Here is a 53,131-nt window from a genome sequence, read left to right as displayed (position 1 = left end):
GCGCGCTGTATGGCCTTCAGGTACTGGAACGAAACCTGGCAAACCAGACGCAAAACATTACCCGCTTCGTGGTGCTGGCCCGCAAGGCAATCAATGTGTCCGATCAGGTACCCGCGAAAACCACGCTGCTGATGGCCACCGGCCAACAGGCTGGTGCACTGGTTGAAGCTCTGCTGGTACTGCGTAACCACAACCTGATCATGACCAAACTTGAATCGCGCCCGATTCATGGAAATCCGTGGGAAGAGATGTTTTATCTTGATATCCAGGCCAACCTGGAATCTTCCACAATGCAAAAAGCCCTGCGTGAACTGGGCGAAATTACCCGTTCAATGAAAGTGCTGGGCTGTTACCCGAGTGAAAACGTCGTTCCGGTCGACCCGGCCTAACGTTCGATAAAGCGGCTTTTCTTCATCCCTGCCACGCTGACTGGCAGGGTGAAGATGGCCCCGGAAAGCGGATATTGCGCTATCTCCGCTTCGTCCATATTTTCCCGGGTGGTCGTTATAAATAACGTCTTCATATCGTCACCGCCAAAGCAGACCATCGTCGGGCAACGAACCGGTAGTCTGTATTCCTCGAGCTGTTCGCCCTCAGGTGAAAATCTGGCGATACGCCAGCCATCAAACAGCGCGGTCCAGTAACAGCCTTCCTCGTCCATCGCAGCACCGTCAGGTATCCCCTCACCTTCCTGAAACCGTCGGAAAACGTCTCGCTTGCCAGGCTCTCCCTGTTCATCCAGCGGCGTACGATAGATAACGCCGTTTGGCGTGTCAGAGGTATACATCCATTGTTTATCCGGACTAAACGCTAAACCGTTGTGCCCGTGAATATCGCACTGGATCACTTTCGGTGTCAGGTCGTTGTCGATGCGCATCAGCAGGGCGCCGTTGTAATCACCCGGTCCCCAGAACGTCCCCGCATAGAACCGCCCATGATGATCGGTACCCCCATCATTAAAGCGCGCCAGTTGCGGATTAGATGGGTTATCACACACTTTGCGCTGGAGCAGCCCATGTTTATCGGCAAGCCAGATACCATTGCGCATGGCGACGATAAACCCACCACGCTCACGCAGAGCAAAACAGCCCACCTCTTCATGGAATGAAAGCACGGTGTGTTCAGCCGTCAGCAGATGATATCGGTGGATCTCCCCTTCCAGAATATCAGCCCAGTAGAGCGCACTCTCTTCTGCACTCCACGTTGGGCACTCAGGCAGATGTCCGGTGTAATTCAACAGTAGCTGCGGTTCAGCCATGACAGTTCCCCAAAATGAAAAAAGCCAGCAACGCTGGCTTTTAGTATATACATCATCGCATTACTGGCGACTGTCATTTGCCTGACGCAACAACGTACGGCTCTCACTCTGGAAACGCTGTGCGTAATCGCCAAACCAATGCTCCACTTTGCGGAAGCTGTCGATAAACGCCTGCTTGTCTCCGTGTTCCAGCAGCGTAATGGCTTCACCAAAACGCTGATAATAGCGCTTAATCAGTGCCAGGTTGTTCTCAGACGACATAATAATGTCGGCGTAAAGCTGGGGATCCTGCGCAAACAGACGCCCGACCATCGCCAGTTCCAGACGATAGATGGGTGAAGAGAGTGCCAGCAGCTGTTCAAGCTGCACATTCTCTTCCGCCAGATGCAGCCCATAAGCAAAGGTCGCAAAGTGGCGGAGCGCCTGAATAAACGCCATGTTCTGATCGTGCTCAACCGCGCTGATGCGGTGCAACCGTGCACCCCACACCTGAATCTGTTCCAGGAACCATTGATAGGCTTCCGGCTGACGACCATCACAGTAAACAACTACCTGCTTCGCCAGACTACCGCTGTCCGGGCCAAACATAGGGTGCAGACCCAGCACCGGGCCGGTATGCGCCGCCAGCATCGCCTGAAGCGGACCATTTTTAACAGATGCCAAATCGACCAGGATGCAATCTTTCGGTAATGGAGGAAGCTTCCCGATGATCTGCTCCGTCACATGGATCGGTACGCTGACGATCACCATTCCGGCATCTTTCATCAGTTCCGGAGCTTTTGCCCAATCCTCTTTTTCCAGGATGCGCACCTGGTAACCAGAAAGCGCCAGCATTTTTTCAAACAGACGTCCCATCTGGCCGGCACCACCCACAATGACCACCGGACGCAGGGACGGACAAAGGGTTTTGAAGCCCTTGTCATTTTCACTCGAATAAGATTCCCGCATCACACGACGCAAGACATCTTCAATCAAATCCGGAGAGACACCCAGCGCCTGAGCCTCTTTGCGACGAGAGGCCAACATTGAGGCTTCACGCTCCGGCACATAAATCGGCAGGCCGTATTTGCTTTTAACCTCGCCGACTTCAGCAACCAACGCCATGCGGCGCGCCAGCAAGTCCAGCAGCGCCTTATCCACTTCATCTATTTGATCGCGTAATGCGGTCAATTCAGCAACCATACCTAACCTCTTAAGCCAGACGCGTCGCCAGCTGGCCGTTTAAATCTTTATGGATCTCACGCAGCAGCGCATCGGTGGTTTCCCAACTGATGCAGGCATCCGTCACGGATACACCATGCTTCATTGCGCTGCGCGGTTGTTCAGATGATTGATTGCCTTCATGAATATTGCTCTCAATCATCAGACCGATAATCGAACGGTTGCCATCTTTGATCTGCGCGACCACCGATTCCGCAACCGCAGGCTGACGACGGTAATCTTTGTTCGAATTACCATGACTGCAATCTACCATCAGTGCAGGACGCAGTCCCGCCTGCTCCATCTCTTTTTCGCACTGCGCCACATCCGCCGGGCTGTAATTTGGTGCTTTACCCCCGCGCAGGATCACATGACCATCCGGGTTGCCCTGCGTTTGCAGAAGACAAACCTGTCCTGCCTGGTTAATACCGACAAAACGGTGCGGCATTGCGGCGGCGCGCATCGCGTTGATCGCGGTAGCCAGGCTGCCATCAGTACCATTTTTAAAACCAACCGGCATCGACAGGCCTGACGCCATCTCGCGGTGAGTTTGTGATTCCGTGGTGCGCGCACCAATTGCGGACCAACTGAACAGATCGCCCAGGTATTGCGGGCTATTCGGATCCAGCGCTTCCGTCGCCAGCGGCAGCCCCATGCTGACCAGTTCCACCAGCAGGCGACGCGCAATCTTCAGCCCCGCTTCCACATCAAACGAGCCATCCATATGCGGATCGTTAATCAACCCTTTCCAGCCAACGGTGGTACGTGGCTTTTCAAAATAGACGCGCATCACCAGATAGAGGCTATCGCTGACCTCCTCCGCTAATGCTTTAAATCGATGAGCGTACTCAATGGCGGTTTCAGGATCGTGAATGGAGCAAGGACCACAGACCACCAGCAGGCGCGGATCGCGGCCAGCGATGATGTCAGAAATGGTCTGGCGAGAATGCTCAATCTGAGCCTCCTGCGCAACGCTCAGCGGGAACTCCGCTTTCAGTTGATCCGGCGTAATTAAAACCTGTTCGTCAGTGATATGTACGTTGTTCAGCGCGTCTTTTTGCATGATGGCGATCCTGTAAAACTCGTTTGCGATAGTTGTTTTCCTCTAAGAGGTGAGACCACCATACCATAAAAAGTAAACATTTCAATCCAAAATTCGTACACTTTAATTTACACAAGCCAATTTATTACCATAATCATGGTACAAAAACGTAAACTTTAAATTACACTGCAACTTTCTTTAGCCAGGCTATGCTGAAGAAAAAAGGAGAATGGCTATGCGTTCAATTGCTCTCGCGCTGTTGTCGCTGTTTTTATCGGGCTGCCAGATCAATCCTTACACCTTCCAGCCCGACTGGACCAGTCCATCCTGGTTTGATGCAGGTAAAGAAGACGCCATGAACGGCCTGCCGGTTAAAGATAACCAGACCCTGGCCGATAGTTTTAACGACCCACACGTTGATCGTAGTGAATATCTCCGTGGCTATGCCGATGGTCAGAAGAAAGTCTGTGAAGAAGGTTTTATTCACGCCTGGGGATTAGCAGGCAAATCTTTTCCAGCCAGTTGCGATACTGCCGAAAACGCAGCAAAACTGCATGAGTCATGGCAAAAAGGGATGGATGAAAGTATGCGTTCCAGCAGACTAAATTAAGTCTGTTTTTATCCATCGGAAAATAAACAACAGTAGGATTTAGCTTAGGTCGGCCTCGGGTTATTTCTGACATAATGACGGCTTTGATAAACAATGGTATTCTGCCCGCAACTCTCAAGGACATCTATTTCCGGAGCGATGTGGCGGATTCTGGTGAGAAATTCATTCTTGATCTCTTTTTTCCGACTCACTCTGGCACTATTGCTGTTCCTTATGGTAGGCCCAGCGACGGCAGGCGCGCTTACGGAAACGGATAAATCGGTACGCTCTATTGTCTCAGGTATTGTGAGCTATACGCGATGGCCGTCACTATCCGGGCAGCCTAAACTCTGCGTTTATGCCTCTTCTCACTACACACATGCACTCAGCGACGAAGAAGGGCAGAACAGCGGGTTACCTTATACTCCTGTCATTGTACGTAACGATCGGGAAGCCCTGGCCGAAACGTGCGATGCTATTTATTTCGGGTCTGAATCGCCTGCAAAACAACTTGAATTAATAAGTCAATATCAGGGCAGAGCATTGCTATTAATCTCAGAGCAAAATCCGGAATGTGCTATTGGCAGTGCTTTTTGCCTGATAATCGATCGCGGTCAGGTACGGTTTTCTGTCAATCTTGATGCGTTGACTCGCAGTGGCGTGAGAGTCAGTCCGGATGTATTAATGCTTGCACGGAATAAGCAGCATGGATAAAGATTTCACGTCAACACCACGCCCGACGTTTAAAAGAACATTGAGGCGAATCAGCATGATAAGCGTCATCATAACGATGACATTAATATGGTTATTGCTCTGCTTTGCATCCGTCGTGACATTAAAGCAATACGCACAAAAAAATCTCGAATTAACCGGCGCAACAATGAGCCACAGCCTTGAAGCCACCCTGGTTTTCAATGATTCACTGGCGGCCAATGAAACACTTGCCACCCTCGGTAAACAGGGTCAGTTTGCCGTGGCAGAAGTCGTGAACGTGCATAAAAAGCGGTTTGCTTACTGGTCATGGAATCCGGAAGATAATACCGACACGCTGGGCGCGCTGGTCAGCCGCTGGCTTTTCCCCGAACCCGTTTCGCAGCCCATCATGCATAATGGTTCGATGATCGGCGAAATTCGCCTTACCGCGCGTGACAGCCTCATCAGCCATTTTATCTGGATGTCATTTGCCGTTCTCACCGGCTGCATTCTTTTTGCTACCGTCGTCGCGCTCACCATTACGCGATCGTTACATCATGGCATGGTAACGGCCTTGCAAAACATTACCGACGTTGTTCATGACGTACGCACTAACCGCAACTTCTCCCGCCGGGTGAAAGACGGCCGTATCGAAGAATTTCACCAGTTTGGTGAAGACTTCAACAGTCTTCTGGATGAGATGGAGGAGTGGCAGCTGAAGCTACAGGCGAAAAACGCCCAGTTGCTACGTACCGCCATGCACGATCCATTGACCGGTCTTGCCAATCGGGCGGCTTTTCGTAACAGCATCGCGGCATTAATGAACGACATCTCCGCGAAAACAAACTCTGCTCTGCTGTTCCTCGACGGCGATAATTTTAAGTTTATTAATGACACCTGGGGGCATGCGGCAGGCGATTGCGTTCTAATTGAAGTCGCCAGCAGGATGGTTGAATTTGGCGATAAACGTTATCAATCATACCGCCTCGGCGGTGACGAATTCGCCATGGTGCTATACGGCGTGCATTCTGAACTCGAGGTCCAACACATTTCTGCTGCACTATCGCAGCAGTTTATCCGTCCGTTTGATCTGCATAATGGGCACACTGCATCAATGTCACTCAGCATTGGTTATGCTCTGGCGTGGGAAAATACCTCAGTAGAGGCATTACTGGAGCATGCCGACCGCAATATGTATCTGGTGAAAAACCAGCGTTCGAAAACAATATCCTAAAAGGAATACGATATGTTAAAGCGATACTTCGCGCCGTTGTTACTGGCATCACTTGTCCTGGCTGGCTGTCAGACTCCGCCAAAAGGGAAATTCACTCCAGAGCAAATCGCGGCAATGAAGTCATACGGCTTTAACGAATTAAATGGCGACTGGTCTCTGGGGCTGTCGGACAAAATCCTGTTTGATAAAAATGACGCCACACTGCGCCCGGAAAGTGAAACCCAGATCCAGACGATGGCCTCACGACTGGCAGCGACCGGCTTAAACCATGCCCGCATGGATGGTCACACAGATAACTATGGCGAGGATGGCTATAACGAGGCGCTTTCATTAAAACGCGCGAACGTCGTGGCAGACGCGTGGGCAAAAGGGGCAAATATCCCGCGCAGTAATCTCACCACGCAGGGATTAGGTAAAAAATATCCGGTTGCGAGCAACAGTACCCCGCAAGGGCGTGCTGAAAACCGCCGGGTGGCAGTCGTTATCAGCACACCATAAGGTTATTTAGCGGATGATTCGGCGAGCGACACGCCAGTTGCCGCTCGCCAGCGCAGCCAGTCAACCAGAACAAACAGAGCCAGACTCACGCCCATTACTGGCAACGCCAGCCCCAGCAGTATACTGATTATCGCCGTGACGACCTTTCCCCATCCCGAAAGCGCAAGCCAACTCTGACAAAGCGTCTGGACCGGATTTGCCGTCGATTGCGCTGGACGACGCATCCACCACATCCGGTATCCCCAGAGAATTAGCACACACAACGCCAGGCCAAACGCCACAAGCAGCAGCTGATTAACCAGCCCGAATAAGATCCCCATATGGAAATCCACCCCCCAGCGGGTGAGCTTCGCCATCAACGGGAAATCCTCGAAGCGGGTTCTGTCCAGAATCTGCATCGTATTGGGATCAACCGCCACGGCGTCGACCTGAGTCGGCCAGCTGCGATCGATTTCCGTCACAGTCCAGGCTTGACTCTCTGCTTTCGCCGGGCGGATCTCCAGCTTATTGGCCTCAATCCCTGCGTTACGTGCAGCGCTTAACACACCGTCAAACAGAGTCAAATCCATCGCCATTTCAGGCATCATCATTCCGCCGTGATGACCATGATGTTCAGCATGCTCATCCACGATCTCCTGCTGACCGGAAAGTGTCGTGTTCACCTGCGGAGTTAGCCAGTTCATCTCAGCACGCAGCTTATCAACGTTTCCCCCTGCCCACTGAGACCAGGTCAGGCCAGTCACTGAGAACAGCAGCATTCCCCCCAGCAACGTCCAGCCTAACGTCACATGCACGCGACGCCGATTCTGGAAACGATTGTTAATTCGGCGTTTTGGTCGGGTATAAAACCACAGGGCAATCCCTCCCAGCGCGGCAACCCACATCCACGAGGCCGCCAGCTCGCTATAGAGCCGCCCGACATCACCCAGCATCAGCGAGGTATGCAGATAATCAATGGTCTGGCGGAGCGGTAAAATTCCGCTGGTGCCATACACCGTCATATCGCCACGCACCGCAAGGCTGACTGAATCGATAAAAATAGCGCGGGTCTCCGATGGGCCAAGCGCAGGGTCAGCAAACATCACACGGGTGGTTTCACCCGCCACCAGGCCAGGACGAACGGCGTGTAGACGCAGATCGGTGCCAACGGTTTTTTCAGCAACGGCAATTTGTTCCGCCAGCGGCTGCGGCTCGCCCACGGAATTCGTGTGGAGCGCATGCCGGTAGAGCGCATTCTCCAGCTGCGGCGTTGCCACATACAGCATACCTGTCAGAGCAGCGAAGAAGATAAACGGGCCGACAAACAGACCGATATAGAAATGAAGGCGACGCAGCAGGTTTCCCCATGCCGCGTGCGAGGTGCAGGTAGTCATACTTTTCCTTTTTAAGGTAAAAAGTTATCGATATTTTTTAAAGGGAAAAAGCAGACTGATGCGGCGGCGCGCGGGTATCAGGATAAAGCCAGGGGAAAAAGTGCCAGTGACTGACCGTCTGTCGCGGTGGTTTAACACGAAGCCTCTGCAGCACCACACTGAGCAGGACGATCAGAGCCAGCATCACGCCCGGAACATGGGCTAATAGTACGCAGTAGCCGCACGCTTCCGCATGGTCGACTGGCATGGTGTGCTGCATATCACCGTGATGTTCATCCATCGACATCATGCTCATGTCATGATGCATGCCCGGCATGGCACTCATGGGATCTTTTTGCAGCGAGACAGAGATAAGCGGCGCCACCACGATCAGCAGGATCGCAAACAACGCGGTCAATGCCGCTGCGCGTTTCCAGTTGTTCTGATGCAGTACGTTATCCACTTACCCTCCACGGAAGAGGCAAGCATTGTAAATGATTTATGACAAAAGAGTTAACGCGAGAGATGCGATGAGATAAAAAAAGGGCCAGCCTTTCGGCCAGCCCTTTCTAACAGGATGTCGCTTAAGCGAATCTTAGTTCAGACGCTCCTAATAACACCCCTTCAAAAACATACACCTATCATATAAAACAACTAGTTAAGTTAATTTTTGATGCAGTGAATTGTAGTGTTATGCAACCTCTGCCGCCACATTGTCGCCAACATACAACGAAAGAGGATTGAGAGAGACTGCTTGCTCTAAATGGTCAGGAGCAAAGTGCGCGTATCTCATTGTTTCGCGAATGTTGGAATGCCCGAGGATTTTCTGCAGCACCAGTATGTTTCCGCCGTTCATCATAAAATGCGCACCAAAAGTATGTCGTAGAACGTGCGTCTTCTGCCCTTCCGTCAGTTCGATATTCGTGAGTTTGAGCATCTTTTTAAATTCCTGATAGCAGGGTTTAAACATTCTGCCCTGACGCTCAGCCAACTCGTCATACAACCATTTAGGAATGGGAACGGTGCGGTTCTTCTTACCTTTTGTTTTTGTGAATGTCAGTTTGCAGGGAGAGAGTTGCGGCCGCGTCAACCTCTCGGCCTCCCCCCATCTTGCGCCGGTGGCAAGACAGACTTTGACAATCATCGTGAGATCCTCTTTGCCGTATTGCTCGCAGGCTCGAAACAGCTCAGGGATTTGAGAAAGAGTTAGCCAGGACATTTCTTTCTCAGCTTCTTTGAATACGCGAACCCCTTCCAGTGGGTTGGGTAAACTCCACTCCCCTAACCGCCGCAGCTCATTAAACACAGCTATAAGATATTGCTGCTCACGATTCACGGTTATTGGTTTGGCGACCCATTTCGCCGGGTCTTTATGATATCCGTTGTCTATTTCACCACGGAGTCGGCGGTCGCGGTAATGAGCCCAATCTTTAGCGGTAAAGCGGGATGCAATAGGGTCGCCCAAGCCATTACAAACAATTTGTAGCTTTGCCAACCGCGACTTACTGGCGACCAAGGCCTGACCGTGTAGATTATGCCAAAGTTGAATAATCTCGCTTAAGCGCCGGCGGTCTTCTTTCTTGCCGAGCCACGGCTTATCTTCACTCTCATTTTTGGTAAATGCTTCGAATGCCTCGGCCTCACCTTTGGTATTGAATTGTCGACGTATACGCCGTCCTTCTCGACCGTTTGGATAGAGTTCACACAACCATTTTCCACTTTTTTGTTTAGTTACAGTCATTGCGACACCGAGGCTAAAAGAGAATTAATTACAAAGTTCTGTAGCGGCATCTATCAATGATGAGATTGAAATTTTAACGCCCTCATAATCAGGGTTATCCTTCCAAACATCATCCAAGTTAGAGCCTTCCATCTTTCCTGATTTAACGGCATCTCGTGCCATGCCATTCAATGGATATCTATCATCAGTTTTGATGTCATAAACAAAAGCATAAGCACGGTTAACGCATGATATTTTTGCCTTTTCAAAGGTTAACGGCCAATCTTTGCCAAACTTAGCACCATCTAAATCCTGTGTTTTTTCAGCGGATGAAGCACCAAAAGAAATGGTCAGAAGCAGAGCTAAAAAAAGTTTACGTTTCATAGATTCCCTTAAACGTGTTTTTCCAATGTGAGAACTACAGACCCGGCAGGCTTGATGTCTGAAATGTTGCATTCAAACTCAGCAGACTTATTAGACAACCTGACTTTTCCTCCGGGAAGACGAATTACATCAAAAACATCAAGAGCGCCGTCAATATCAATTAACCAGCGACCATTACTTAAATTCGAAGCAGAACGGTCGACCAGCCAAGAGGCACCAACACCTTCGACAAAAATCAACTCCTCGGAATCAGAAGGTATCATCGAAGGGTCTGGATGCCATGCGCCAGCATCCTTAAGCTCACCAGATTCAAGGCGAGATTTTTTTATCGTTGAAATGTCCGAAAAACTAGCCTCCTTACTTTCTCGCATCTTTCCCTTTCCGGTCGCTAACCATTCCAGCGATACGCCGGTATCAAGCGCACAAGTAACAACCACGTCACCGGGGAAGAAATCTCGTCTGACCCAGGTACTAATAGTGCCTGAGGATATATCCAACAAATCCCCAAGCTCCTTTTGCATTGTAAAACCATATGCATCAAGGATGCGCCTTAAAACAGGTTTTCCACCACTCGCTAAAATCTCGTCATAAAGTGCCTTGCCTTTCAGTGGCGAAGAATCTTGCAAATTCAAATTGGCAATTTGACCAGTCAGCAGCCAGTTTAAATCGGCCCCAGTATCTAATGAGCACTGAATGATAGCTTTACCGGGAAAGCTATTTCGTTGAACCCAAGTGCTGACGCTGTTTGACGGGACGCCAAGCACTTCCGCCAAAGCCTTTTGCGTGCTGACACCATACGCCGAACTTATCCGCTCAATCACATCTTGCGTATTCAAATCTTCATCATTCATTCATTTGTCACTCAAAATCGATTTACAGGAACTCATTTTCGATTTAAAGTGGCGTTCATCGACCAAGATGCACACCACTGCACTACATTTCAAACAACAGGAGATAATGCGATATGTCAGATGCAAAATCAATCTCGACGCACGACTCGCAAAACTCACAAAATCAAACTGTGCTGTTAGACCCGACTCAGTTTGACGCCATCGTTACAGCAATGCTGCCAGCCCTGCAGACAATGATTCGCTCTGCTATGTCCGACACCATGACAGTGAAAGACTTTGCCGCCACTCGCGGCGTTAGCGAGCGTCTGGTCTGGCAATGGCTTGATGAGGGCATTCTTCTTAAAGCTCCGACCAAAGACTTTTCCAACAAAGAGGAAGCCGGTAAACGAAGCCGCACCCTCGTAAACGTAAAAGCATGGCGCGACAAACTGACTCAACAAGCGATTGATTGTCGCTACATCGACCAGCGCACCGCTCTTAACTGAATTTGATTATGCAAGTTAGAGGGAACTTAACCATGTTTGATTTTCAGATTTCCAAACATCCCCACTATGACGATGCGTGTCGTGCTTTCGCTCAACGTCACAACATGGCGAAGCTGGCCGAGCGTGCGGGTATGAACGTTCAAACGTTACGTAACAAGCTCAACCCGGAACAGCCTCACCAGTTCACGCCGCCTGAGTTATGGCTGCTGACAGACCTGACCGAAGACTCAACCTTAGTTGATGGTTTTCTGGCGCAGATTCACTGTCTGCCATGTGTGCCGGTCAACGAGCTGGCAAAAGACAAATTACAGTCCTACGTCATGCGTGCTATGCGGGAACTCGGCGAACTGGCGAGCGGCGCGGTCTCTGATGAGCGACTGACCTCTACCCGTAAGCACACCATGATTGAAAGCGTTAACTCTGGTATTCGCATGTTGTCTTTGTCGGCACTGGCGCTGCATGCACGTCTACAGACTAATCCGGCTATGACGAGCGTGGTCGATACCATGAGCGGTATTGGCGCATCCTTCGGGCTGATTTGAGGTGCGTATGCTGAAAAATGAACCATCATTCGCGTCTCTGCTCGTTAAGCAAAGTCCTGGCATGCACTTCGGCCACGGCTGGATCGCAGGCAAGGACGGCAAGCGCTGGCACCCGAGCCGCTCACAGTCTGATTTACTGGCTGACCTGTCCACCCAAAAACAGGGGAAATCATGGCTATCGAAGCTGTTTCCGCGAATGTTCCGCTAAAGGCAGGCGAGCGTCTGGCTGGTCTCAACCACGTAGCTGAATTACGTGCGAGATATTGGGGCGATAGTTGGAAAGAGGTTGAGCGTTTTGTCAATGATATGCGCGATAAACGCGATCCACAATTTGAAGAAAATACTCGGGCGCTGGCCGCTATTTTCTTTCTGGCAAAAATACCGGCGGCTCGTCATGAGCTCGAATTAAGTGAGCTGACTACTGACGAGAAAAAAGCATTGATTACAGCGATGAATCATTTTCGTGCAGTGGTGAGCTTATTTCCAAAACGGCTAACCATGCCGAATTAATCCAAACAGAAATTTAATGGCGTAAACCCGCCGGGCTTCTTATTGCCCGAAATCAGGAGAATCAATTATGCGTAATACCGAAACCCGCAGCTTTCACACCGATAGCGATGCACTGGCCGTACTGCTGACCGATGCCAAAAAAGAAGAGCGTAAAGACCGCGCTCTCGCCGTTTCAATTCGTCTTGAGGCTCTGGCAACACATATCGCAAACAAAGGTTTGAACGGGATTGAAGCGGCTGAGCTTCTGCGCCGCGAAGCCACCCGCTATGAAAATGAATCTCAGGAGCTGCACTAATGGCCGATGCAATAGATTTAGCACAACAGCGTGAGCAGGAAGACCGCGAGCGCCACATCAGCAACGCGCGCAGCCGTATCGCTGCGCCCTCTCGTTTCATCTGCGAAGAATGTGACGCACCAATCCCGGAAGCTCGCCGCATAGCGATTCCGGGCGTGGCATTTTGCGTGACCTGTCAGCAAATCGCCGAGCTCAAACACAAACATTACAGGGGCGTTTAAATGGCTATTCGAATTGAAATAGGCGACAAATGGGTTATTACCAGCGACCAGTATCAATTCATCCTGAATGAAAAAAAAGTCGCTCAATCCGGGAAAAAAGCTGGCGAGGAATGGCTCGACACTATCGGCTATTACCCGAAGATTAATCAGCTTATTTCCGGGTTGATTCATCACCATATTCAGCAATCATCAATTACCACCCTTGATGCAATGGCCGCTGAAATAGAACGTATTGGTGAATTATGCGCCCGCTCAATCAAGGGGGTGGCATGAGAAAAACACACCAACTAAAAATAAGGCCTGAGTATTTTCAGGCCGTCCTCAATGGAACGAAAAAAGCCGAGTTTCGTCTTGCAGACCGCAATTTTGCTGTCGGGGATTTACTTTGCTTAAACGAGTATGGTCCATGCGAATATGACCCGACACTGGTCGGTTTTACCGGCGCTTTTGTCTACGTGCTAGTGACTCATGTAACTGACCTTAACGAGTGGGCTCCCGGCTATGTAATGTTAAGCATACAGCGCAGGCAAATGGGGGAACTATGCGGGTAAGCGTTAACTATGCTTATCCGTGGAATGCCCCACGGTCGGCAATAGCCAGCCCGTACCTTACATATGACCAACAGCATCGCCGCGACCGTTTGTTCGCGGCTTTACTGCATGCGAGAAAAGTGCTTTCTCTCCAACCTGAGTGCGTGCGCTTTGACGTTTATCGCACCGCTGCGGTGCTGGAGCAAAATCAGGGCAGTCAACGAGCCAATGCTTTTTTAATCAGCTTCTGCAAAAAGGCATTGCCGCGTCTGGAACTGGTCGCAAAAAAATACGAGTGCGCGGGCATTGACAGCAAAGTGTCAGCCGCTGTTTTCGGTGGTCATTTTGATACTGAACTCATGCAATATCTGGCGTCACGTATGGTCAATATGGTTGCCAGATTCAACCGCCTCCCTGATATGTCGCGCGCCGATATCGACCTGCTGGCCGCTGATATCGCTAATTTCATTCGCGCCGAACTGGCTGACATTGATGACACCGGATTTAGCGAGCTTAAAACACTGTATACCTGGTATATGCGCGCCGGTTTTATTTCACTGCAATTTAACGTTACCCCGCCGCATTGGGAGCGCGTGACCAAAAAGTATGTCGGGCAGGATGAAATAGCCCCGGCAGTAATGCGCATGTTTAATGAGGTTTGGTGGCGTGGCCGTCTGCGACGCATTGCGGCGTCATGGCGGGAACATCTGCAAATTGCTGTCGGCAACGTCAGCAAGAAACGACACGCCTACGCGAGTAAAAACTGCGTGACCGATTGGCGTGAGCAAAAGCGCCGCACGCGTGAATTTCTCAAGGGGTTGGATCTCGAAGACGAAGACGGCAACCGCATCAGCTTGATTGAAAAATACGACGGTTCTGTCGCTAACCCTGCGATACGCCGCTGCGAGCTGATGACCCGCATCCGTGGGTTTGAAAATATCTGCAATGAGCTCGGTTATGTCGGTGAGTTTTACACCCTGACCGCGCCGTCTAAATATCACGCCACCACTAAAGCGGGTTACCGTAACAGCAAATGGAACGGAGCCAGCCCGTCAGACACGCAGAGCTATCTAACCGGCCTTTGGGCGCGCATACGTGCCAAGTTGCACCGGGAAGAAATCCGCATTTTCGGCATACGTGTTGCCGAGCCTCATCACGACGGAACGCCGCACTGGCACATGCTTATGTTCATGCTGCCGGAAGACGTCGAGCGTGTGCGCCTCATCATTCGCGATTATGCATGGGAGGAAGACCATCACGAACTGAGAAGCGATAAAGCCAAAAAGGCACGCTTTCACGCCGAGGCCATTGACCCGGAAAAAGGCAGTGCTACCGGCTATGTTGCTAAATACATTTCAAAAAATATCGACGGTTACGCTCTCGATGGTGAGACCGATGACGAAAGCGGCGAACTACTGAAAGAGACAGCACCCGCCGTTTCAGCATGGGCGGCGCGCTGGCACATCCGTCAGTTTCAGTTTATCGGAGGTGCGCCGGTGACGGTCTACCGTGAGTTGCGTCGTCTCGCTGATACAGAGACTGCGCACGGCCTGAGCGTTGAGTTTGCCGCCGTCCATGATGCCGCCGACGCCGGTGATTGGGCTGGCTACGTTAATGCGCAGGGCGGTCCGTTTGTTCGTCGCGATGATTTGCAGGTGCGCACGCTGTATGAACCGCGCGCCGAGTTTAACCAGTACGGTGAGGAAACAGTCTGCATCCGTGGCGTGTACGATTCCGCTATCGGTGCCGGAACCCCTATTTTAACCCGGCTCACGCAGTGGAAAATTGTGCCGAAGCGTGCCGTTGATTTGGCCGTTGACGTTAAGGGCGCTCCTGCGCCCTCTCGGAGTTCTGTCAATAACTGTACGGGAAGCGAAAGCGATCCACCGATACTGGATTTATCAAAACCACTGAGTCGGCGCGAAAGACGAGAGCTGACCAACAGACTCAGGAAGCAAAAACCAGCAATACGGCGAAAATTCATCCACGGAACGGATGAGCAAAGCGCAGCTATAGCGAAAACTATCGACGAGATACATCTGACAACCGGCATAACTATCAGCCGGGGCGAAGCCCTGCACCTGATGGCCGGTGGTAAAAGTTGCTTTAACGGTCGATGGGTGCGCGGAACGTCAAAAGGTGAAATCTTCGCCGCTGCCCCTTCACATCAGGTGCAAGCCAGTAAAATCCTTAGGCGGGTTGCGGTTTTAGCGGAAATGGCATCGAAAAAATAACCGTTAATACTCATCCATATCATGTACATACGGCAATCGCCCTATTCGTTTTTTTTCTTCCCATCTTTTGCCAATACGTGCTACTGTATAAATATACAGTAACCCTATGGGAGGGATTTCATGGTTGGCGAACATTTCAGCCGAACGCAGCAAAAGTGGGCTTGTGTGCAATTTATTGCCGAGGTATCTCTGATTGCAAACTGCAAGCCGTCAGACTTAAAGCTCGCGCTCACTCTCATTGCAGACTTAGCAAACAGCGAAAATAACGAAACCGAAGATGATATTTTTTATAAGGCTGATTAGATTATGAGAATCAATATCACGTTGGATAAAGAGCAAAAAATTAGTCAGGCAACGTTGGATGCACTTGAGGCTGAGCTGTACCGAAATCTTCAACCTATCTACCCAAAGACAGCTATCCGCATTCGCAAAGGTTCTGCAAATGGCGTTGAGCTAAGCGGTTTAAAACTGGACGAAGATAAAAAACGAGTAATGGAAATCATGCAGCAGGTATGGGAGGACGATAGCTGGCTGCATTAATAAACGCCGCCGGTGCTGAAACTCGCTTTCAGTGCTGGCGGGGTTGAACAACGAGCCCCGCGAGGCGTTAGCCTGCCCCTGAGCAACCGCCCCAGACCGGCACGATTAAAGCCGGTTTTTTTATGCCATTTTCGGCGAATTTCCCGTTTTTTAGCCCTGCATGCAACAGGTGCATTGTTTTGCATGCGCCGGGGTTGCCCGTTCTGGCCGTGCGCCGCCAGTGCTGGCGCGGATCCAGAGTGGTCATGCAACTGCATTAAAACCGACCCATAAAGCGGGCAGGCGTGGCGGGGAAAGCATTGCGCGCCAGCGGTGGTGCGTAATGATAAAAATTATCGTCTGAGCGCGTCGTGATGGCGCGGTCGTGGTCGCTGTCGGTTCGTTGGTGGTCTGGTGTGGTCGTGCGCGCGTGGCGCGTCTGAGGCGGGATGGTGGCGGGGTATGAAAAAGCCGCCATGCTGGCGGCTTGAGGGGGAGTTATTCCGGGTTGTCGAGGGTGTACTCTTTGAACCTGATGACCTCCATGCCGAGCCAGTCGTTTACCTCCCTGAATCTGTCCTGCAGGGGCGACAACTCGTTACGGACGAATACCTTTGCCACCTTCTCAACGTCACCGAGTGAGCCGATATTCTCGGGCTTGCCGCCCATAAGCTGGAATGGCACGCGGTGCGCATCCATCAGGTCGGCGGCGCTGGCTTTCTTGATGTTGAAAAAGTCATCCTTTGTGGCGACCTCGCTCAGTGGCACGATTTTTATGCCGTCCGGTTTTCCGCCGGGGGCGTAGAAAAACAGGTTCTTAAAGTTGCCGAGCCCTTTCGAGTTACGCATCGCCTCGCGCAGCGATTCGACGTCGGTCGCGCTCTGCGCCGGGTCAGTCACATACATGATGTAACCCGCGTGCGCGCCGTTCTGGTAATACTTGCGGCGGAACAGCGTCGCGGATTCATTCAGCCAGGCGGAATTAAGCGCGCTGAGATATTCGGGCAGGCCGTAAATCTCCTGATTAATGTCGGGCTCCAGCAGGTGAAACACGGTATCAGGCGCGAACTCATGCGGCAGTGTGAAATTTTCCACAAACCAGAATATCGAATCGTCGACCCCACGGCGGGTATATTTGGCCGGTGAGGCCAGTAGCTTGATTAGCTGGCCGGTGACGCTGTGGCGCTGCTCAAGAAAGGCGTTGCCGAATACCAGATAGTCGAGCGCAAAGCGGCTGAAATCCTGACGGGACAGCAGCGGGTGCGGAATGTAGGTGCTCGCGAGCACGTTGCGTTTAACGTAAATCGGTGAGCTGTGATGTACAGCAGAGCGCAGGCTCTTTGCCAGCCCGGAGAAGCTGACCGGCGGCTCGTACCATTTACCGTTACTGATGCACTCGACGTAATCCAGAATGTCGCGCTTATCGAGTACCGGCACCGGCTCGCCAAAGGTGAACGCCTCCATTTTTTGCGGGGCGCTGGCGCTCATGGCAACTTGTTTGCGTGGCTTGCGCTTGCTCATGCTGCCACCTCACCCGCTGCAACAGCGAAAGACCAGTCGCAGCCAAACAGCAGCCGATAATCGTCGTCGCTGTATTCGTGTTTAATTTCCTCAGGCGCAAAGAGATTGCACCCGCGCTGGCATGCTGCATCCAGAGTGACCGACTGACGCCAGACGCCATCTGTGCAAAATACGCTGTCGCCGGTATTGATGAGCGGTGACGGTCGGTGTCTGCGGGTTGTGCCGTTCCATACCCGGAACGCGACATGATTATCAGAGGGTGAGGTAAACATCGTCAGGCGGTGGCGCTTATGGCAGGCGATAGCCGCCGCGACTTTTGCCGCCCTTAGCGGGTTATTGAACCATGCGAACTCATCAAGGTAGACGTTACCGGCCAGCGCGGCGCAATGGGATTCCTCGCCGACAAAGCTGATAATCGCACCGCCGTCGAGCTGCAGGCTGTGGCCGTTGCTCGTCAGACGGACGCCGACGCGCGCCGAAAGGTTGCTCATGTACATCAGCGCCACCCGCGCATGCTCAATAGTGTGAGCAAACCAGACCTGATTATCGCCTGTTGTCAGCGCATCGAGCAGCGCCTCACGGCTAAAGACTTGCGTTGCGCCAATCTGGCGCGATTTGGTGATGCTGCGGTCGATATTGAGCTTCCCGACCCGCAACCATGTTGCCTGATAGTCAAAGCTGTCATTGTGCAGAATATCGGCCATTGCCTGAATCTGGCTTTGTGAGAAAACGTTATTTTTCATTAATTAAACTCCAGAATAGATTTAGGCTGCATGCCGCTACCGGCGGAAAGCGGTTCGTTTAACAGGGCGTGCATGGTCGCCCATGCGATATCTGCGTGACTGGCTTCCTCGGTGCGGCTGGCCTCGTAGGTGGCGCTGCGCCCGCTGCTGGTCATGGTTTTGCGGATGGACATAAACGACTGCGTGACGTCGGTCGCCCCGGCGTCGTACTCCAGACAGCCGCGGCGAATGGTGTCTTTTGCCTTGAGCACCATCGCGGTTTTCATTTCGGGGGTGTAACGGATGCCGCGTGCCGCCGGGTAGAATGAGCGCACCAACTGGAACACGCCGAGACCGAGGCCGGTTGCGTCAATGCCGATGTATTCGACGTTGTATTTCTCGGTCAGTTTGCGGATGCCCTCTGCCTGCGCGGCAAAGTCCATGCCCTTCCACTGGTGGCGCTCCAGCATGCGGAACTTGCCACCCGAGACCACCGGCGGCGCGAGCACGACGCACCCGGCGCTGTCGCCGGTGTGTGACGGGTCGTAGCCAATCCAGACAGGACGCGAGCCGAACGGGTGGTCGGCGAACGGGGCGAAGTCCTCCCATTCTTCCATCACGTCGACCATGCAGCGCTGCAGCTCCTCGAACGGGAATACCGACGCCTTATCGTCAACAAACTCGCACATAAAGAGGTTCTTAAAGTCCTCATCACTGTTTTCGCGTTTGAGCTGGTCGAGGTCGAACAGGGTGCAGCCACCGGCAAGCGCGTCCTCAATGGTGACAATCTGCCGCCACTGGCCATCGTCGCAAAGCTGGCCACCGGCGAGTGCGCTGTGACTGATGTCGATTTCGATGCGGTCAGCAATCCGGCTGCGCCCCTTGTTGAACAGCTCGCCAGACCAGAAGGGGTAAGCGCCGTGCGCCAGCGTGGAAGGTGTCGAAAAGTAGGTTGAGCGCAGGTGCTTCTGCGAGGCCATGCCCGACGCGACTTTGCGCAGCTTCTGAAAATTCGGGATCCAGAATATTTCATCGACATACAGGTCGCCGTTATGGCTCTGCGCGGTGTTGGAATTGGTACCGAGAAAAATCAGCTTTGCGCCGTTGTTGCCGATGACAATCGGGTCGCCGGTCAGGTCGACGTCGACCAGCCGCGCAAACTGGATGATGTACTCGCGGAACACGTAAGCCTGCGTTTTACTGGCCGACAGAAATATCTGGTTGTGGCCGGTCTTGAGCGCGCGCAGCAGCGCCTCGCGGGAGAAATAGAACGTCGCACCAATCTGGCGGGATTTGAGAATATCGCGAATACGGTGCGCCAGCCCGGCGCGGTACCACTGCAACTGGTACTCGAAAGACTGGTCGAAAAATAGTTCCTCCAGTTTCTCGATAGCCTCGTCGCTGAAAAAGTTCTTTTTCGGCTTCTTACGCTCGCCCTTGTTACGGTTGGCGACATTGGGGTTAAGGTCGACCTCGTTACCTGTCTGACTGTAGCGGTTAACGCGCGCCAGTCGCTCAATCTGCCGCCCGAGCAGGTCAATCTCTTTGAAGTCGCCGCCTGACTTTTGCGGCTTGGCGATGAGCTGAATCAGGCGCGCCTCAAGGCTGCTTTCGACGCGGGAAATCGGTGCGATGCCGTCCCAGCCGTCGCGCTGCTTCCAGCTCTGCACGGTCGGGCGCTTGACCTGCAGCATTTCGGCAATCTGTGGCACGGAAAAACCCTGCCAGTAAAGCAGCGATGCCTGCCGTCGCGGGTCATGCAACAAGGTTGTATCGGTGGAAATGGTCATTGATGCCTCGCCGTAGTGGATTCAGGGCAAGGCTACTTAATGGCCGTCAGTGATTCGCTAAGGTGCTGTTGTGTGGGCGGTTGTCCAGTCGTCATTGGTGGTCTGGCGTGTCCTGAGTCTGGAAACTGGCGGTGACCAGTAACCCCAACCTCAGGACTCCTGACAATGGCAAAAAAAGTCTCAAAGTTCTTTCGCATCGGCGTCGAGGGTGATACCTGCGACGGGCGCATTATCAGCGCCAGCGATATTCAGGAAATGGCCGAAACCTACGACCCGCGCGTCTACGGTTGCCGTATCAACCTTGAACACCTGCGCGGCCTGCTGCCCGATGGCGTATTCAAACGTTATGGCGATGTGGCCGAGCTGAAAGCCGAGAAGATTGACGACGATTCTGCGCTTAACGGCAAATGGGCGTTGTTCGCTAAAATCACCCCGACCGATGACCTTATCGCGATGAATAAAGCCGCGCAGAAGGTCTACACCTCAATGGAAATTCAGCCGAATTTTGCCAATACCGGCAAATGCTACCTCGTCGGCCTTGCTGTCACCGATGACCCGGCGAGCCTCGGCACTGAATATCTCGAATTCTGCCGCAACGCGAAGCACAACCCTCTGCAGCGCTTCAAGGCCAACCCTGAAAACGTCTTCTCCGCCGCCACGCTCGCCGAGCTGGAATTTGAAGACGTTCCCGACACGGTGCTCAACAGCCTGGCCGATAAGGTGAAAGCCATTTTCAGCCGTAAGCAGGTCAGCGACGATGCGCGCCTGAATGATGTGCATGAGGCGGTGACCACCGTCAGCGAGCATGTGCAGACCAATCTGACCGCGCAGGATAAGCGCATTTCCGATATGGAAACCGCGTTTTCCACTTTCAAACAGGAGCTGACCGGAAAGGTTGAAGAAACCAGCCAGGCATTTTCCAACCTGAAAACCACCCTCGACAAAACCGAAAGTTTCAGCCAGCCGCGACGCACAAAAGCCAGCGGCGGTGGCGGCGATGAGCTGCTGACCGACTGCTGATAAACCGCAGGCCGAAACCGGGCGGCAACCCCGCCCGATGCTGTGACTAACCGATTAATTCAAACAGGAAATACTATGCGTCAGGAAACCCGTTTTAAGTTCAATGCCTATCTGACCCAGCTCGCCAAACTGAACGGCATCAGCGTTGATGACGTCAGCAAAAAATTCACCGTCGAGCCGTCCGTCACGCAAACGCTGATGAACACCGTGCAGGCGTCATCCGCGTTTCTGCAGACGATTAACATTCTGCCGGTCGCAGAAATGAAGGGCGAGAAAATCGGCGTCGGTGTGACCGGCACCATCGCCAGCACGACCGACACCTCGGGCGACAAGGAGCGCCAGACCGCAGATTTCACCGCGCTTGAGTCCAACAAGTACGAGTGCAATCAGATTAACTTTGACTTCCATCTGACCTACAAACGCCTCGACCTGTGGGCGCGTTTTCAGGACTTCCAGCGCCGCATCCGCGACGCCATCGTCCAGCGTCAGGCGCTCGATTTCATCATGGCCGGGTTCAACGGTACCACCCGCGCTGATACCTCAGACCGCAGCAAAAACCCGATGCTGCAGGATGTGGCTGTCGGCTGGCTGCAGAAGTACCGCAACGAAGCCCCGGCGCGCGTGATGAGCAACATCACCGACGCTGACGGTAAGGTCGTTTCGGCGGTGATTCGCGTCGGTAAGAACGGCGACTATGAGAACCTCGACGCGCTGGTGATGGACGGTACCAACACCCTGATTGACGAGATTTATCAGGATGACCCGAAACTCGTTGCCATCGTTGGCCGTAAGCTGCTGGCTGACAAATATTTCCCGCTGGTCAACAAACAGCAGGAAAACACTGAGTCGCTCGCGGCGGATATCATCATCAGCCAGAAGCGCATCGGCAACCTGCCAGCCGTGCGCGTGCCGTACTTCCCGGCGAATGCGGTATTCGTGACCACGCTGGAAAACCTCTCTATCTACTTCATGGATGAGAGCCACCGCCGCAGCATTGATGAGAATCCGAAGAAAGACCGCGTGGAAAACTACGAGTCGATGAACATCGACTATGTGGTCGAGGCGTATGCCGCCGGTTGCCTGCTGGAAAACATCACCCTGGGCGATTTCACCGCGCCTGCAGCACCGGAAAGCGGAGAGTAAGCCCATGACGAGCCCCGCACAGCGTCACATGATGCGGGTCTCGGCCTCTCAAGCCGCGCAGCGGGAACAAGCCCCGCTGCGCCACGCAACCGCCTACGAGCAGATGCTGGTAAAGCTGGCCGATGACCGCCGCACGTTAAAAACCATTCGTTCAAACGAAATGAAAGCCGCGAAAAAGCGCGAGCTGCTGCCGTTCTATGCGCCGTGGGTTGCCGGTGTGCTGGCTGATGGCCGTGGCGCGCAGGATGACATTGTCATGACCGTCATGCTGTGGCGTCTCGATGCCGGTGATATTGCTGGCGCGCTGGAAATTGCGCCCTACGCGCTGAAATACGGTCTTACCTCAGACCATCGTCGCACCACGCCTTACATGCTGGTTGAGGAAGTGGCGCTTGCCGCACTGCGCCTGCGCGATGCCGGTGAGCCTGTCGACCTCGCATTACTGCTGAACACCCTCAGCCTGACCGACGGTGCTGACGTTCCCGATATGGTGCGCGCCCGTCTGCATAAGGTGACCGGCCTGACCCTGCGCGATGCCGGTCAGAACACCGAGGCGCTGGCGCAGTTTCAGCGCGCGATGCAGCTCGACCGCAATGCCGGTGTGCGCAAAGAGATTGAGCGACTGGAGCGCGCATTGAAGCCAAAGCCAGAGGCAGCACCCCGTAAAACGACTAAACCGCGCACGCTCAAACCTGCCATCAAACCGGCGGCAAAGCGCGGGCGTCCATCAAAGGCGGTAAAAACCGCCGGTTAACTGAACGCTCCCCGAGCCGGGCGGCACGCCGGTCAAAGCGGGTTTTGACCCTGACGGCGACCGGCGTCCACCGCCCAACCTAATGAGGTTGTCATGACGACAGTAATACTGAATCAGCCCGACGAACCGCAGGACGTACCGGGCGTGGTGATTCCCGCACCGGAGACGGGCGACGCAGTGATTAAAAACACGTTCTTTTTCCCTGATGTGGATCCGAAGCGGGTGCGCGAGCTGATGCGCCTTGAGCAGACGGTTTCCGATGCGCGTCTGCGTAACGCCATCAAGACCGGCATGGCGGAAACCAATGCGGAGCTTTACGACTACCGGCTGCGCCAGATTGCCGCCGGGTTTAAGACACTGGTCGACGTGCCTGACGCCGAGGAAATAGACGGCGAGAATGTGCGCGTTTTCCACTACCTGAGCGCAGTGACGGCGATGGCAACCGCCACGCTGTATGAGCGTTATCGCGGTGTTGAGGCTACCGGCAAGGGTGACAAAAAAGCCGACAGCGTCGAAACCACCATTGATGACCTGTGGCGGGATATGCGCTGGTCAGTCTCGCGCCTGCAGGATAAGCCGCGCTGCATCGTGGGTCAGCTCTGATGAAAGTCTGGGCGATGCAGGGCGATACCCTCGACGCGCTTTGCGCCCGGTATTACGGGCGCACTGAGGGCGTGGTCGAGTCGGTGCTGCAGGCCAACCCCGGCCTGTCTGAACTGGGCGTCATTCTGCCGCATGGCACGGCGATTGACCTGCCCGACGTTGAAACATCACCCACGGCGGAGACCCTGAACCTATGGGACTGAGTATGGAAAAAATCACCACGTTTATCGCCTACTGGCTGGCCGTGGGTCTGGCGTATTTCGGGGCAATGTCGCCCGAAAAGCTGGCGCTGTATGTGGGTAGTCTGTGCGCCATTTTTACGGCGGCGGTGAATTTCTGGTACCGGCGCAAAACCTTTCGTTACCTGACCGAAATGGGAATCGACAAAGGGGTGACCCGTGAGCTCAATCGTTAAACGTTGCAGTGTGGCCGCAGTGCTGGCGCTGGCGGCACTGATGCCTGATTTTCGTCTGCTGAATACCTCGCCTGACGGTCTGGCACTGATTGCCGACCTCGAAGGGTGTCGCCTGACACCTTACCAGTGCAGCGCGGGCGTGTGGACGTCAGGCATCGGCCACACTGCCGGGGTGGTACCGAAACGCGATATCACCGAGCGCGAGGCGGCGGCAAATCTGGTCGCCGACGTGCTGAATACCGAGCACCGTCTCGCGGTCTGCGTGCCGGTCACCATGCCGCAGCCGGTTTACGACGCGCTGGTCAGTTTCTCTTTTAACGTCGGCACCGGCGCGGCTTGTCGCTCGACGCTGGTCTCTTACATCAAGCGTCATCAGTGGTGGCAGGCATGCGACCAGCTTACCCGCTGGGTGTACGTTAATGGCACTAAAAACAAAGGGCTGGAAAACCGCCGCGCGCGGGAACTGGCGTATTGCATGAAAGGAGTAACCCAATGAAAAAATATTTACGTTCCCTGATGTTCGATGCCCTGCTGGCACTGGTGCTGCTTTGGGGGCTGGCATCGCCGCAAAGCGCCGCCGTCAACTTCGTTGCCGCATGGGCGCTGTTTGGCAGTTTTATCTGCATTACGGCGAGCCTCGCCGGGGTGGTTGCTTATGAGCACTGGCTGCGAAATACGGGCAAAAGTATTCCCGTCAATCCAGACCTGATGAAGGTATTCCGCGCCGTCTTTTGCCGTAAACCCTCTCAGGGGCGTCGGGCATGGTCTCTCATTATTTTCTCTGTTACCACGGGCTGTCTGCTTGGGGCTGGTTGGATCCTTACGGCGCTGATTTACCTGATTTGTATGCTGACCTTTAAGGCCGTTCGCGAGACTTACCGCCAGCGCATTGAGGGGGCTGGTCTGTGTCCAGAGTCATTGTGATGTTTCTGGCCTCTGCGCTGGTGCTGGCTGTGCTTGGGCTGCTGTGGTTGCGCCATGAGAACGGCAATTTATCCCGCTCCTTTGAGACGGCAAACCGCGTCGCGAGCGAACAAAAGACGACGATTGGCATGCTGAAAAATCAGCTCAGTGTTGCAGGTCAGCTCGCCAGACGTAATGAATCCGCGCAGGTGGAACTGCGCGAACAGCTCGCAAAAGCCAGCGCAGATGCCAGCCGCCGTGAGCAGACGATAACGAGGTTACTTAATGAAAATGAAGCCTTTCGACGCTGGTATAACGCTGCTCTGCCTGATGTTGTGCGTCGGCTGCACACCCGCGCCGCCTGCGCCAGCGCCGGTGATTGTGGTCAGCGGATGCCCGAGAGTGAGCCTTTGCCCGATGCCGGGAAGTGACCCGAAAACCAATGGTGACCTGAGCGCGGATATCCGCCGTCTTGAGGGCGCGCTGACCGCCTGCGCGCTGCAGGTCAAAACCGTCAAACACTGTCAGGATGAACTCGATGCAGAAGCACAAAAGCCTGCGCAAAGCGCTGATTAACGCCGTGCCGCAGCTCCGAAACAACCCCGATATGCTGCGCCTGTTTGCCGACAACGGCCATACCGATTCCCGACTGGCGAGCTCGCTGTCGTTTGAAAAAGTGTACGTGCTTAACGTGGTGGTGACCGACTTCACCGGCGACCTTGATTTGATATTCGTGCCGGTGCAGGCGTGGCTGCGCGAACATCAGCCGGACATTATGACCACCGACGACGGCCGGGAAAAAGGATTCACCTGGATTATTGATATCAATAACGACGATTCGCTCGATATCAGTATCAGCCTGAGGCTCACCGAGCGCACGCTCGTCAAAGAGGTCGACGGCGCGCTGCATGTCAGCTATGCCCCTGAGCCGCCGCTGCCTGAGCCGGTGACACGCCCGGTCGAGCTGTACGTTAACGGCGAGCTGGTGAGTAAGTGGGATGAGTGAGTTAACCGCGCTGCAGGAACGTCTTGCCGGTCTGATTGCCAGCCTGTCACCGGCGGCGCGTCGGCAAATGGCGGCTGAGATTGCGAAAAAGCTGCGTACCAGTCAGCAACAGCGCATCAAGCGCCAGCAGGCACCCGACGGCACCCCGTATACGGCGCGAAAGCGCCAGCCGGTGCGGAGCAAGAAAGGCCGCATTAAGCGCGAAATGTTCGCAAAGCTGCGCACTAACCGCTTTATGAAAGCCAAAGGCAGCGACAGTGCGGCGGCGGTGGAGTTTACCGGCAAGGTGCAGCGCATGGCGCGGGTGCATCAGTACGGCCTCAAAGACCGGCCAAACCGCAACAGCCGGGATGTGCAGTACGAGGCGCGCCCGTTACTCGGTTTCACCCGCGACGATGAGCAGATGATTGAAGACGTCATAATCAGGCACCTCGGCAAATAACTATTGTGTGAACCACCACCGGAGCCGCGCGAATTGGCGCAACTCCAGACCAGAGGCATCCTTGCACTATGAATACGTTATCCACGATACAAGAGCTCGCGCGCGCGATTCGCAACCTCATCCGCTCAGGTGTGGTGACTGAGGTTGATACCGTGCAGGGGCTGTGCCGCGTACAAAGCGGCGGGATCCAGACTACATGGCTGAACTGGCTGACCACCCGCGCCGGTCGTTCGCGGACGTGGTGGGCTCCCTCGGTCGGTGAGCAAGTTCTGCTGCTGGCAATCGGTGGCGAGCTTGATACCGCTTTCGTGCTGCCGGGTATTTTCTCCGACGATAACCCCGCCCCGTCTGCCTCGGCGGATGCGTGGCATGTGGTTTTTCCTGATGGTGCGGTCATTGAGTACGAGCCTGAGACCGGCGCGCTGACTGTCACCGGCATCAAAACGGCCGACGTGACGGCATCGGAGTCCATCACCGCAACCGTGCCGCTGGTACTGGTGAAAGCCTCGACCAGTATCACCCTCGACACCCCTGAGGTGATTTGCACCAATAAGCTGACGACGGCGACGCTTGAGGTGCAAAAGGGCGGCACGATGAAAGGCAACATCGAGCATACCGGCGGGTCACTTTCATCTAATGGCAAGGTGCTCCACACCCATAAACACCCCGGCGACAGCGGCGGGCAAACGGGGGCACCGATATGACAGAGCGCTATCAGGGTATGAACCGAAATACCGGCCTCGGAATCAGCGACACCGAGCATATCAGCCAGAGCATGCGCGATATTCTGCTGACGCCGGTCGGCTCGCGGGTAATGCGTCGTGAATATGGTTCGCTCCTGTCGGCGCTGATTGATATGCCGCAAAACCCGGCGCTCAGGCTGCAAATTATGGTGGCGTGCTATTCGGCGATCCAGAAGTGGGAACCGCGCATCAGGCTTACATCCATCAGCTTTGAGACCGGCGACGCTGGCGAAATGTATGTCGATATTACCGGGATGCGTACCGATACCGGTGCGTCAGTTTCAACCACTGTTTCACTGAGTTAAATCACTATGGCAACCGTTGACCTGAGTCAGTTACCCGTTCCCGACGTGGTTGAGGAGCTGGACTATGAAACCATCCTTGCGGAACGCATTGCGACGCTGATTTCGCTCTATCCCGAAGACCAGCAAGAGGCTATTGCCCGGACGCTCGCACTTGAGTCGGAGCCGATTGTTAAGCTGCTGCAGGAAAACGCCTACCGAGAAGTTATCTGGCGTCAGCGGGTGAATGAAGCCGCACAGGCGGTGACGCTGGCCTATTCCGCCGGTAACGACCTCGACGTCGTGGCCGGGAACAACAATACCGAACGCCTGACCATCACCCCGGCTGATGACACCACCATCCCGCCGACGCCTGCCGTTATGGAATCCGACACCGACCTGCGTCTGCGCACGCAACAGGCGTTTGAGGGCTTGAGCGTGGCGGGGCCGGTCGGCGCATACGAGTATCACGGCCGCAGCGCCGACGGGCGGGTCGCTGACGTTTCGGTCGCCAGCCCGTCACCAGCATGCGTGACGATTACCGTGTTATCCCGAGAGGGCGACGGCACTGCCAGCCCTGATTTACTGGCAATCGTTGAAAAGGCGCTGAATGCCGAGGATGTGCGCCCGGTGGCCGACCGGGTGACCGTCCAGTCAGCCGAGATTGTGCCGTACCAAATTGACGCGACGCTCTACGTTTACCCCGGCCCCGAATCTGAGCCCATCAGGCAGGCATCAGAGCAGAAGCTGCAGAGCTACATCAGCGCGCAGCACCGCCTCGGGCGTGATATCCGTCTGTCGGCCATTTACGCGGCGCTGCATGTTGAGGGGGTGCAGCGTGTCGAGCTGGCATCACCGCAGGCCGACATTGTGCTGAGTAAGTCGCAGGCGTCGAACTGCACCGAGTACCAGATAACTATCGGGGGCTCGGATGAGTGACAGGCTGTTACCCGTTGGCTCGTCGCCGCTGGAGGTTGCTGCCGCTGCCGCACTCTCTGAGATTCAGCGCGTGCCGGTACCGCTGCGCACCCTGTGGAACTGGCGCACCTGCCCGGTAAATCTGCTGCCGTATCTGGCGTGGGCGCTGTCAGTCGACAGGTGGGATGAGAAGTGGCCGGAGGCGACAAAGCGCAGTGTCTGCGCTTCCTCGTTTTTCGTCCATCAGCACAAAGGCACCATCAGTGCATTGCGCCGGGTGGTTGAGCCGCTCGGCTTTCTGATTGAGGTGCGCGAGTGGTGGCAGCTCGACGAGGAGCCAGGCACATTCCGCCTCGTTGTCGGCGTGCTCGACAGCGGCATTACTGACGAAATGTATCAGGAGCTTGAGCGCCTGATAGAAGACGCTAAACCGGCAAGCCGCCACCTGACAGGGCTGGCTATCAGCCTGAGTGCGACTGGCGAGCTGTATGTCGGCGCGGGATGCTACGACGGCGACGCGCTCACCGTTTACCCCTACACCCCCGAGGAAATTGTCGTCGGCGGTGAATATTACCCGGCCTCGGCCATCCATTTGATTGATAACCTGAGAGTGAACGCATGACCGCAAAATATTTTGCCATTCTGACCAATCAGGGCGCGGCGCGACTGGCGAACGCAGCGGCACTCGGTACCAAACTCAACCTGACGCAAATGGCCGTCGGTGATGCGAATGGTACGCTGCCGACCCCTGACCCGGCGCAGACGAAGCTCATCAACCAGAAGCGCATCGCGCCGCTGAACCTGCTGACCGTTGACCCGGCCAATACCAGCCAGATTATCGCGGAGCAGATTATTCCCGAGAATGAGGGCGGTTTCTGGATCCGTGAGATTGGACTCTATGACGATGCCGGTGTGCTTATTGCCGTGGCGAACTGCCCGGAAACTTACAAGCCACAATTGCAGGAGGGAAGTGGCCGCACGCAGACCATCCGCATGATTCTGATTGTATCGAGCGCGGCGTCCATCACCCTTAAAATTGACCCGTCGGTTGTGCTGGCAACGCGCGAATACGTTGATTCACTGGTTGTTGGCATGCTGGCAAAGCGTGAGAACGGGGCTGATATTCCTGATAAACAGAAGTTTTTACAGAATATCGGGCTTTTCAATATCGTGAATCCTACAAGTCCAAATCAGACCGTACTCTATACACCGGACATGAAAAAATGCCTGGTCATTCGAGAAGACGGGACATGGGGTGCAAGGGTCGTCAATAACGGTCAGGTCATCGCGCTGCCGGTTAATGCAGGAGGAACAGGAGCAACAACGGCAGAGGATGCACGAAAAAACCTCGGGCTTGATACTTTGCTGGAAGGAAAGCAGCCCATTAACGATGTGCTGACAGCCATCGCGGCACTGGTGACGCAGCAAAACACGATGCCCTATTTTACGGGTGAAAAGCAGGCAGCAGTGACTGCACTCAGTGAGTTCATGCGTGCCATGCTGGGTAAAGGTGATGCCGCCAGTGTTGCCGCTTATCTTGGGGTGGGTAGCGGTGCGCCTGTTATTGGCTCACCGTTTGCGTGGCCGCTTGCGCAGATGCCGAGTGATGTTTTTGACGATATGCGAAACATGGTATTTCTGAAAGTGAATGGTGCGCCATTTGATAAGAACAAATACAGCAAGTTAGGTGTGACATACCCGTCGGGCGTGTTGCCGGATATGCGCGGCGAATTCATGCGGGGTTATGACGATGGACGCGGTATTAACCCATCTCAGGCGCTGCTCGGATGGGCGGCTGATGAATTCAAAACGCATGGTCATCCGTTCATGGGGTCAGGTGGCGCAACTGGAAATAATACTGTGTTTGGCGTGGAAACGGGTATCAGGGGTATTTATACCAACGGAATTAACCAACCTGACGGAAGTGTGGCACCTGCGTTTCAGAATCCGGGGGGCTCAGAGACGCGCCCACGTAGCGTGGCATTTAACTTCATCGTGAGGGCTGCATGATGGCTAAAGCGATACTGAATAAAAACGGGATTGCCACAAAAGCCGGTGACATTACCGTTTATAACTTTGACGGCGTAACGCGTGAATATCTTACGTCATCAGTCGAGTTTCTGGCCGTGGGGGTAGGTATTCCTGCTAACTCCTGTACCGATTCACCAGTCGAAGCAAAAGACGGCTTTGCCGTGTGTCGCACAGCCAGCCTTGCCGGGTGGGAGTATGTCGCAGACCATCGGGGCGAAACGGTTTATGACACGGCAACCGGTCAGCCTGTGTATATTACCTCTCCGGGTGAGTATGCTGACGGCGTGACCACTATTGCACCATCAACGCCATATGATAAGTGGAACGGTAGCGTGTGGGTCACGGATGAAAACGCGCAGAAAAGTGGTCAGGTTCGGGAGGCTGAACGGCAAAAATCCGCATTACTGGCTGAGGCGCAAAGTACCATCAGCCTGTGGCAAACTGAGCTGCAGCTCGGCATCATCAGTGATGATGACAAGACCATCCTGATTAAGTGGGTGAAATACATTCAGGCGCTGAACGCGGTCGACACTTCCACGGTGCCGGACATCAGGTGGCCGGTTAAACCAGAATAACGCAAGGCGGGCTGATGCCCGTCTTTTTTATGATTTGTTTATGTGTCATCCCCTGCCCATCGCCGACAAATAGCCCCTCACCAGACCAGCCAGGACAATAACACTCGCCCACTAACCACGGAGTTAACCGGATGAGTGATTTTCACCACGGCGTGCAGGTGCTTGAGATTAACGACGGCACCCGCGTCATTTCCACTGTCGCAACCGCAATCGTCGGCATGGTCTGCACGGCCAGCGATGCAGATGCCGCGACATTCCCCCTCAACGAGCCGGTACTGATTACCAATGTGCAGAGCGCCATTGCGAAAGCCGGTAAAAAAGGCACGTTGTCTGCCTCCCTGCAGGCTATTGCCGACCAGTCGAAACCTGTCACCGTTGTCGTGCGTGTTGCCGAAGGTACCGGAGAAGACGCAGAAGCGCAGACCATTTCTAACATCATCGGCGGCACGGATGAGAACGGTAAATACACCGGTATCAAGGCACTGTTGACTGCCGAAGCTGTCACCGGCGTTAAGCCGCGCATTCTCGGTGTGCCGGGTCTCGATACGCAGGAAGTCGCAACCGCACTTGCCTCGGTCTGTATCAGCCTGCGCGCCTTTGGCTATGTCAGCGCATGGGGCTGTAAGACAATTTCCGAGGCGATGGCTTATCGCGAGAATTTCAGTCAGCGCGAGCTGATGGTCATCTGGCCTGACTTCCTCGCATGGGACACCACCACGAACACCACCGCAACAGCCTACGCCACCGCGCGCGCACTCGGCCTGCGCGCCTACATCGACCAGACTGTCGGCTGGCATAAAACCCTGTCTAACGTCGGCGTGCAGGGTGTCACCGGCATCAGTGCGTCAGTCTTTTGGGATTTGCAGGCATCCGGCACCGATGCTGACCTGCTCAACGAGGCCGGGGTCACGACGCTGGTGCGTAAAGATGGTTTCCGCTTTTGGGGTAACCGCACCTGCTCTGATGACCCGCTGTTCCTGTTTGAGAACTACACCCGCACCGCGCAGGTGCTGGCCGACACGATGGCCGAGGCGCACATGTGGGCGGTCGATAAGCCCATCACCGCATCGCTCATCCGTGACATTGTCGACGGCATTAATGCCAAATTCCGCGAGCTGAAATCTAACGGCTACATCGTGGACGGCGAATGCTGGTTCGACGAGGAATCGAACGATAAGGAAACCCTCAAGGCCGGGAAACTGTATATCGACTACGACTATACGCCGGTTCCACCACTGGAAAGCCTGACCCTGCGCCAGCGTATCACCGATAAATATCTGGTGAATCTGGCTGAATCGGTCAACAGCTAAGGAGCCTGAAACAACATGGCACTACCCCGCAAACTCAAATACCTGAACATGTTCAATGACGGCCTCAGCTACATGGGCGTTGTTGAATCCGTGACGCTACCGAAGCTGACCCGCAAGCTCGAAAACTATCGCGGCGGCGGTATGAACGGCGCGGCGGCTATTGACCTCGGCCTCGACGATGATGCGCTCACCGTCGAATGGTCTGTCGGTGGTCTGCCAGATGTGGCGCTGTGGGCGCAGTATGCCGCGCCGGGTGCTGACGCTGTGCCGCTGCGTTTTGCTGGATCCTACCAGCGCGACGACACCGGCGAAATCATCGCGGTCGAGGTGGTCATGCGTGGCCGTCATAAGGAAATCGACGGCGGCGAAAATAAGCAGGGTGAAAACACCTCGACCAAACTGTCGACCGTTTGCACCTATTACCGCCTGACGATTGATGGTAGCGACGTCATCGAAATCGACACCGTCAACATGGTCGAGAAGGTGAACGGCATCGACCGTCTGGAACAGCACCGCCGCGCAATCGGGCTGTAATTCCCTGACCGGCCAGCATGGCTGGCCGGTTATTAATCCCCTTTCAGAGCAGAGAAAAAATCATGGCTAAAGCACCACGTAAACCCGCTGAATTTGTTGATACGGCTGGCAATGAAATTGACACCGTAAACCCGAACGTCGTGACCCTCGACAAGCCGATTAAGCGCTCCGGTCAGACGATTGATAAAGTCACCCTGATTGAGCCGAACGCCGGTACCCTGCGCGGTGTCAGTCTGGCGGCGGTGGCGCAGTCTGAGGTCGATGCGCTGATTAAAGTCCTGCCCCGCATGACCTATCCCGCGCTCACCACGCAGGAACTGACCGCGATGAACCTGCCCGATATGCTGTCGCTGGCCGCTAAGGTGATTGGTTTTTTGTCACCGGCTTCGGCGGAGTAGATTTCCCGCCCGACCTGTCGACCGATGACCTGATGGCGGATATCGCGGTGATATTCCACTGGCCGCCATCAGAGCTCTATTCCCTGAGCCTGACCGAGCTCATCACATGGCGCGAAAAGGCGCTACAGCGTAGCGGAAACCACAATGAGTAATAATCTGAGGCTTGAGGTATTGCTGAAAGCGGTCGACCAGGCGACCCGACCGCTTAAATCCATCCAGAATGCGAGTAAAACCCTCTCGGGTGATATTCGCGACACACAAAAGGGACTGCGTGACCTGAATGGTCAGGCATCGAAAATCGACGGCTTTCGTAAGGCAAGCGCGCAACTGGCCGTAACCGGGCAGGCTCTTGATAAGGCGAAACGCGAAGCCGGTGAGCTGGCCGTGCAGTTTAAAAACACCACCAGTCCGACCCGGGCGCAGGCGCAGGCACTCGAAGCAGCAAAGCGTGCCGCCTCTGAGCTGCAAACGAAATACAACAGCCTTAGAACGTCGGTACAGCGACAACGCTCCGAGCTGATGCAGGCCGGTATTAATACCCGCACCCTGTCTGCCGATGAGCGTCGGCTCAAAACCTCTATCAGCGAAACGACGGCACAGCTTAACCGCCAGCGTGAGGCACTGGCGCGCGTCAGTGCACAGCAGGCGAAATTAGGCCGGGTGAAAGAGCGATATAAATCAGGCAAGGAGCTTGCCGGTAATGCGGCGGCGGCTGGTGCTGCCGGGGTCGGTATCGCGACAGCGGGAACGATGGCCGGGGTTAAGCTGATGACACCGGGTTACGACTTCTCTTTAAAAAACTCTGAGTTGCAAGCGGTGCTCGGCGTGGCGAAAGACTCCGCAGAAATGATGGCTTTAAAGAAACAAGCCAGACAGCTTGGTGACAATACCGCTGCATCTTCCGACGATGCGGCAGGCGCTCAGATTATCATCGCGAAAGCGGGCGGTGATGCTGCAGCAATCCAAGCAGCTACCCCCGTAACGTTAAATATGGCGCTAGCCAACCGCCAGACGATGGAAGAAAACGCAAAGCTGCTTCTCGGTACCAAAAACGCCTTTCAGCTTTCGAATGATAAAGTTGCTCACATTGGCGATGTACTGTCGGCGACAATGAATAAATCAGCAGCTGATTTTCAGGGGTTAAGTGACGCCCTGACTTATTTAGCGCCCGTAGCCAAAACGGCGGGGGTGAGCCTTGAGGAAGCGGCGGCGGTTACTGGAGTATTACACGATAACACCATTACTGGGTCAATGGCTGGCACAGGTGGCTCCGCTGTGGTGAGCAGATTACAAGCCCCTACAGGTAAGGCATGGACAGCGCTTAAAGAATTAGGTGTAAAAACATCTGATAGCAAAGGAAATATGCGCCCACTATTTACCATTTTAAAAGAAATTCAGAAGAGTTTTGATAAGCATAAACTCGGAACTAGCCAGAAAGGCGAATACCTGAAAACTATATTTGGGGAGGAAGCACTTAAATCCTCAAGCGTACTCTTAGAAGCGGCGGCGAGTGGAAAATTAGATAAACTGGCGGCGACCCTTAAAGCCTCAGACGGTAAAACTGAGGAACTGGTAAAGATTATGCAAGATAACCTCGGGGGCGATTTTAAAGAATTCCAATCCGCTTATGAGGCGGTAGGAACCGACCTATACGACCAGCAAGATAGCTCACTACGCAAGCTCACTCAAACCGCCACACAGTATGTGTTAAAACTCGACAACTGGATCAAGGATAACAAGGAATTAGCGGAAACTATCGGCATCATCGCCGGTGGCGCACTGGCTCTGATTGGTATCATCGGCGGCATCGGCCTCGTTGCGTGGCCGGTTGTCATGGGGATTAACGCCATTATCGCCGCTGCAGGCGTGCTGGGTACGGTCTTTAGTGTCGTTGGCAGTGCAATTGTGACCGCGCTCGGCGCGATTACTTGGCCGATTGTTGCAATCGGTGTGGCAATTGTGGCCGGGGCGCTACTCATTCGTAAATATTGGGAGCCAATCAGCGCGTTTTTTTCTGGTGTTGTCGAGGGGCTGAAAAGTGCATTTGCACCTGTCACTGAGCTATTTGCACCGTTAAAGCCTGTTTTTGACTGGCTTGGCGATAAGCTAAAAGCAGCGTGGCAATGGTTCAAAGACCTCATTGAACCTGTGCACTCAACGAAAGAAACCCTTGATAGCTGCAAAAATGCAGGTGTCGCATTTGGACAGGCGCTGGTAGATGCTTTCATGGCGCCAGTAAAAGCATTTAACACGCTGCGTACTGGGGTCGACTGGCTTCTCGAAAAACTCGGCGTTATCAATAAAGAATCGGACAACCTCGACCAGACTGCCGCCAAAACTAACGCCGCTACAAAAGGTAATCCCTACATCCCAGCAACCAGCACATATGGCGGCTATCAGGCTTATCAGCCAGTTACCGCACCGGCTGGCCGTACCTATGTTGACCAGAGCAGCCCAACCTATCAAATCAACCTGCCGGGTAATGGGGCTCCGGGCGGTCAGCTAGGGAATCAGTTGCAGGATGCATTAGAAAAATATGAACGTGAAAAGCGAGCGAAAGCCCGCGCCAGCATGATGCACGATTAAGGAGGCTGATTATGATGCTTGCTCTTGGCATGTTTGTATTTGAACGTCGCACCCTGCCTTATCAGTCGATGCAACACTCTAAAGATTACCGCTGGGCGTCTAATGACAGAGTGGGTAAACCGCCTGCGTATCAGTTTCTCGGTGAGGGGGAAAACGCGATCCAGCTTGCCGGTACGCTTTACCCTGCTATTACCGGCGGTCGTATATCCCTGCTTGCTGTTGAGCTGATGGCCGACGAGGGCAGAGCATGGCCGCTTATTGAGGGAACCGGCAATATCTTCGGGATGTATATCGTCGATAAGGTGTCGACCACGCATACCGAATTTTTCAGCGACGGCGCGGCCAGAAAGATTGATTTCACCCTTTCGCTGAAACGGGTCGATGAATCACTGACGGCAATGTTTGGCGACCTGAATAAGCAGGCCAGCGAGCTTCTCGGCTCTGCCGGTAATCTGACTGATAAGCTGCAGGGTGCGCTCGGAGGGCTGACCGCATGATTACGGGCATGACCATTGACGCCGGTACCAGCCTTGCACCGGCATTTATGCTGACGCTGAACAGTCAGGACATTACCAGCAATTTTAGTGACCGGCTGATTTCTCTCACCATGACCGACAACAGGGGCTTTGAGGCTGACCAGCTCGACATTGAGCTCGATGACACCGACGGCAAAGTCGAGTTACCCCTGCGCGGGGCTGTGCTGACGCTGTGGCTTGGCTGGCAGGGTTCGGCGCTACTGAATAAGGGCGATTTCACTGTCGATGAGATTGAGCATCGGGGCGCGCCTGATACCCTGACCATTCGGGCGCGTAGTGCAGATTTTCGCGGAACGCTCAATTCACGGCGTGAGGAGTCATGGCACGACACCACCATCGGTGAGCTAGTCAGCACCATTGCAAAGCGCAATAAACTGACGGCCAGTGTCGCGGATTCACTAAAAAAAATACCGGTGCCGCATATCGACCAGTCGCAGGAGTCCGACGCCGTATTTCTGACCCGGCTGGCTGACCGCAACGGGGCGGCGGTGTCAGTGAAAGCGGGGAAACTCCTGTTTCTGAAAGCCGGTAGTGCGATGACGGCCAGCGGTAAACCCGTCCCACAAATGACGCTGACCCGCAGCGATGGCGACCGTCACCAGTTTGCCATTGCCGACCGTGGGGCTTATACCGGCGTAACGGCAAAATGGTTGCACACCAAAGACCCGAAGCCGCAAAAGCAGAAAGTAACACTGAAACGTAAGCCAAAAGAGAAGCACCTGCGCGCACTGGAGCACCCGAAAGCAAAGCCGGTTAGCAAAAAGACAAAGGCCAAAAAAGAGCCGGAGGCGCGCGAGGGTGAGTATATGGCCGGTGAGGCAGATAACGTGCTGGCGCTGACGACTGTCTACGCTTCTAAGGCGCAGGCGATGCGCGCCGCTCAGGCTAAGTGGGATAAGCTGCAGCGAGGCGTTGCGGAGTTTTCAATTACGCTGGCTCTCGGTCGAGCTGACTTGTTCCCTGAGACGCCGGTGCGCGTATCAGGCTTTAAGCGCGTCATAGACGAGCAATCTTGGCTAATCAGTAAGGTAACGCACAATCTGAGTAATAGCGGCTTCACGACGGGTTTAGAGCTTGAGGTTAAGCTTTCTGACGTGGAATACAGTTCGGAGGAAAGCGAGTAGCTAAAAAGCAAACCTTAACTTGCAAATGCAAATTGAAAGTATATTATTCCCTCAGACACGCCAGCAGGGGAAAAATTATGATGCATTGCCCGTTATGCCAGAACGCCGCTCATGCTCGCACTAGCAGATACCTTAGTACCGAAACGAAAGAGCGTTATCATCAGTGCCAAAACATTAATTGTGGCTGTACATTTATAACTTTTGAGACGCTATCGAGATTCATCATGAAACCGGGAGCTGTTGAGCCTGCCCCGCCCCACCCTGTAAGAAACCAGCAACAGCAACTTTGGCTTTAAACCTGCTTCGGCAGGTTTTTTTTACTTCTGCCGCCATCAAGTAAAACTCCGTCGCCAATTTGCCGCCATCGCCAATAAAAAAGGGGTTAGCATTACGCTAACCCCTTGTTTTCTACAAGCTTTCGGATGTTGCGAAAGCGCGTTATTAGTTCAGACGCTCTTTAATACGAGCAGACTTACCAGTACGCTCACGCAGGTAGTACAGTTTAGCTTTACGTACAGCACCACGACGTTTAACAGCAATGCTGTCAACTACCGGAGAGTGAGTCTGGAAGACACGCTCAACGCCTTCGCCGTTGGAAATTTTACGAACAGTGAATGCAGAGTGCAGACCGCGGTTACGAATAGCGATAACCACGCCCTCGAATGCCTGCAGACGTTTTTTGGAACCTTCAACAACCCATACTTTCACTTCCACGGTGTCACCTGGACGGAAGGAAGGTACGTCCTGCTTCATCTGCTCTTGTTCAAGTTGCTTAATAATGTTGCTCATAATTTAATCTCTTATCCTGGGTAAACTGATATTCGGGAGCGTATTACGCATTCCCATCATGTTCATGCTGCTGTTGCGCGTGTTCAGTTTTGAACTCGGCCAGCAACTTTGCTTGCTCTTCAGTCAGAGCCAGGTTTTCCAGAAGTTCAGGTCTTCTAAGCCAGGTTCGGCCCAGCGACTGCTTCAAACGCCAGCGACGTATCCCGGCATGGTTTCCAGACAGTAACACTGCCGGTACTTCCATCCCTTCTAACACTTCAGGACGAGTATAGTGTGGGCAGTCCAGCAATCCATCAGCAAAGGAATCTTCCGTTGCCGAAGCTTCGTGACCCAGAACCCCCGGAATGAACCGGGCGACGGAGTCAATCAGCGTCATTGCGGGTAACTCACCACCGCTGAGAACGTAATCGCCGATAGACCATTCTTCGTCAATCTCGGTTTGAATTACGCGCTCATCTATCCCTTCGTAGCGCCCACAGACCAGAATCAGCTTTTGATTCGTCGCCAGTTCGCTCACGCCCGCTTGATCAAGCTTGCGTCCCTGAGGTGACAGATAAATCACCTTTGCGCCTTCACCTGCCGCGGCTTTTGCTGTGTGAATGGCGTCCCGTAAGGGTTGCACCATCATTAACATCCCCGGTCCGCCACCGTAAGGACGATCGTCCACGGTACGGTGCCGGTCATGAGTAAAGTCACGAGGACTCCAGCTCTGGATGCTCAGCAGGCCATTCTTTACTGCCCGGCCAGTTACCCCGTAATCGGTAATCGCGCGGAACATTTCAGGAAACAGGCTAATTATGCCAATCCACATAGCGCCGTCTTTTACCGTTTATCCGGAGAATTTAAAAACCAGGATCCCAATCTACTTCAATGGTTTGAGTAGTGAGATCGACTTTCTTGATAACCTGTCCATCGAGGAACGGAACCAACCGCTCCTTGATGCCAAATGCATCTTTCAGGTTTGCCTTGATGACGAGAACGTCATTTGACCCGGTTTCCATCATATCGATGACTTTCCCCAGGCTGTAGCCTTCGGTGGTAACGACCTGGCAACCCATAAGGTCTTTCCAGTAGTAGTCACCCTCTTCCAGCGCCGGCAACTGCGACGAATCCACGACAATTTCACAATTAGTCAGCGCATTCGCGGCATCACGATCATCAACGCCTTTCAGCTTGATGATGATGTCCTGATTGTGGTGACGCCAGCTTTCCAGCTCGACCTCTTCCCACTTACCGCCTTTCTGGATAAACCAGGGCTGGTAATTAAAAATGCTATCAGCGTCTTCAGTGGAGGAAAACACTCTGAGCCAACCACGGATACCGTAGCAAGAACCCATTTTTCCCAATACGATCGGTTCAACAGGTGCTTTATTGCTCATCATGACCACCGTGACAGATTAAGCTGCTTTGTTTGCTGCTTTGATCAGCGTAGCAACGCGATCGGAAACAGTAGCGCCCTGGCCAACCCAGTGAGCGATACGATCCAGATCCAGACGAGTTTCTTCTTCTGCGCCAGCGGCCAGTGGGTTGAAGAAACCAACGCGCTCGATGAAGCGACCGTTGCGTGCATTACGGCTGTCAGTCACAACAACCTGGTAGAACGGACGCTTTTTAGCGCCGTGACGTGCTAAACGAATAGTTACCATAACATCCTCTTGTGTGAATAAAACAACCGGGCCCCATCGAGGAACGGAGCCCGGGTGTCATATTAAAAGCCCGAAAATTTTACTCATTTTCGGGCAAAAAGCAATCTCAAAAGCGATTAACGCCCTGGAAAACCGGGAGGCATCATCCCTTTCATCCCGCGCATCATCTTCGCCATGCCGCCTTTCTTCATTTTCTTCATCATGCGCTGCATGTCGTCGAACTGTTTCAGAAGGCGGTTAACGTCCTGCACCTGCATGCCACAACCGGCTGCGATACGGCGTTTACGGGAACCTTTGATGATATCCGGGTTAGCACGTTCTTTAAGGGTCATCGAGTTGATGATCGCCTCCATACGCACCAGCACCTTGTCATCCATCTGCGCTTTCACATTGTCAGGGATCTGGCCCATGCCCGGCAGTTTGCCCATCAGGCTGGCCATGCCGCCCATGTTTTTCATCTGACGCAGTTGCTCAAGGAAGTCGGTCAGATCGAAACCGTCGCCTTTTTTCAGCTTGCTCGCCAGCTTTTCAGCCTGCGCGCGGTCAACCTTGCTCTCGATATCTTCGATCAGCGACAGCACGTCACCCATGCCGAGAATACGGGAGGCAATACGATCCGGATGGAACGGCTCCAGCGCTTCAGTTTTTTCGCCCACGCCGAGGAATTTAATCGGCTTACCGGTGATATGACGAATCGAGAGGGCTGCACCGCCACGGGCGTCACCGTCCACTTTGGTCAGCACTACACCGGTTAACGGCAGCGCTTCATTAAACGCTTTCGCGGTATTTGCCGCATCCTGACCGGTCATGGCGTCGACAACAAACAGGGTTTCTACCGGATTGATAGAGGCATGCACCTGCTTGATTTCGTCCATCATCGCTTCGTCAACGTGCAGACGACCGGCGGTATCCACCAGCAGCACGTCGTAGAATTTCAGCTTCGCTTCTTTCAGCGCGGCATTAACGATGTCGACAGGTTTCTGAGCCACGTCTGACGGGAAGAAATCCACGCCAACCTGCTCTGCCAGCGTTTCCAGCTGTTTGATCGCCGCCGGGCGATAAACGTCCGCAGACACCACCAGCACTTTCTTCTTGTGCTTCTCGCGCAGGAATTTACCCAGCTTACCGACGCTGGTCGTTTTACCCGCACCCTGCAGACCCGCCATCAGCACCACGGCCGGTGGCTGAGCCGCCAGGTTAAGCACCTGGTTCTCTTCACCCATCGCCGAAACCAGTTCGTTACGAACGATTTTGACGAACTCCTGACCCGGGGTCAGGCTCTTGTTAACTTCATGACCAACCGCTTTCTCTTTAACGCGGTTGATAAAATCACGCACAACCGGCAACGCCACGTCTGCTTCCAGCAGCGCCATGCGCACTTCGCGCAGCGTTTCCTTGATGTTGTCTTCGGTAAGGCGTCCTCGGCCGCTGATGTTGCGCAGCGTGCGCGACAAACGATCGGTTAAATTATCAAACATTGTCTCTCGCCTGAGTAGAAACGTTGGGCCGCCATGAGCGACACATACACAGAATTTTGCCGGAGTATAACATGAAGGCGCCTTTGTTGTTATGCAACGGTTGGAGCAGGCGTCACGTAACGTTATACTGCTTCTCTTTCTTATTAAGACAACTGTCGATGCCTATATGCCTGTTTTCGCACTGATCGCCCTTGTTGCCTACTCTGTCAGTCTCGCGCTGATCATTCCCGGACTGCTGCAAAAAAACAGCGGCTGGCGGCGCATGGCTATTCTTTCCGCGGTGATCGCACTGATAAGCCACGCCTTTGCGCTGGAATCACGCATCATTCCCGGCGACGGAAGCGTGCAAAACCTGAGCGTCCTCAACGTCGGCTCGCTGGTCAGCCTGATGATTTGCACGGTGATGACCATTGTGGCCTCTAAGAATCGCGGCTGGTTACTGCTACCGATTGTCTATACCTTTGCGCTGATCAATCTGGCTTTAGCCACCTTTATGCCCAATGAGTTCATTACGCATCTGGAGGCGACACCGGGTATGCTGGTGCATATTGGCCTGTCGCTTTTTGCCTACGCGACGCTGATTATCGCCGCGCTCTACGCCATGCAGCTCGCCTGGATTGACTACCAGCTCAAAAACAAAAAGCTGGCGTTTAACCACGAGATGCCGCCGCTGATGGTCATTGAACGTAAAATGTTCCACATCACCCAGGTGGGCGTGGTTCTGCTGACGCTCACGCTCTGCACGGGCCTGTTCTACATGAAAAACCTGTTCAGCGTGGAGAATATCGATAAAGCGGTACTCTCTATCGTTGCGTGGTTTGTCTATATTGTCCTGCTCTGGGGCCATTATCATGAAGGCTGGCGCGGTCGTCGCGTGGTCTGGTTCAACGTCGCGGGTGCGGGCATTCTCACCCTTGCCTATTTTGGCAGCCGCTTCATACAGCAATTTGCTGGCTAAGAAACAAAGGAGTTCCCCCTGGAACACATCTCTACCACCACGCTGATCGTTACGCTGATCGTCATGGTGGTCATCTCCGCCTATTTCTCTGGCTCGGAAACCGGCATGATGACCTTAAACCGCTACCGGTTACGTCATCGTGCTAAGCAAGGTAACCGGGCTGCCCGTCGCGTCGAAAAACTGCTCCGCAAGCCGGATCGCCTGATAAGCCTGGTGCTCATCGGCAATAACCTCGTCAACATTCTTGCCTCTGCGCTGGGTACCATCGTCGGGATGCGCCTGTACGGCAATGCCGGGGTGGCGATTGCCACCGGCGTGCTGACGTTCGTGGTGCTGGTGTTTGCCGAAGTGCTACCGAAAACCATCGCTGCGCTTTACCCTGAGAAAGTCGCCTACCCGAGCAGCTTCCTGCTGGCACCGCTGCTGATCCTGATGATGCCGCTGGTCTGGCTGCTGAACATGGTGACGCGCCTGCTGATGCGGATGGTGGGTATCAAAGCAGACGTCACCATCAGCAGCGCGCTCAGCAAAGACGAACTGCGCACCATCGTGAATGAATCCCGTTCACAGATCTCCCGACGTAATCAGGACATGCTCCTGTCGGTGCTGGATCTGGAGAAGGTGAGCGTGAACGACATCATGGTGCCGCGTAACGAAATCGTGGGTATCGACATCAATGACGACTGGAAAGCCATCGTCCGCCAGCTGACGCACTCCCCGCACGGGCGCATTGTGCTGTATCGCGACTCTCTCGATGACGCCATCAGCATGCTGCGCGTGCGCGAAGCTTACCGCCTGATGACCGAGAAAAAAGAGTTCACAAAAGAGGTGATGCTGCGTGCCGCCGACGAAATTTACTACGTGCCGGAAGGCACCCCGCTCAGCACACAGCTGGTGAAATTCCAGCGTAACAAGAAGAAAGTCGGCCTGGTGGTTGATGAGTACGGCGATATTCAGGGGCTGGTGACGGTCGAAGATATTCTGGAAGAGATTGTCGGGGACTTTACCACCTCAATGTCTCCTTCTCTTGCGGAAGAAGTGACCCCACAAAACGACGGCTCGGTGCTGATTGACGGTAGCGCCAACATTCGCGAACTCAACAAAGCCTTTAACTGGCATTTACCGGAAGATGAAGCGCGAACCATGAATGGCATGATTCTGGAAGCACTGGAAGAAATCCCGGCTGCGGGCACGCGGGTGCGAATTGAACAGTACGATATTGATATCCTGGACGTGCAGGACAACATGATTAAGCAGGTGAAAGTCCTTCCCGTTAAACCCCTGCGCGAAAGTATCGCGGAATAATGTTGTAGTGCCGGGCAAGGCGAAACCACCGCCCGGCACTAGAGGGCGGCAAATTACGCTTTCGCTTTCGCCACGGTCACCATCGCTGCGCGAATGGTACGGCCGTTCAGGGTGTAACCTTTCTGCATCACGCCCAGCACTTTACCGGCTTCCACCTCTTCGGACTCCACCATCGCAATCGCCTGGTGAACGTTTGGATCCAGCGGAACGTTGGTATCGGCAATCACTTCCACGCCAAACTTACGCACCACGTCGAGCATGGATTTCAGCGTCAGTTCGATACCTTCGATCATCGCCGCGTTGTCCGGATTCGCTTTATCCGCTACTTCCAGCGCGCGATCGAGGCTATCAATCACCGGCAGCAGTTCGTTGACGAATTTCTCCAGCGCAAATTTATGCGCTTTTTCAACGTCCAGTTCGGTACGACGACGCAGGTTTTCCATTTCAGCCTTGATGCGCAGAACACCATCGCGTTCGCGATTCTGTGCTTCTACCAGCTGGGCTTCCAGATTCGCAATTTTTTCATCGCGCGGGTCCACCTGCTCAGCAGATGCGTCTGGCTCTACAGCCTCAACTTCATCGTGCTGTTCCGTGATAATTTCTTCAGGGGCTTGCCCCTCAGGCGTTTTCTGTTCTTTACTACTCATGAATTTCTCCGCGTTTTTCTGCATTCATCTCGCTAACTTCGCTTATTATGGGGATCAGTTTCCGGGATTCAAGGGAACAAGACAGATTGTCATCATTCATCAGGCACAAGGACCTCCAGAAAATGAATAATCATTTCAGGTGTATTGGGATCGTCGGGCATCCGCGTCACCCTACCGCATTGACGACACATGAAATGTTGTATCGCTGGCTGTGTAGCAAAGGCTATGAAGTGATGGTTGAGCAGCAGATTGCACAGGAGCTGCAGCTGAAGAGCGTCAAGACCGGCACGCTGGCGGAAATAGGCCAACAGGCGGATCTCGCCGTGGTGGTCGGCGGTGACGGCAACATGCTCGGCGCGGCCCGCACGCTGGCGCGTTATGACATCAAGGTCATCGGCATCAACCGTGGCAATCTCGGTTTTTTAACTGACCTCGACCCGGATAATGCCCAGCAACAGTTGGCTGACGTTCTGGAAGGCCACTATATCAGCGAAAAACGCTTCTTACTGGAAGCGCAGGTATGCCAGCAGGACTGCCAGAAGCGCATCAGCACCGCGATTAACGAGGTGGTCCTTCACCCCGGTAAAGTGGCGCACATGATCGAGTTCGAAGTCTATATCGACGAAATCTTTGCCTTCTCCCAGCGTTCTGACGGGCTGATTATCTCCACCCCGACCGGCTCAACCGCCTACTCGCTTTCTGCCGGTGGCCCGATCCTGACCCCTTCCCTGGACGCCATTACGCTGGTGCCAATGTTTCCGCACACGCTTTCCGCCCGTCCGCTGGTCATCAACGGTGACAGCACCATTCGTCTGCGCTTCTCCCACCGTCGAAATGACCTGGAGATCAGCTGTGACAGCCAGATAGCGCTGCCGATTCAGGAAGGGGAAGACGTGCTGATTCGTCGGTGTGATTACCACCTGAATCTCATTCACCCGAAAGACTACAGCTATTTCAACACATTAAGCTCGAAGCTTGGCTGGTCAAAAAAATTGTTCTGATTTTGCATCCAGCGCTTTACTGTATATAAAACCAGTTTATACTGTATGAAAACACAGTTATGGTTTTTCATACAGGAAAACAATTATGCTGGCACAACTGACCATCAGCAACTTTGCCATTGTTCGTGAGCTTGAGATCGACTTCCACAGCGGCATGACGGCGATCACCGGGGAAACCGGTGCGGGTAAATCCATTGCCATTGATGCCCTCGGCTTGTGCCTTGGCGGCCGTGCCGAGGGAGACATGGTGCGCATGGGCGCAAACCGTGCCGATCTCTGTGCCCGCTTCTCCCTGAAAGACACCCCTGCCGCCCAGCGCTGGCTGGAACAGAACCAGCTTGAAGATGGACGTGAGTGTTTACTTCGCCGCGTGATCAGCAGCGACGGTCGTTCACGTGGCTTTATCAACGGTACGGCGGTTCCGCTCTCCCAGCTCCGCGAGCTCGGCCAGTTGCTTATCCAGATCCACGGCCAGCACGCACATCAGCAACTCGTCAAACCAGAACAGCAGAAAGCCCTGCTTGATGGCTATGCGGGTGAGTACGCGCTTACTCAGCTTATGGCAGAACACTATCGCCAGTGGCATCAAAGCTGCCGTGAGCTTGCCCAGCACCAGCAGCAAAGCCAGGAGCGCGCAGCACGCGCCGAGCTTTTGGAATACCAGTTAAAAGAGTTGAACGAATTCAACCCGCAGGCGGGTGAGTTTGAGCAAATCGACGAAGAGTACAAGCGTCTGGCCAACAGCGGTCACCTGCTTTCAACCAGTCAGAACGCCCTCAACATGCTTGCGGATGGCGAAGACGTGAACCTGCAAAGCCAGCTGTATAACGTTCGTCAACTGGTCACCGAACTGGCTGGCATGGACAGCAAACTTTCTGGCGTACTGGATATGCTGGAAGAGGCCGCGATTCAGATTTCAGAAGCCGGTGATGAATTGCGCCACTACTGTGAACGTCTGGATCTCGACCCGAACCGTCTGTTTGAGCTGGAACAACGCATCTCCCGTCAGATCTCACTGGCCCGTAAGCACCACGTTACGCCGGAAGAACTGCCAAATTACTATCAGTCTCTGCTGGAAGAACAGCAGCAGCTTGACGATCAGGCTGACTCGCAGGAAACCCTCTCTCTGGCGGTGAGCCTGCATCATGAACAGGCGCTGGCAACAGCGAAACAACTGCATGAGATTCGAGTGCACTATGCCCAGGAGTTAAGTCAGCACATCACCGACAGTATGCACACGCTGGCGATGCCGCACGGCGTGTTTACGATCGATGTCCGCTTTGAAGAGAATGCGCTGACGGCTGAAGGTGCGGATCGTATCGAGTTCCGCGTCACCACTAACCCCGGTCAGCCGCTGCAGGCCATCTCCAAAGTGGCGTCCGGCGGTGAGCTGTCGCGTATCGCACTGGCGATTCAGGTGATTACCGCGCGTAAAATGGAAACCCCGGCGCTGATTTTCGATGAAGTGGATGTTGGGATCAGCGGTCCAACGGCGGCGGTAGTCGGTAAGCTGCTGCGTCAGTTAGGTGAATCAACACAAGTCATGTGTGTTACCCACCTTCCGCAGGTGGCTGGCTGTGGTCACCATCACTTTATCGTCAGTAAAGAAACCGACGGTGAAATGACGGAAACGCACATGAAACCGCTCGATAAACGTGCGCGTCTGCAGGAGCTGGCTCGTCTGCTTGGCGGCAGTGAAGTCACGCGTAATACGCTCGCAAACGCGAAAGAACTGCTGGCGGCATAAACTTTTTCGGGATCTCAGGGTCATAGAGAACAACAAAAACGCCGCCAGACCGGTTTCAAAGTGGGGCAAGGTCTATTATCATCGGCATATTACATATGAGCCGCGTTCTGCTCGGGCCCGAAAAGGAATCAAATCACTATGCGTTGTAAAATGCTGACCGCTGCCGCAGCGGTTCTTCTGATGTTGACCGCAGGCTGTTCCACTCTGGAGAAAGTGGTTTACCGTCCTGACATCAACCAGGGGAACTACCTTACCCCTAACGATGTGTCCAAAATCCGTGTGGGGATGACACAACAGCAGGTCGCTTATGCACTGGGAACCCCGATGATGTCCGATCCGTTCGGCACAAACACCTGGTTCTATGTATTCCGTCAGCAACCGGGCCACGAAGATGTGACCCAGCAAACCCTGACGCTGACCTTCAGCAGCGCTGGTGTGTTGACCAACATCGACAACAAGCCTGCCCTGACCAAATAATCAGGCGTCAGAAATGCAAAAAGGTGCTCAATGAGCACCTTTTTTGTTTCTGAATTCTTGCACAGAGACGTAGCGCTCCGGTACGCGTCAGCGCCACCGGGGAAGAAAGCGCTACTTAGCCGCTTTCTCCGCACGCTGACGACGCAGCTCTTTCGGGTCAGCAATCAACGGACGATAAATCTCCACCCGGTCACCTTCTTTCAGCACATCACCCAGCTTAACCGGGCGGCTGTAAATCCCGACTTTATTCTTCGCCAGGTTAATATCACTGCGAAGCTCAAGAATGCCGGAAGCGCGGATAGCCATCTCAACAGTCGCGCCCTCTTCCAGCGTTACACGTTGCAGATACTGCTTCTCCGGCAGCGCGTACACCACTTCCACAGCAATCTTATGCGACACTGTAAACCTCTTTGGCGCGGGTGGTGAACGCCTGAACCATATTAGAAGCCAGCTCTTTAAAGATACGACCAAACGCCAGCTCAATCAGTTTATTCGTAAACTCAAAGTCCAGATGGAACTCGATGCGACAGGCGTCAGCGCTCAGGGGCGTAAACTTCCAGCCTCCCATCAGCGTTTTAAACGGACCATCCACCAGATGCATCAAAATACTCTGATTACTCGTCAGCGTATTACGCGTGGTGAACGTCTTGCTGATCCCCGCTTTGGAGACATCCACCGCTGCGGTCATCTGCGTTGGACCAGACTCCAGAACACGGCTTCCGGTACATCCAGGAATAAACGCTGGATAAGACTGAACATCGTTCACTAACTGATACATTTGTTCCGCGCTGTAAGGCACAAGCGCAGTACGGCTAATCTGAGGCATAGCATTTCCCATGGTCACACAACGGACAAATAATAACATTTATCACCTGTTAAAAAAACGCTAAGCCTCATCTCGTGCTAAGATAGCGCGTTAGACCTCACAGGACGCAATGAGGTGACTTTTTGAAATCAGATTACCGACGGCTTTACGACACTTATGACGAAGAAAAAAGCACATAAACCAGGCTCGGCGACCATTGCGCTCAACAAGCGTGCTCGCCATGAGTATTTCATTGAAGAAGAATTCGAAGCTGGCCTTGCGTTGCAGGGCTGGGAAGTAAAATCGCTGCGCGCCGGGAAAGCCAACATCGGCGATAGCTACGTGATCCTGAAAGATGGTGAAGCCTTCCTGTTCGGGGCGAACTTTACGCCGCTGACTGTCGCCTCTTCGCACTATGTTTGTGACCCAACACGCACACGTAAACTGCTGCTGAACAAGCGCGAGCTGGAATCCCTCTACGGTCGCATCAACCGTGAAGGCTTCACCGTGGTTGCTCTGTCGCTGTACTGGAAAAATGCCTGGTGCAAAGTGAAAGTTGGCGTTGCGAAGGGTAAAAAACAGCACGATAAACGTACGGACCTGAAAGAGCGCGAGTGGCAGCTCGACAAAGCGCGCATCATGAAAAATGCAGGGCGTTGATTCTGCACACTTATTGTACTATTCAATAAGTTAGCGTTCTGGGCTGGTATCCAGGAAGTGAAATCTGGTATACTGAGTTCAACACTATTGGGGCTGATTCTGGATTCGACGGGATTTGCGAAACCCAAGGTGCATGCCGAGGGGCGGTTTGCCTCGTTAAAAGCCGCAAAAAAATAGTCGCAAACGACGAAAACTACGCTTTAGCAGCTTAATAACCTGCTCTGAGCCCTCTCTCCCTAGCTTCCGCTCTTAAGACGGGGATCAAAGAGAGGTCAAACCCAAAAGAGATCGCGTGGAAGCCCTGCCTGGGGTTGAAGCGTTAAAACTAATCAGGCTAGTTCGTTAGTGGCGTGTCTGTCCGCAGCTGGCGTGCGAATGTAAAGACAAACTAAGCATGTAGTACCGAGGATGTAGAAATTTCGGACGCGGGTTCAACTCCCGCCAGCTCCACCAATTTTTGATATATTGAAGTTCAGTGAAGTCTATCAAGCCCGCATGGAACCAGCCTTGCGGGCTTTTTTACGTCTATAGTAGTCTACCGAGAATTGCTAGAATCTACTCGTTATGGCACCCTTTTTGGGACCCAACACAAAGGGTCCAAAACATGAGGGTCCCAAACATGGCAAAAATCGCTAAGAAGCTCACTGACACTGAAATCAAAAGCACCAAACCTGCCGAGAAAGAGGTTAACCTTTTTGACGGCGATGGTTTGCTCCTGCGAATCGCCCCCTTAGCGAAGGGAGGAAAGAAAAATTGGTATTTCAGATATGCAGTGCCTGTGACCAAAAAGCGAACTAAGGTGAGCTTAGGAACCTATCCTCACCTTACACTTGCGAAGGCACGAGCTTTACGTGATGAGTACTTGTCGTTGCTTTCAAATGGTATAGACCCACAAGTTCATAACACCCACAAAGCCAATGCCCTTAAGGATGCAACGGAACATACATTTCAAGCAGTAGCCAAGAAGTGGCTTGATGAGAAAGTCAAAACGTCAGGCATCTCCCAGGATCATGCTAACGACATCTGGCGAAGCCTAGAGAGAAATATCTTTCCAACGTTGGGTGATACCCCCATTAAGGAGATTCGCCCTAAAATGCTTAAACAGCATTTAGACCCCATAGAAAAACGAGGTGTCCTTGAAACACTTCGCCGCATCATATCCCGCCTGAATGAAATTTTCCGCTATGCAGCAACAGAAGAACTCATAGAATTCAATCCGGCTGACAACCTGGGGCAACGGTTCAGCAAGCCAAAAAAACAGAATATGCCAGCATTACCCCCTTCCGAACTCCCCCGCTTCCTGGTTGCTCTAAACAATGCTTCTATCCGTTTAGAAACAAGGCTACTGATTGAGTGGCAACTTCTCACATGGGTTCGCCCTGGTGAAGCTGTTCGCACAAGATGGTCAGATATTGATATAGAAACCGGCATGTGGAACATCCCGGCGGAGTTTATGAAAATGAAGAAGCCTCACAAAGTCCCACTGAGCAAAGAAGCTTTGCGAGTCTTGGATTCAATGAAAGCCATCAGCGGGCATAGAGAGTGGGTTTTTCCCAGTATCAAAGCTCCACTCAATCACATGCATGAACAAACAGCTAATGCGGCTATAATCCGTATGGGCTTCGGAGGTGAGCTTGTAGCTCATGGTATGCGATCAATCGCTAGAACGGCTGCTGAGGAGTGTGGCAAGTTTAGAACTGATGTCTTAGAAGCCGCCCTTGCCCATTCGAAAAAAGATGAAATAATTGCAGCCTACAATCGTGCAGAGTATCTCACAGAACGTGTGGTTCTCATGCAATGGTGGAGTGACTATGTTTCGTCTCAAAAATACAAAGTTATTGCCGCATAACTCTTCCATGATGGGTTAACTATCTTGATTTATTTGAAGAATTAAGGATCACACCATTAACCTATGTGGACTAAGCATAGCCATTTACAAATGGGTACCTTGAGGCCACATAACGAAAGCTGTCGGTCATATCAGCTAAATAATTCACATCTCTTCTCGATTATCATACACCTCGAAGATCTACCAAATTCGCTCTAATCAATGATAAAACAGTTGAATTCGGTTAAAATTTGATCAATTTTATCCTCTACATTGTATTGAATCATCCATGAGGTTTTGTGCATGGCTAGCGGAAATGAAAAAAATCATAGAGTTAGGGTCGCACAGTACTTGAGAATGTCTACCGACCATCAGCAATATTCTTTACATAATCAGTCCGAATATATAAAAGATTATGCTGAAAAGAACAATATGGAAATCGCTTATACCTACGATGATGCAGGTAAGAGCGGAGTCAGTATCGTAGGCAGGCATTCATTGCAGCAGTTACTTAGCGATGTAGAACAAAAGAAAATAGATATACAGGCTGTATTATTTTATGATGTGAGCCGTTTTGGTCGTTTTCAAAATAGTGATGAAGCTGCATATTATTCCTTTCTATTTGAAAGAAATGGTGTAAATCTTATATATTGTTCCGAACCTATACCCACTAAAGATTTCCCTTTAGAGTCCTCTGTTATACTGAATATAAAAAGATCAAGTGCTGCATATCACAGCAGGAATTTATCTGAAAAGGTATTTATAGGGCAAGTAAATTTAATAAAGCTTGGTTATCATCAAGGCGGTATGGCTGGTTATGGGCTGAGACGTCTTTTAGTAGACGAAAATGGCATAGCTAAAGAAATATTGAATTTCCGCAAAAGAAAGAGTATTCAAACAGATAGGGTAATATTAATTCCGGGACCAAAAAATGAAATAAAAATTGTAAATAGAATCTATGATCTCTTTATAGATAGTAACGTCCCAGAATTCATTATTGCTGAGAGATTAAATGAACAGAGCATACCTGCAGAAAATGGAACATCATGGACTCGTGCAAAAATACATCAAATTTTGACAAATGAAAAATATATTGGAAACAACATATATAACAAAACCTCATCTAAACTAAAAAGTAGGCTTGTAAAAAACCCCAAACATGAATGGATTAGATGTGACAAGGCATATAAACCTATTATTTCAAAGAAAAAATATAATAAAGCTCAAGAAATAATTCAGCTCCGATCCATTCATTTGACTAATGAAGATCTATTAGAAAAGCTAAAAGAAAAATTAGAATCTAATGGAAAACTATCAGGCTTTATCATTGATGAAGATGATACAGGCCCTTCATCTTCTGTTTATAGAACCCGATTTGGTGGTCTTTTAAGAGCATATACTTTGATTGGTTATAAGCCAGAACATGATTACAGCTATCTCCAAATAAATGAAGCACTAAGATCATTTTACTCAGAAATAATTGAGGATTTTAAGGGCGAAATATTAAAAAGTAACTGTCATATAGACGAGTATAAATATTCCCCAATGCTTTACATCAATGATGAGTTTTTAATTTCCGTCCTTGTTACTAAATGCATACATATGAAATCAGGTAAACTTAGATGGAAAGTCCGGTTTGATAACTCACAGAAAGCAGACATAACAATTGTTATACGAATGAATTCACAAAACATTTCACCTCTTGATTTTTATATCATACCAAAGTTTGAAAACGAATATAGTAAAATGTGTATGATGGAAACAAACAACATTCGGTTAGATCTCTATAGATTTGATAATCTTGATAAATTTCTACAAATTATTACTCGCATGAAAGTGAGGGAACTATATGCTGCCTGAAAAAAATGAATTCCCAATAATTCAAATTGAGATTGCAAAAATAAAATTTCTTAACCCACGAACAAGAAATAAGGTAGTGCATGAAGAAATAAAGGAAAGCATAAAAAAAAGAGGATTAAGCAAGCCTATAAGCGTAAGAGCTATTGATGAAGACGATTTCAAATATGCTTTAATTTGTGGTCAAGGGAGAATAGAGGCTCTTGTTGCATTAGGTGAAACTATTATTCCAGCAATTATAAGAGATGTATCAGAAGAAGATGCTTACGTTATGAGTTTAGTTGAAAACATTGCAAGGAGAAGACCACGTTCTAATGAGTTATTACAGGTGATTAAAGACATGAAAATCAGAGGACTTTCCGACTCCGAAATAAGTGAGATTACTGGATATTCATCGAACTGGGTGAGCAGTATTAATATG

General features: G+C 52.8%; 71 protein-coding genes and 1 other RNA gene (2 of these 72 running past the window's edge). 52 read left to right on the top strand and 20 right to left on the bottom strand.

Features of this window, described 5'->3' with window-relative positions:
* Nucleotides 1-389 carry the end of a bifunctional chorismate mutase/prephenate dehydratase gene (gene pheA, locus AC0XWG_RS12780; RefSeq protein WP_475680637.1) on the top strand. Its footprint begins 772 nt before the window's first position, so 389 of the gene's 1,161 nt are visible here — the last part of the coding sequence; the start codon falls outside the window, past its left edge; it ends in the stop codon at nucleotides 387-389.
* Here pheA and AC0XWG_RS12775 read toward each other — a convergent pair.
* From AC0XWG_RS12775 to aroF, 3 genes are read right to left on the bottom strand one after another with little or no spacing between them, the layout of a single operon-like run.
* Nucleotides 386-1,258: an SMP-30/gluconolactonase/LRE family protein gene (locus AC0XWG_RS12775; protein ID WP_475680636.1), complete on the bottom strand. Its 873-nt coding sequence runs from the start codon at nucleotides 1,256-1,258 to the stop codon at nucleotides 386-388. The two genes, pheA and AC0XWG_RS12775, sit on opposite strands and share 4 nt — an antisense overlap.
* A gap of 60 nt (nucleotides 1,259-1,318) precedes the next feature.
* Complete coding sequence (tyrA, locus tag AC0XWG_RS12770; RefSeq protein ID WP_028016726.1) at nucleotides 1,319-2,440, bottom strand: bifunctional chorismate mutase/prephenate dehydrogenase; 1,122 nt, start codon at nucleotides 2,438-2,440, stop codon at nucleotides 1,319-1,321.
* A 10-nt stretch (nucleotides 2,441-2,450) separates the two neighbouring features.
* The gene (aroF, locus tag AC0XWG_RS12765) at nucleotides 2,451-3,521 is read right to left on the bottom strand and encodes a 3-deoxy-7-phosphoheptulonate synthase AroF (RefSeq protein WP_028016727.1); all 1,071 of its coding nucleotides are present in this window, start codon (nucleotides 3,519-3,521) and stop codon (nucleotides 2,451-2,453) included.
* Nucleotides 3,522-3,735: 214 nt separating this feature from the next.
* Between aroF and AC0XWG_RS12760 the strand changes: the two genes are divergently transcribed.
* The 4 genes from AC0XWG_RS12760 (at nucleotide 3,736) to AC0XWG_RS12745 (ending at nucleotide 6,514) form a co-directional block, all read left to right on the top strand.
* On the top strand, nucleotides 3,736-4,110 hold the full coding sequence (locus tag AC0XWG_RS12760) for a DUF2799 domain-containing protein (protein WP_028016728.1): 375 nt from the start codon (nucleotides 3,736-3,738) through the stop codon (nucleotides 4,108-4,110).
* Nucleotides 4,111-4,248: 138 nt separating this feature from the next.
* A complete protein-coding gene (gene yfiR / locus AC0XWG_RS12755; RefSeq protein WP_206616277.1) occupies nucleotides 4,249-4,803 on the top strand; it encodes a regulatory sequestration protein YfiR in 555 nt (184 codons plus the stop codon).
* Nucleotides 4,796-6,016: a diguanylate cyclase DgcN/YfiN gene (gene dgcN / locus AC0XWG_RS12750; protein ID WP_128348892.1), complete on the top strand. Its 1,221-nt coding sequence runs from the start codon at nucleotides 4,796-4,798 to the stop codon at nucleotides 6,014-6,016. The genes yfiR and dgcN overlap by 8 nt, the downstream gene beginning before the upstream one ends.
* A gap of 12 nt (nucleotides 6,017-6,028) precedes the next feature.
* Nucleotides 6,029-6,514 (top strand): OmpA family protein, encoded by a 486-nt coding sequence (locus tag AC0XWG_RS12745; RefSeq protein ID WP_049007932.1) that lies wholly within the window; start codon nucleotides 6,029-6,031, stop codon nucleotides 6,512-6,514.
* 2 nt (nucleotides 6,515-6,516) lie between these two features.
* Here AC0XWG_RS12745 and AC0XWG_RS12740 read toward each other — a convergent pair whose 3' ends face one another.
* The 5 genes from AC0XWG_RS12740 to AC0XWG_RS12720 all read right to left on the bottom strand — a co-directional run bounded on the left by AC0XWG_RS12740 (nucleotide 6,517) and on the right by AC0XWG_RS12720 (nucleotide 10,821).
* Entirely contained in the window at nucleotides 6,517-7,887 is a 1,371-nt protein-coding gene (locus tag AC0XWG_RS12740; protein WP_128348893.1) for a PepSY-associated TM helix domain-containing protein, read from the bottom strand.
* Between the two features lie 37 nt (nucleotides 7,888-7,924).
* Nucleotides 7,925-8,329 carry a DUF2946 domain-containing protein gene (locus AC0XWG_RS12735; protein WP_475680635.1) on the bottom strand — a complete coding sequence of 135 codons (405 nt, stop codon included), beginning with the start codon at nucleotides 8,327-8,329 and terminating at the stop codon, nucleotides 7,925-7,927.
* 228 nt (nucleotides 8,330-8,557) lie between these two features.
* Complete coding sequence (locus AC0XWG_RS12730; protein ID WP_063408309.1) at nucleotides 8,558-9,607, bottom strand: site-specific integrase; 1,050 nt, start codon at nucleotides 9,605-9,607, stop codon at nucleotides 8,558-8,560.
* Nucleotides 9,608-9,631: 24 nt separating this feature from the next.
* A complete protein-coding gene (locus AC0XWG_RS12725; RefSeq protein ID WP_063408310.1) occupies nucleotides 9,632-9,970 on the bottom strand; it encodes a DUF2511 domain-containing protein in 339 nt (112 codons plus the stop codon).
* Between the two features lie 8 nt (nucleotides 9,971-9,978).
* Nucleotides 9,979-10,821 (bottom strand): phage repressor protein CI, encoded by an 843-nt coding sequence (locus AC0XWG_RS12720; protein WP_063408311.1) that lies wholly within the window; start codon nucleotides 10,819-10,821, stop codon nucleotides 9,979-9,981.
* Between the two features lie 113 nt (nucleotides 10,822-10,934).
* On the opposite strand from AC0XWG_RS12720, the gene AC0XWG_RS12715 reads away from it, so the two are divergent.
* The 11 genes from AC0XWG_RS12715 (at nucleotide 10,935) to AC0XWG_RS12665 (ending at nucleotide 16,178) form a co-directional block, all read left to right on the top strand.
* A complete protein-coding gene (locus AC0XWG_RS12715; RefSeq protein WP_023333086.1) occupies nucleotides 10,935-11,306 on the top strand; it encodes a hypothetical protein in 372 nt (123 codons plus the stop codon).
* A 32-nt stretch (nucleotides 11,307-11,338) separates the two neighbouring features.
* Nucleotides 11,339-11,848 (top strand): phage regulatory CII family protein, encoded by a 510-nt coding sequence (locus AC0XWG_RS12710; RefSeq protein WP_063408312.1) that lies wholly within the window; start codon nucleotides 11,339-11,341, stop codon nucleotides 11,846-11,848.
* Between the two features lie 7 nt (nucleotides 11,849-11,855).
* Entirely contained in the window at nucleotides 11,856-12,056 is a 201-nt protein-coding gene (locus tag AC0XWG_RS12705) for a phage filamentation protein Fil family protein (RefSeq protein WP_074166078.1), read from the top strand.
* A complete protein-coding gene (locus AC0XWG_RS12700) occupies nucleotides 12,020-12,358 on the top strand; it encodes a DUF5347 domain-containing protein (RefSeq protein WP_046092401.1) in 339 nt (112 codons plus the stop codon). Before AC0XWG_RS12705 ends, AC0XWG_RS12700 begins: the two co-directional genes overlap by 37 nt.
* Before the next feature lie 67 nt (nucleotides 12,359-12,425).
* Nucleotides 12,426-12,653 (top strand): DUF2732 domain-containing protein, encoded by a 228-nt coding sequence (locus tag AC0XWG_RS12695; protein WP_023338695.1) that lies wholly within the window; start codon nucleotides 12,426-12,428, stop codon nucleotides 12,651-12,653.
* Entirely contained in the window at nucleotides 12,653-12,874 is a 222-nt protein-coding gene (locus AC0XWG_RS12690; RefSeq protein ID WP_063408313.1) for a TraR/DksA family transcriptional regulator, read from the top strand. Before AC0XWG_RS12695 ends, AC0XWG_RS12690 begins: the two co-directional genes overlap by 1 nt.
* Nucleotides 12,875-13,147, top strand: a complete 273-nt coding sequence (locus AC0XWG_RS12685) for a DUF5405 family protein (RefSeq protein ID WP_046092403.1) — start codon at nucleotides 12,875-12,877, stop codon at nucleotides 13,145-13,147.
* Entirely contained in the window at nucleotides 13,144-13,425 is a 282-nt protein-coding gene (locus AC0XWG_RS12680; protein ID WP_063408314.1) for a DUF3850 domain-containing protein, read from the top strand. The genes AC0XWG_RS12685 and AC0XWG_RS12680 overlap by 4 nt, the downstream gene beginning before the upstream one ends.
* Nucleotides 13,416-15,638, top strand: coding sequence for a replication endonuclease (locus AC0XWG_RS12675; protein WP_475680634.1), 2,223 nt, complete (start codon nucleotides 13,416-13,418; stop codon nucleotides 15,636-15,638). The genes AC0XWG_RS12680 and AC0XWG_RS12675 overlap by 10 nt, the downstream gene beginning before the upstream one ends.
* Nucleotides 15,639-15,758: 120 nt before the next feature.
* Complete coding sequence (locus tag AC0XWG_RS12670; protein ID WP_000232650.1) at nucleotides 15,759-15,941, top strand: hypothetical protein; 183 nt, start codon at nucleotides 15,759-15,761, stop codon at nucleotides 15,939-15,941.
* 3 nt (nucleotides 15,942-15,944) lie between these two features.
* The gene (locus AC0XWG_RS12665) at nucleotides 15,945-16,178 is read left to right on the top strand and encodes a DinI family protein (protein WP_001222154.1); all 234 of its coding nucleotides are present in this window, start codon (nucleotides 15,945-15,947) and stop codon (nucleotides 16,176-16,178) included.
* 256 nt (nucleotides 16,179-16,434) lie between these two features.
* Here AC0XWG_RS12665 and AC0XWG_RS12660 read toward each other — a convergent pair whose 3' ends face one another.
* From AC0XWG_RS12660 to AC0XWG_RS12645, 4 genes are read right to left on the bottom strand one after another with little or no spacing between them, the layout of a single operon-like run.
* Nucleotides 16,435-16,635, bottom strand: a complete 201-nt coding sequence (locus tag AC0XWG_RS12660) for a hypothetical protein (protein ID WP_475680633.1) — start codon at nucleotides 16,633-16,635, stop codon at nucleotides 16,435-16,437.
* Nucleotides 16,636-16,655: 20 nt separating this feature from the next.
* The gene (locus tag AC0XWG_RS12655; protein ID WP_079848606.1) at nucleotides 16,656-17,678 is read right to left on the bottom strand and encodes a phage portal protein; all 1,023 of its coding nucleotides are present in this window, start codon (nucleotides 17,676-17,678) and stop codon (nucleotides 16,656-16,658) included.
* Nucleotides 17,675-18,421 (bottom strand): terminase large subunit domain-containing protein, encoded by a 747-nt coding sequence (locus AC0XWG_RS12650; RefSeq protein ID WP_475680632.1) that lies wholly within the window; start codon nucleotides 18,419-18,421, stop codon nucleotides 17,675-17,677. The genes AC0XWG_RS12655 and AC0XWG_RS12650 overlap by 4 nt, the downstream gene beginning before the upstream one ends.
* On the bottom strand, nucleotides 18,421-20,190 hold the full coding sequence (locus AC0XWG_RS12645) for a terminase ATPase subunit family protein (protein ID WP_096185580.1): 1,770 nt from the start codon (nucleotides 20,188-20,190) through the stop codon (nucleotides 18,421-18,423). Before AC0XWG_RS12645 ends, AC0XWG_RS12650 begins: the two co-directional genes overlap by 1 nt.
* 165 nt (nucleotides 20,191-20,355) lie before the next feature.
* Here AC0XWG_RS12645 and AC0XWG_RS12640 point away from each other — a divergent pair, with 165 nt between their 5' ends.
* From AC0XWG_RS12640 to AC0XWG_RS12515, 26 genes are all read left to right on the top strand, one after another.
* Nucleotides 20,356-21,210, top strand: a complete 855-nt coding sequence (locus AC0XWG_RS12640; RefSeq protein WP_233481484.1) for a GPO family capsid scaffolding protein — start codon at nucleotides 20,356-20,358, stop codon at nucleotides 21,208-21,210.
* A gap of 75 nt (nucleotides 21,211-21,285) precedes the next feature.
* Nucleotides 21,286-22,353, top strand: a complete 1,068-nt coding sequence (locus tag AC0XWG_RS12635) for a phage major capsid protein, P2 family (RefSeq protein ID WP_044068248.1) — start codon at nucleotides 21,286-21,288, stop codon at nucleotides 22,351-22,353.
* Between the two features lie 4 nt (nucleotides 22,354-22,357).
* A complete protein-coding gene (locus tag AC0XWG_RS12630; RefSeq protein ID WP_475680631.1) occupies nucleotides 22,358-23,107 on the top strand; it encodes a phage terminase small subunit in 750 nt (249 codons plus the stop codon).
* Nucleotides 23,108-23,200: 93 nt separating this feature from the next.
* A complete protein-coding gene (locus AC0XWG_RS12625; protein ID WP_475680630.1) occupies nucleotides 23,201-23,710 on the top strand; it encodes a head completion/stabilization protein in 510 nt (169 codons plus the stop codon).
* Complete coding sequence (locus tag AC0XWG_RS12620; RefSeq protein WP_475680629.1) at nucleotides 23,710-23,913, top strand: tail protein X; 204 nt, start codon at nucleotides 23,710-23,712, stop codon at nucleotides 23,911-23,913. The genes AC0XWG_RS12625 and AC0XWG_RS12620 overlap by 1 nt, the downstream gene beginning before the upstream one ends.
* On the top strand, nucleotides 23,904-24,125 hold the full coding sequence (locus tag AC0XWG_RS12615; protein WP_001437784.1) for a phage holin family protein: 222 nt from the start codon (nucleotides 23,904-23,906) through the stop codon (nucleotides 24,123-24,125). The genes AC0XWG_RS12620 and AC0XWG_RS12615 overlap by 10 nt, the downstream gene beginning before the upstream one ends.
* Entirely contained in the window at nucleotides 24,109-24,621 is a 513-nt protein-coding gene (locus tag AC0XWG_RS12610) for a lysozyme (RefSeq protein ID WP_475680628.1), read from the top strand. Before AC0XWG_RS12615 ends, AC0XWG_RS12610 begins: the two co-directional genes overlap by 17 nt.
* On the top strand, nucleotides 24,618-25,049 hold the full coding sequence (locus tag AC0XWG_RS12605) for a DNZ54_00345 family protein (protein ID WP_211709402.1): 432 nt from the start codon (nucleotides 24,618-24,620) through the stop codon (nucleotides 25,047-25,049). The genes AC0XWG_RS12610 and AC0XWG_RS12605 overlap by 4 nt, the downstream gene beginning before the upstream one ends.
* Nucleotides 25,049-25,459: an Rz-like lysis system protein LysB gene (gene lysB, locus AC0XWG_RS12600; RefSeq protein ID WP_475680779.1), complete on the top strand. Its 411-nt coding sequence runs from the start codon at nucleotides 25,049-25,051 to the stop codon at nucleotides 25,457-25,459. The genes AC0XWG_RS12605 and lysB overlap by 1 nt, the downstream gene beginning before the upstream one ends.
* Entirely contained in the window at nucleotides 25,359-25,604 is a 246-nt protein-coding gene (gene lysC, locus AC0XWG_RS12595; protein ID WP_229045982.1) for an Rz1-like lysis system protein LysC, read from the top strand. Before lysB ends, lysC begins: the two co-directional genes overlap by 101 nt.
* On the top strand, nucleotides 25,567-26,034 hold the full coding sequence (locus AC0XWG_RS12590; protein WP_001437785.1) for a phage tail protein: 468 nt from the start codon (nucleotides 25,567-25,569) through the stop codon (nucleotides 26,032-26,034). The genes lysC and AC0XWG_RS12590 overlap by 38 nt, the downstream gene beginning before the upstream one ends.
* Nucleotides 26,027-26,476, top strand: coding sequence for a phage virion morphogenesis protein (locus tag AC0XWG_RS12585; RefSeq protein WP_475680627.1), 450 nt, complete (start codon nucleotides 26,027-26,029; stop codon nucleotides 26,474-26,476). The genes AC0XWG_RS12590 and AC0XWG_RS12585 overlap by 8 nt, the downstream gene beginning before the upstream one ends.
* Nucleotides 26,477-26,544: 68 nt before the next feature.
* Nucleotides 26,545-27,180 (top strand): phage baseplate assembly protein V, encoded by a 636-nt coding sequence (locus tag AC0XWG_RS12580; protein WP_475680626.1) that lies wholly within the window; start codon nucleotides 26,545-26,547, stop codon nucleotides 27,178-27,180.
* On the top strand, nucleotides 27,177-27,524 hold the full coding sequence (locus AC0XWG_RS12575; protein WP_475680625.1) for a GPW/gp25 family protein: 348 nt from the start codon (nucleotides 27,177-27,179) through the stop codon (nucleotides 27,522-27,524). Before AC0XWG_RS12580 ends, AC0XWG_RS12575 begins: the two co-directional genes overlap by 4 nt.
* A gap of 6 nt (nucleotides 27,525-27,530) precedes the next feature.
* Nucleotides 27,531-28,439 (top strand): baseplate assembly protein, encoded by a 909-nt coding sequence (locus tag AC0XWG_RS12570; protein ID WP_475680624.1) that lies wholly within the window; start codon nucleotides 27,531-27,533, stop codon nucleotides 28,437-28,439.
* Nucleotides 28,432-29,040, top strand: coding sequence for a phage tail protein I (locus AC0XWG_RS12565; protein WP_072662402.1), 609 nt, complete (start codon nucleotides 28,432-28,434; stop codon nucleotides 29,038-29,040). The genes AC0XWG_RS12570 and AC0XWG_RS12565 overlap by 8 nt, the downstream gene beginning before the upstream one ends.
* A complete protein-coding gene (locus tag AC0XWG_RS12560; protein ID WP_475680623.1) occupies nucleotides 29,037-30,428 on the top strand; it encodes a phage tail-collar fiber domain-containing protein in 1,392 nt (463 codons plus the stop codon). The genes AC0XWG_RS12565 and AC0XWG_RS12560 overlap by 4 nt, the downstream gene beginning before the upstream one ends.
* Nucleotides 30,428-31,024, top strand: coding sequence for a tail fiber assembly protein (locus AC0XWG_RS12555; RefSeq protein ID WP_475680622.1), 597 nt, complete (start codon nucleotides 30,428-30,430; stop codon nucleotides 31,022-31,024). The genes AC0XWG_RS12560 and AC0XWG_RS12555 overlap by 1 nt, the downstream gene beginning before the upstream one ends.
* 131 nt (nucleotides 31,025-31,155) lie before the next feature.
* Nucleotides 31,156-32,334: a phage tail sheath subtilisin-like domain-containing protein gene (locus AC0XWG_RS12550; RefSeq protein ID WP_264110723.1), complete on the top strand. Its 1,179-nt coding sequence runs from the start codon at nucleotides 31,156-31,158 to the stop codon at nucleotides 32,332-32,334.
* Between the two features lie 15 nt (nucleotides 32,335-32,349).
* Complete coding sequence (locus AC0XWG_RS12545) at nucleotides 32,350-32,868, top strand: phage major tail tube protein (protein ID WP_475680621.1); 519 nt, start codon at nucleotides 32,350-32,352, stop codon at nucleotides 32,866-32,868.
* Between the two features lie 62 nt (nucleotides 32,869-32,930).
* The gene (locus AC0XWG_RS12540) at nucleotides 32,931-33,266 is read left to right on the top strand and encodes a phage tail assembly protein (protein WP_063408335.1); all 336 of its coding nucleotides are present in this window, start codon (nucleotides 32,931-32,933) and stop codon (nucleotides 33,264-33,266) included.
* Between the two features lie 32 nt (nucleotides 33,267-33,298).
* Complete coding sequence (locus AC0XWG_RS12535; RefSeq protein ID WP_000763323.1) at nucleotides 33,299-33,418, top strand: GpE family phage tail protein; 120 nt, start codon at nucleotides 33,299-33,301, stop codon at nucleotides 33,416-33,418.
* Nucleotides 33,411-35,852 carry a phage tail tape measure protein gene (locus tag AC0XWG_RS12530; protein WP_063408336.1) on the top strand — a complete coding sequence of 814 codons (2,442 nt, stop codon included), beginning with the start codon at nucleotides 33,411-33,413 and terminating at the stop codon, nucleotides 35,850-35,852. The genes AC0XWG_RS12535 and AC0XWG_RS12530 overlap by 8 nt, the downstream gene beginning before the upstream one ends.
* A gap of 11 nt (nucleotides 35,853-35,863) precedes the next feature.
* On the top strand, nucleotides 35,864-36,349 hold the full coding sequence (locus AC0XWG_RS12525) for a phage tail protein (RefSeq protein ID WP_063408337.1): 486 nt from the start codon (nucleotides 35,864-35,866) through the stop codon (nucleotides 36,347-36,349).
* Nucleotides 36,346-37,512 carry a phage late control D family protein gene (locus AC0XWG_RS12520; protein ID WP_063408338.1) on the top strand — a complete coding sequence of 389 codons (1,167 nt, stop codon included), beginning with the start codon at nucleotides 36,346-36,348 and terminating at the stop codon, nucleotides 37,510-37,512. Before AC0XWG_RS12525 ends, AC0XWG_RS12520 begins: the two co-directional genes overlap by 4 nt.
* 77 nt (nucleotides 37,513-37,589) lie before the next feature.
* Entirely contained in the window at nucleotides 37,590-37,808 is a 219-nt protein-coding gene (locus AC0XWG_RS12515; RefSeq protein ID WP_072056585.1) for a DNA-binding transcriptional regulator, read from the top strand.
* A gap of 145 nt (nucleotides 37,809-37,953) precedes the next feature.
* Here AC0XWG_RS12515 and rplS read toward each other — a convergent pair whose 3' ends face one another.
* The 5 genes from rplS to ffh form a co-directional block, all read right to left on the bottom strand.
* Nucleotides 37,954-38,301, bottom strand: coding sequence for a 50S ribosomal protein L19 (rplS, locus tag AC0XWG_RS12510; protein ID WP_002914145.1), 348 nt, complete (start codon nucleotides 38,299-38,301; stop codon nucleotides 37,954-37,956).
* Nucleotides 38,302-38,344: 43 nt separating this feature from the next.
* The gene (trmD, locus tag AC0XWG_RS12505; RefSeq protein WP_028016734.1) at nucleotides 38,345-39,112 is read right to left on the bottom strand and encodes a tRNA (guanosine(37)-N1)-methyltransferase TrmD; all 768 of its coding nucleotides are present in this window, start codon (nucleotides 39,110-39,112) and stop codon (nucleotides 38,345-38,347) included.
* Between the two features lie 31 nt (nucleotides 39,113-39,143).
* Entirely contained in the window at nucleotides 39,144-39,683 is a 540-nt protein-coding gene (gene rimM / locus AC0XWG_RS12500; RefSeq protein ID WP_049007936.1) for a ribosome maturation factor RimM, read from the bottom strand.
* Nucleotides 39,684-39,698: 15 nt separating this feature from the next.
* Complete coding sequence (rpsP, locus tag AC0XWG_RS12495) at nucleotides 39,699-39,947, bottom strand: 30S ribosomal protein S16 (RefSeq protein WP_003863133.1); 249 nt, start codon at nucleotides 39,945-39,947, stop codon at nucleotides 39,699-39,701.
* A gap of 116 nt (nucleotides 39,948-40,063) precedes the next feature.
* Nucleotides 40,064-41,425: a signal recognition particle protein gene (ffh, locus tag AC0XWG_RS12490; RefSeq protein WP_008502496.1), complete on the bottom strand. Its 1,362-nt coding sequence runs from the start codon at nucleotides 41,423-41,425 to the stop codon at nucleotides 40,064-40,066.
* Nucleotides 41,426-41,591: 166 nt separating this feature from the next.
* On the opposite strand from ffh, the gene AC0XWG_RS12485 reads away from it, so the two are divergent.
* Together AC0XWG_RS12485 and AC0XWG_RS12480 are read left to right on the top strand one after the other, a co-directional pair.
* Nucleotides 41,592-42,383: a cytochrome C assembly family protein gene (locus AC0XWG_RS12485; RefSeq protein WP_032666789.1), complete on the top strand. Its 792-nt coding sequence runs from the start codon at nucleotides 41,592-41,594 to the stop codon at nucleotides 42,381-42,383.
* Between the two features lie 18 nt (nucleotides 42,384-42,401).
* Nucleotides 42,402-43,688: an HlyC/CorC family transporter gene (locus AC0XWG_RS12480; RefSeq protein WP_028016737.1), complete on the top strand. Its 1,287-nt coding sequence runs from the start codon at nucleotides 42,402-42,404 to the stop codon at nucleotides 43,686-43,688.
* A 53-nt stretch (nucleotides 43,689-43,741) separates the two neighbouring features.
* Here the strand turns inward: AC0XWG_RS12480 and grpE are convergent, their stop codons facing one another.
* The gene (gene grpE, locus AC0XWG_RS12475; RefSeq protein ID WP_032666780.1) at nucleotides 43,742-44,335 is read right to left on the bottom strand and encodes a nucleotide exchange factor GrpE; all 594 of its coding nucleotides are present in this window, start codon (nucleotides 44,333-44,335) and stop codon (nucleotides 43,742-43,744) included.
* Between the two features lie 122 nt (nucleotides 44,336-44,457).
* Here grpE and nadK point away from each other — a divergent pair, with 122 nt between their 5' ends.
* The 3 genes from nadK to bamE all read left to right on the top strand — a co-directional run bounded on the left by nadK (nucleotide 44,458) and on the right by bamE (nucleotide 47,560).
* Nucleotides 44,458-45,336 (top strand): NAD(+) kinase, encoded by an 879-nt coding sequence (gene nadK / locus AC0XWG_RS12470; RefSeq protein WP_008502500.1) that lies wholly within the window; start codon nucleotides 44,458-44,460, stop codon nucleotides 45,334-45,336.
* 85 nt (nucleotides 45,337-45,421) lie between these two features.
* Nucleotides 45,422-47,083, top strand: a complete 1,662-nt coding sequence (gene recN / locus AC0XWG_RS12465) for a DNA repair protein RecN (RefSeq protein ID WP_128348895.1) — start codon at nucleotides 45,422-45,424, stop codon at nucleotides 47,081-47,083.
* Between the two features lie 138 nt (nucleotides 47,084-47,221).
* On the top strand, nucleotides 47,222-47,560 hold the full coding sequence (gene bamE, locus AC0XWG_RS12460; RefSeq protein ID WP_014884883.1) for an outer membrane protein assembly factor BamE: 339 nt from the start codon (nucleotides 47,222-47,224) through the stop codon (nucleotides 47,558-47,560).
* A gap of 111 nt (nucleotides 47,561-47,671) precedes the next feature.
* On the opposite strand, the gene AC0XWG_RS12455 is transcribed toward bamE, so the two are convergent.
* Nucleotides 47,672-47,959 carry an RnfH family protein gene (locus tag AC0XWG_RS12455; protein WP_128348897.1) on the bottom strand — a complete coding sequence of 96 codons (288 nt, stop codon included), beginning with the start codon at nucleotides 47,957-47,959 and terminating at the stop codon, nucleotides 47,672-47,674.
* Entirely contained in the window at nucleotides 47,949-48,386 is a 438-nt protein-coding gene (locus tag AC0XWG_RS12450; RefSeq protein ID WP_195757727.1) for a type II toxin-antitoxin system RatA family toxin, read from the bottom strand. The genes AC0XWG_RS12455 and AC0XWG_RS12450 overlap by 11 nt, the downstream gene beginning before the upstream one ends.
* 156 nt (nucleotides 48,387-48,542) lie before the next feature.
* Between AC0XWG_RS12450 and smpB the strand changes: the two genes are divergently transcribed.
* The 5 genes from smpB to AC0XWG_RS12425 all read left to right on the top strand — a co-directional run.
* Nucleotides 48,543-49,025 (top strand): SsrA-binding protein SmpB, encoded by a 483-nt coding sequence (gene smpB, locus AC0XWG_RS12445; protein ID WP_008502505.1) that lies wholly within the window; start codon nucleotides 48,543-48,545, stop codon nucleotides 49,023-49,025.
* A gap of 89 nt (nucleotides 49,026-49,114) precedes the next feature.
* Nucleotides 49,115-49,478, top strand: a transfer-messenger RNA (tmRNA) gene (gene ssrA / locus AC0XWG_RS12440).
* Between the two features lie 166 nt (nucleotides 49,479-49,644).
* Complete coding sequence (locus AC0XWG_RS12435; RefSeq protein WP_008502506.1) at nucleotides 49,645-50,874, top strand: integrase domain-containing protein; 1,230 nt, start codon at nucleotides 49,645-49,647, stop codon at nucleotides 50,872-50,874.
* A 282-nt stretch (nucleotides 50,875-51,156) separates the two neighbouring features.
* The gene (locus AC0XWG_RS12430; protein WP_008502507.1) at nucleotides 51,157-52,713 is read left to right on the top strand and encodes a recombinase family protein; all 1,557 of its coding nucleotides are present in this window, start codon (nucleotides 51,157-51,159) and stop codon (nucleotides 52,711-52,713) included.
* Nucleotides 52,703-53,131: the start of a ParB/RepB/Spo0J family partition protein gene (locus AC0XWG_RS12425; RefSeq protein ID WP_008502508.1), read on the top strand. 468 nt of this gene lie beyond the right edge of the window; the window shows 429 of its 897 coding nt (coding positions 1-429); it begins with the start codon at nucleotides 52,703-52,705; its stop codon lies off the right edge, out of view. Before AC0XWG_RS12430 ends, AC0XWG_RS12425 begins: the two co-directional genes overlap by 11 nt.

This window comes from Enterobacter sp. DVT3837, from assembly GCF_056238685.1.
This window is presented reverse-complemented; position numbering and strand designations above follow the sequence as displayed.

Coding starts and splice junctions, on each gene's coding strand:
- AC0XWG_RS12655 (WP_079848606.1), bottom strand. CDS start 17,678: ATGAGCAAGCGCAAGCCACGCAAACAAGTTGCCATGAGCGCCAGCGCC.
- AC0XWG_RS12680 (WP_063408314.1), top strand. CDS start 13,144: ATGAGAAAAACACACCAACTAAAAATAAGGCCTGAGTATTTTCAGGCC.
- AC0XWG_RS12690 (WP_063408313.1), top strand. CDS start 12,653: ATGGCCGATGCAATAGATTTAGCACAACAGCGTGAGCAGGAAGACCGC.
- AC0XWG_RS12720 (WP_063408311.1), bottom strand. CDS start 10,821: ATGAATGATGAAGATTTGAATACGCAAGATGTGATTGAGCGGATAAGT.
- AC0XWG_RS12715 (WP_023333086.1), top strand. CDS start 10,935: ATGTCAGATGCAAAATCAATCTCGACGCACGACTCGCAAAACTCACAA.
- AC0XWG_RS12545 (WP_475680621.1), top strand. CDS start 32,350: ATGGCACTACCCCGCAAACTCAAATACCTGAACATGTTCAATGACGGC.
- AC0XWG_RS12625 (WP_475680630.1), top strand. CDS start 23,201: ATGACGACAGTAATACTGAATCAGCCCGACGAACCGCAGGACGTACCG.
- AC0XWG_RS12645 (WP_096185580.1), bottom strand. CDS start 20,190: ATGACCATTTCCACCGATACAACCTTGTTGCATGACCCGCGACGGCAG.
- AC0XWG_RS12570 (WP_475680624.1), top strand. CDS start 27,531: ATGGCAACCGTTGACCTGAGTCAGTTACCCGTTCCCGACGTGGTTGAG.
- AC0XWG_RS12635 (WP_044068248.1), top strand. CDS start 21,286: ATGCGTCAGGAAACCCGTTTTAAGTTCAATGCCTATCTGACCCAGCTC.
- AC0XWG_RS12615 (WP_001437784.1), top strand. CDS start 23,904: ATGGGACTGAGTATGGAAAAAATCACCACGTTTATCGCCTACTGGCTG.
- bamE (WP_014884883.1), top strand. CDS start 47,222: ATGCGTTGTAAAATGCTGACCGCTGCCGCAGCGGTTCTTCTGATGTTG.
- smpB (WP_008502505.1), top strand. CDS start 48,543: ATGACGAAGAAAAAAGCACATAAACCAGGCTCGGCGACCATTGCGCTC.
- AC0XWG_RS12630 (WP_475680631.1), top strand. CDS start 22,358: ATGACGAGCCCCGCACAGCGTCACATGATGCGGGTCTCGGCCTCTCAA.
- rplS (WP_002914145.1), bottom strand. CDS start 38,301: ATGAGCAACATTATTAAGCAACTTGAACAAGAGCAGATGAAGCAGGAC.
- AC0XWG_RS12575 (WP_475680625.1), top strand. CDS start 27,177: ATGACAGAGCGCTATCAGGGTATGAACCGAAATACCGGCCTCGGAATC.
- AC0XWG_RS12605 (WP_211709402.1), top strand. CDS start 24,618: ATGAAAAAATATTTACGTTCCCTGATGTTCGATGCCCTGCTGGCACTG.
- AC0XWG_RS12730 (WP_063408309.1), bottom strand. CDS start 9,607: ATGACTGTAACTAAACAAAAAAGTGGAAAATGGTTGTGTGAACTCTAT.
- AC0XWG_RS12660 (WP_475680633.1), bottom strand. CDS start 16,635: ATGGCGGCTTTTTCATACCCCGCCACCATCCCGCCTCAGACGCGCCAC.
- AC0XWG_RS12535 (WP_000763323.1), top strand. CDS start 33,299: ATGGCGGATATCGCGGTGATATTCCACTGGCCGCCATCAGAGCTCTAT.
- yfiR (WP_206616277.1), top strand. CDS start 4,249: ATGTGGCGGATTCTGGTGAGAAATTCATTCTTGATCTCTTTTTTCCGA.
- grpE (WP_032666780.1), bottom strand. CDS start 44,335: ATGAGTAGTAAAGAACAGAAAACGCCTGAGGGGCAAGCCCCTGAAGAA.
- AC0XWG_RS12530 (WP_063408336.1), top strand. CDS start 33,411: ATGAGTAATAATCTGAGGCTTGAGGTATTGCTGAAAGCGGTCGACCAG.
- recN (WP_128348895.1), top strand. CDS start 45,422: ATGCTGGCACAACTGACCATCAGCAACTTTGCCATTGTTCGTGAGCTT.
- AC0XWG_RS12760 (WP_028016728.1), top strand. CDS start 3,736: ATGCGTTCAATTGCTCTCGCGCTGTTGTCGCTGTTTTTATCGGGCTGC.
- AC0XWG_RS12590 (WP_001437785.1), top strand. CDS start 25,567: ATGCAGAAGCACAAAAGCCTGCGCAAAGCGCTGATTAACGCCGTGCCG.
- AC0XWG_RS12705 (WP_074166078.1), top strand. CDS start 11,856: ATGCTGAAAAATGAACCATCATTCGCGTCTCTGCTCGTTAAGCAAAGT.
- AC0XWG_RS12485 (WP_032666789.1), top strand. CDS start 41,592: ATGCCTGTTTTCGCACTGATCGCCCTTGTTGCCTACTCTGTCAGTCTC.
- AC0XWG_RS12665 (WP_001222154.1), top strand. CDS start 15,945: ATGAGAATCAATATCACGTTGGATAAAGAGCAAAAAATTAGTCAGGCA.
- AC0XWG_RS12700 (WP_046092401.1), top strand. CDS start 12,020: ATGGCTATCGAAGCTGTTTCCGCGAATGTTCCGCTAAAGGCAGGCGAG.
- lysC (WP_229045982.1), top strand. CDS start 25,359: ATGTTGTGCGTCGGCTGCACACCCGCGCCGCCTGCGCCAGCGCCGGTG.
- AC0XWG_RS12695 (WP_023338695.1), top strand. CDS start 12,426: ATGCGTAATACCGAAACCCGCAGCTTTCACACCGATAGCGATGCACTG.
- AC0XWG_RS12710 (WP_063408312.1), top strand. CDS start 11,339: ATGTTTGATTTTCAGATTTCCAAACATCCCCACTATGACGATGCGTGT.
- AC0XWG_RS12675 (WP_475680634.1), top strand. CDS start 13,416: ATGCGGGTAAGCGTTAACTATGCTTATCCGTGGAATGCCCCACGGTCG.
- AC0XWG_RS12550 (WP_264110723.1), top strand. CDS start 31,156: ATGAGTGATTTTCACCACGGCGTGCAGGTGCTTGAGATTAACGACGGC.
- AC0XWG_RS12725 (WP_063408310.1), bottom strand. CDS start 9,970: ATGAAACGTAAACTTTTTTTAGCTCTGCTTCTGACCATTTCTTTTGGT.
- AC0XWG_RS12580 (WP_475680626.1), top strand. CDS start 26,545: ATGAATACGTTATCCACGATACAAGAGCTCGCGCGCGCGATTCGCAAC.
- AC0XWG_RS12555 (WP_475680622.1), top strand. CDS start 30,428: ATGGCTAAAGCGATACTGAATAAAAACGGGATTGCCACAAAAGCCGGT.
- rimM (WP_049007936.1), bottom strand. CDS start 39,683: ATGATGAGCAATAAAGCACCTGTTGAACCGATCGTATTGGGAAAAATG.
- AC0XWG_RS12745 (WP_049007932.1), top strand. CDS start 6,029: ATGTTAAAGCGATACTTCGCGCCGTTGTTACTGGCATCACTTGTCCTG.
- AC0XWG_RS12670 (WP_000232650.1), top strand. CDS start 15,759: ATGGTTGGCGAACATTTCAGCCGAACGCAGCAAAAGTGGGCTTGTGTG.
- AC0XWG_RS12650 (WP_475680632.1), bottom strand. CDS start 18,421: ATGAAAAATAACGTTTTCTCACAAAGCCAGATTCAGGCAATGGCCGAT.
- AC0XWG_RS12565 (WP_072662402.1), top strand. CDS start 28,432: ATGAGTGACAGGCTGTTACCCGTTGGCTCGTCGCCGCTGGAGGTTGCT.
- AC0XWG_RS12560 (WP_475680623.1), top strand. CDS start 29,037: ATGACCGCAAAATATTTTGCCATTCTGACCAATCAGGGCGCGGCGCGA.
- lysB (WP_475680779.1), top strand. CDS start 25,049: ATGTTTCTGGCCTCTGCGCTGGTGCTGGCTGTGCTTGGGCTGCTGTGG.
- aroF (WP_028016727.1), bottom strand. CDS start 3,521: ATGCAAAAAGACGCGCTGAACAACGTACATATCACTGACGAACAGGTT.
- tyrA (WP_028016726.1), bottom strand. CDS start 2,440: ATGGTTGCTGAATTGACCGCATTACGCGATCAAATAGATGAAGTGGAT.
- AC0XWG_RS12775 (WP_475680636.1), bottom strand. CDS start 1,258: ATGGCTGAACCGCAGCTACTGTTGAATTACACCGGACATCTGCCTGAG.
- AC0XWG_RS12435 (WP_008502506.1), top strand. CDS start 49,645: ATGGCAAAAATCGCTAAGAAGCTCACTGACACTGAAATCAAAAGCACC.
- AC0XWG_RS12520 (WP_063408338.1), top strand. CDS start 36,346: ATGATTACGGGCATGACCATTGACGCCGGTACCAGCCTTGCACCGGCA.
- AC0XWG_RS12430 (WP_008502507.1), top strand. CDS start 51,157: ATGGCTAGCGGAAATGAAAAAAATCATAGAGTTAGGGTCGCACAGTAC.
- AC0XWG_RS12740 (WP_128348893.1), bottom strand. CDS start 7,887: ATGACTACCTGCACCTCGCACGCGGCATGGGGAAACCTGCTGCGTCGC.
- AC0XWG_RS12540 (WP_063408335.1), top strand. CDS start 32,931: ATGGCTAAAGCACCACGTAAACCCGCTGAATTTGTTGATACGGCTGGC.
- AC0XWG_RS12450 (WP_195757727.1), bottom strand. CDS start 48,386: ATGCCTCAGATTAGCCGTACTGCGCTTGTGCCTTACAGCGCGGAACAA.
- AC0XWG_RS12525 (WP_063408337.1), top strand. CDS start 35,864: ATGATGCTTGCTCTTGGCATGTTTGTATTTGAACGTCGCACCCTGCCT.
- rpsP (WP_003863133.1), bottom strand. CDS start 39,947: ATGGTAACTATTCGTTTAGCACGTCACGGCGCTAAAAAGCGTCCGTTC.
- AC0XWG_RS12585 (WP_475680627.1), top strand. CDS start 26,027: ATGAGTGAGTTAACCGCGCTGCAGGAACGTCTTGCCGGTCTGATTGCC.
- nadK (WP_008502500.1), top strand. CDS start 44,458: ATGAATAATCATTTCAGGTGTATTGGGATCGTCGGGCATCCGCGTCAC.
- AC0XWG_RS12515 (WP_072056585.1), top strand. CDS start 37,590: ATGATGCATTGCCCGTTATGCCAGAACGCCGCTCATGCTCGCACTAGC.
- AC0XWG_RS12685 (WP_046092403.1), top strand. CDS start 12,875: ATGGCTATTCGAATTGAAATAGGCGACAAATGGGTTATTACCAGCGAC.
- trmD (WP_028016734.1), bottom strand. CDS start 39,112: ATGTGGATTGGCATAATTAGCCTGTTTCCTGAAATGTTCCGCGCGATT.
- AC0XWG_RS12620 (WP_475680629.1), top strand. CDS start 23,710: ATGAAAGTCTGGGCGATGCAGGGCGATACCCTCGACGCGCTTTGCGCC.
- AC0XWG_RS12640 (WP_233481484.1), top strand. CDS start 20,356: ATGGCAAAAAAAGTCTCAAAGTTCTTTCGCATCGGCGTCGAGGGTGAT.
- dgcN (WP_128348892.1), top strand. CDS start 4,796: ATGGATAAAGATTTCACGTCAACACCACGCCCGACGTTTAAAAGAACA.
- ffh (WP_008502496.1), bottom strand. CDS start 41,425: ATGTTTGATAATTTAACCGATCGTTTGTCGCGCACGCTGCGCAACATC.